The organism is Streptomyces sp. NPDC052043, from assembly GCF_044548235.1.
Lineage (GTDB): Bacteria > Actinomycetota > Actinomycetes > Streptomycetales > Streptomycetaceae > Streptomyces.
The window spans coordinates 1-57,671 of the sequence record NZ_JBIUBT010000010.1; the positions used below are offsets into that span (position 1 = coordinate 1).

General features: G+C 72.5%; 40 protein-coding genes (1 of these 40 running past the window's edge). 15 read left to right on the plus strand and 25 right to left on the minus strand.

Annotated elements, in window-relative coordinates:
* The 5 genes from ACIHCX_RS24110 to ACIHCX_RS24130 all read right to left on the minus strand — a co-directional run.
* Positions 1 to 716 (minus strand): ATP-grasp domain-containing protein (locus ACIHCX_RS24110; protein WP_400032757.1); only part of this gene is annotated, 716 nt, incomplete at its 3' end.
* A gap of 492 nt (positions 717 to 1,208) precedes the next feature.
* Positions 1,209 to 2,456, minus strand: coding sequence for a hypothetical protein (locus tag ACIHCX_RS24115; protein WP_400032759.1), 1,248 nt, complete (start codon positions 2,454 to 2,456; stop codon positions 1,209 to 1,211).
* Between the two features lie 105 nt (positions 2,457 to 2,561).
* Positions 2,562 to 3,746, minus strand: coding sequence for a VWA domain-containing protein (locus ACIHCX_RS24120; protein WP_400032761.1), 1,185 nt, complete (start codon positions 3,744 to 3,746; stop codon positions 2,562 to 2,564).
* Positions 3,743 to 6,160, minus strand: coding sequence for a DUF5682 family protein (locus ACIHCX_RS24125; RefSeq protein ID WP_400032763.1), 2,418 nt, complete (start codon positions 6,158 to 6,160; stop codon positions 3,743 to 3,745). Before ACIHCX_RS24125 ends, ACIHCX_RS24120 begins: the two co-directional genes overlap by 4 nt.
* 120 nt (positions 6,161 to 6,280) lie before the next feature.
* Positions 6,281 to 7,435 (minus strand): AAA family ATPase, encoded by a 1,155-nt coding sequence (locus ACIHCX_RS24130; RefSeq protein WP_400032765.1) that lies wholly within the window; start codon positions 7,433 to 7,435, stop codon positions 6,281 to 6,283.
* Positions 7,436 to 7,568: 133 nt separating this feature from the next.
* On the opposite strand from ACIHCX_RS24130, the gene ACIHCX_RS24135 reads away from it, so the two are divergent.
* Both ACIHCX_RS24135 and ACIHCX_RS24140 read left to right on the plus strand, forming a co-directional pair.
* Positions 7,569 to 8,924, plus strand: coding sequence for an SWIM zinc finger family protein (locus ACIHCX_RS24135; protein WP_400032767.1), 1,356 nt, complete (start codon positions 7,569 to 7,571; stop codon positions 8,922 to 8,924).
* A 254-nt stretch (positions 8,925 to 9,178) separates the two neighbouring features.
* Positions 9,179 to 10,807, plus strand: a complete 1,629-nt coding sequence (locus ACIHCX_RS24140) for a DUF5691 domain-containing protein (RefSeq protein WP_400032769.1) — start codon at positions 9,179 to 9,181, stop codon at positions 10,805 to 10,807.
* Between the two features lie 104 nt (positions 10,808 to 10,911).
* Here ACIHCX_RS24140 and ACIHCX_RS24145 read toward each other — a convergent pair whose 3' ends face one another.
* On the minus strand, positions 10,912 to 11,328 hold the full coding sequence (locus ACIHCX_RS24145) for a cobalamin B12-binding domain-containing protein (protein ID WP_400032771.1): 417 nt from the start codon (positions 11,326 to 11,328) through the stop codon (positions 10,912 to 10,914).
* 494 nt (positions 11,329 to 11,822) lie between these two features.
* Between ACIHCX_RS24145 and ACIHCX_RS24150 the strand changes: the two genes are divergently transcribed.
* Both ACIHCX_RS24150 and ACIHCX_RS24155 read left to right on the plus strand, forming a co-directional pair.
* Positions 11,823 to 12,689, plus strand: coding sequence for an esterase/lipase family protein (locus ACIHCX_RS24150; RefSeq protein WP_400032773.1), 867 nt, complete (start codon positions 11,823 to 11,825; stop codon positions 12,687 to 12,689).
* A gap of 77 nt (positions 12,690 to 12,766) precedes the next feature.
* Complete coding sequence (locus ACIHCX_RS24155; protein WP_400032775.1) at positions 12,767 to 14,350, plus strand: peptidoglycan DD-metalloendopeptidase family protein; 1,584 nt, start codon at positions 12,767 to 12,769, stop codon at positions 14,348 to 14,350.
* 595 nt (positions 14,351 to 14,945) lie between these two features.
* Here the strand turns inward: ACIHCX_RS24155 and pcrA are convergent.
* Positions 14,946 to 17,477, minus strand: a complete 2,532-nt coding sequence (gene pcrA, locus ACIHCX_RS24160) for a DNA helicase PcrA (protein ID WP_400032777.1) — start codon at positions 17,475 to 17,477, stop codon at positions 14,946 to 14,948.
* 558 nt (positions 17,478 to 18,035) lie between these two features.
* Here pcrA and ACIHCX_RS24165 point away from each other — a divergent pair.
* Positions 18,036 to 20,882 carry an ExeM/NucH family extracellular endonuclease gene (locus ACIHCX_RS24165; RefSeq protein WP_400032779.1) on the plus strand — a complete coding sequence of 949 codons (2,847 nt, stop codon included), beginning with the start codon at positions 18,036 to 18,038 and terminating at the stop codon, positions 20,880 to 20,882.
* Positions 20,883 to 20,977: 95 nt separating this feature from the next.
* Complete coding sequence (locus tag ACIHCX_RS24170; protein WP_400032781.1) at positions 20,978 to 21,940, plus strand: tellurite resistance/C4-dicarboxylate transporter family protein; 963 nt, start codon at positions 20,978 to 20,980, stop codon at positions 21,938 to 21,940.
* 45 nt (positions 21,941 to 21,985) lie between these two features.
* Here the strand turns inward: ACIHCX_RS24170 and ACIHCX_RS24175 are convergent, their stop codons facing one another.
* Positions 21,986 to 22,339: a hypothetical protein gene (locus ACIHCX_RS24175; protein ID WP_400032783.1), complete on the minus strand. Its 354-nt coding sequence runs from the start codon at positions 22,337 to 22,339 to the stop codon at positions 21,986 to 21,988.
* Between the two features lie 416 nt (positions 22,340 to 22,755).
* Here ACIHCX_RS24175 and ACIHCX_RS24180 point away from each other — a divergent pair, with 416 nt between their 5' ends.
* Positions 22,756 to 23,817, plus strand: coding sequence for an NlpC/P60 family protein (locus ACIHCX_RS24180; RefSeq protein WP_400033295.1), 1,062 nt, complete (start codon positions 22,756 to 22,758; stop codon positions 23,815 to 23,817).
* A 307-nt stretch (positions 23,818 to 24,124) separates the two neighbouring features.
* On the opposite strand, the gene ACIHCX_RS24185 is transcribed toward ACIHCX_RS24180, so the two are convergent.
* Both ACIHCX_RS24185 and ACIHCX_RS24190 read right to left on the minus strand, forming a co-directional pair.
* Positions 24,125 to 24,844, minus strand: coding sequence for a LuxR C-terminal-related transcriptional regulator (locus ACIHCX_RS24185; protein ID WP_400032785.1), 720 nt, complete (start codon positions 24,842 to 24,844; stop codon positions 24,125 to 24,127).
* Complete coding sequence (locus tag ACIHCX_RS24190; protein ID WP_400032787.1) at positions 24,844 to 26,133, minus strand: PspC domain-containing protein; 1,290 nt, start codon at positions 26,131 to 26,133, stop codon at positions 24,844 to 24,846. The genes ACIHCX_RS24185 and ACIHCX_RS24190 overlap by 1 nt, the downstream gene beginning before the upstream one ends.
* A 233-nt stretch (positions 26,134 to 26,366) precedes the next feature.
* Between ACIHCX_RS24190 and ACIHCX_RS24195 the strand changes: the two genes are divergently transcribed.
* Both ACIHCX_RS24195 and ACIHCX_RS24200 read left to right on the plus strand, forming a co-directional pair.
* The gene (locus ACIHCX_RS24195; protein ID WP_400032789.1) at positions 26,367 to 27,983 is read left to right on the plus strand and encodes a PspC domain-containing protein; all 1,617 of its coding nucleotides are present in this window, start codon (positions 26,367 to 26,369) and stop codon (positions 27,981 to 27,983) included.
* Entirely contained in the window at positions 27,970 to 28,209 is a 240-nt protein-coding gene (locus ACIHCX_RS24200; RefSeq protein WP_400032791.1) for a hypothetical protein, read from the plus strand. Before ACIHCX_RS24195 ends, ACIHCX_RS24200 begins: the two co-directional genes overlap by 14 nt.
* 32 nt (positions 28,210 to 28,241) lie before the next feature.
* Here the strand turns inward: ACIHCX_RS24200 and ACIHCX_RS24205 are convergent, their stop codons facing one another.
* Positions 28,242 to 28,772 (minus strand): DoxX family protein, encoded by a 531-nt coding sequence (locus tag ACIHCX_RS24205; RefSeq protein WP_400032793.1) that lies wholly within the window; start codon positions 28,770 to 28,772, stop codon positions 28,242 to 28,244.
* 226 nt (positions 28,773 to 28,998) lie between these two features.
* Positions 28,999 to 30,270 carry a hypothetical protein gene (locus ACIHCX_RS24210; RefSeq protein ID WP_400032795.1) on the minus strand — a complete coding sequence of 424 codons (1,272 nt, stop codon included), beginning with the start codon at positions 30,268 to 30,270 and terminating at the stop codon, positions 28,999 to 29,001.
* A gap of 197 nt (positions 30,271 to 30,467) precedes the next feature.
* On the opposite strand from ACIHCX_RS24210, the gene ACIHCX_RS24215 reads away from it, so the two are divergent.
* Positions 30,468 to 30,941, plus strand: a complete 474-nt coding sequence (locus ACIHCX_RS24215) for a pyridoxamine 5'-phosphate oxidase family protein (RefSeq protein WP_400032797.1) — start codon at positions 30,468 to 30,470, stop codon at positions 30,939 to 30,941.
* 12 nt (positions 30,942 to 30,953) lie between these two features.
* On the opposite strand, the gene guaA is transcribed toward ACIHCX_RS24215, so the two are convergent.
* Entirely contained in the window at positions 30,954 to 32,534 is a 1,581-nt protein-coding gene (gene guaA, locus ACIHCX_RS24220; RefSeq protein ID WP_400032799.1) for a glutamine-hydrolyzing GMP synthase, read from the minus strand.
* Between the two features lie 407 nt (positions 32,535 to 32,941).
* Between guaA and ACIHCX_RS24225 the strand changes: the two genes are divergently transcribed.
* Positions 32,942 to 33,253: a chorismate mutase gene (locus tag ACIHCX_RS24225; RefSeq protein ID WP_400032801.1), complete on the plus strand. Its 312-nt coding sequence runs from the start codon at positions 32,942 to 32,944 to the stop codon at positions 33,251 to 33,253.
* A 728-nt stretch (positions 33,254 to 33,981) separates the two neighbouring features.
* Here ACIHCX_RS24225 and ACIHCX_RS24230 read toward each other — a convergent pair.
* The 7 genes from ACIHCX_RS24230 to ACIHCX_RS24260 form a co-directional block, all read right to left on the minus strand.
* Complete coding sequence (locus ACIHCX_RS24230; RefSeq protein WP_400032803.1) at positions 33,982 to 35,763, minus strand: GMC oxidoreductase; 1,782 nt, start codon at positions 35,761 to 35,763, stop codon at positions 33,982 to 33,984.
* Positions 35,764 to 35,835: 72 nt separating this feature from the next.
* The gene (locus ACIHCX_RS24235) at positions 35,836 to 37,449 is read right to left on the minus strand and encodes a succinic semialdehyde dehydrogenase (RefSeq protein ID WP_400032805.1); all 1,614 of its coding nucleotides are present in this window, start codon (positions 37,447 to 37,449) and stop codon (positions 35,836 to 35,838) included.
* Positions 37,450 to 37,573: 124 nt separating this feature from the next.
* Complete coding sequence (locus tag ACIHCX_RS24240; RefSeq protein WP_400032807.1) at positions 37,574 to 39,352, minus strand: serine/threonine-protein kinase; 1,779 nt, start codon at positions 39,350 to 39,352, stop codon at positions 37,574 to 37,576.
* Between the two features lie 279 nt (positions 39,353 to 39,631).
* The gene (locus ACIHCX_RS24245; RefSeq protein WP_400033297.1) at positions 39,632 to 41,293 is read right to left on the minus strand and encodes a serine/threonine-protein kinase; all 1,662 of its coding nucleotides are present in this window, start codon (positions 41,291 to 41,293) and stop codon (positions 39,632 to 39,634) included.
* Positions 41,294 to 41,462: 169 nt separating this feature from the next.
* On the minus strand, positions 41,463 to 44,201 hold the full coding sequence (locus ACIHCX_RS24250) for a protein kinase (protein WP_400032809.1): 2,739 nt from the start codon (positions 44,199 to 44,201) through the stop codon (positions 41,463 to 41,465).
* Positions 44,202 to 44,382: 181 nt separating this feature from the next.
* On the minus strand, positions 44,383 to 46,299 hold the full coding sequence (locus tag ACIHCX_RS24255; protein WP_400032811.1) for a serine/threonine-protein kinase: 1,917 nt from the start codon (positions 46,297 to 46,299) through the stop codon (positions 44,383 to 44,385).
* Positions 46,300 to 46,555: 256 nt separating this feature from the next.
* Complete coding sequence (locus tag ACIHCX_RS24260) at positions 46,556 to 48,262, minus strand: glycerol-3-phosphate dehydrogenase/oxidase (RefSeq protein WP_400032813.1); 1,707 nt, start codon at positions 48,260 to 48,262, stop codon at positions 46,556 to 46,558.
* Between the two features lie 300 nt (positions 48,263 to 48,562).
* Between ACIHCX_RS24260 and ACIHCX_RS24265 the strand changes: the two genes are divergently transcribed.
* Complete coding sequence (locus tag ACIHCX_RS24265; RefSeq protein ID WP_400032815.1) at positions 48,563 to 49,771, plus strand: nucleotide sugar dehydrogenase; 1,209 nt, start codon at positions 48,563 to 48,565, stop codon at positions 49,769 to 49,771.
* Positions 49,772 to 49,888: 117 nt separating this feature from the next.
* On the opposite strand, the gene ACIHCX_RS24270 is transcribed toward ACIHCX_RS24265, so the two are convergent.
* The 4 genes from ACIHCX_RS24270 to ACIHCX_RS24285 all read right to left on the minus strand — a co-directional run bounded on the left by ACIHCX_RS24270 (position 49,889) and on the right by ACIHCX_RS24285 (position 54,485).
* Positions 49,889 to 51,013 (minus strand): GuaB3 family IMP dehydrogenase-related protein, encoded by a 1,125-nt coding sequence (locus tag ACIHCX_RS24270; protein WP_400032817.1) that lies wholly within the window; start codon positions 51,011 to 51,013, stop codon positions 49,889 to 49,891.
* Positions 51,014 to 51,118: 105 nt separating this feature from the next.
* Positions 51,119 to 52,621 (minus strand): IMP dehydrogenase, encoded by a 1,503-nt coding sequence (guaB, locus tag ACIHCX_RS24275; RefSeq protein ID WP_400032819.1) that lies wholly within the window; start codon positions 52,619 to 52,621, stop codon positions 51,119 to 51,121.
* 220 nt (positions 52,622 to 52,841) lie between these two features.
* Positions 52,842 to 53,420, minus strand: a complete 579-nt coding sequence (locus ACIHCX_RS24280) for a sigma-70 family RNA polymerase sigma factor (RefSeq protein ID WP_400032821.1) — start codon at positions 53,418 to 53,420, stop codon at positions 52,842 to 52,844.
* A gap of 453 nt (positions 53,421 to 53,873) precedes the next feature.
* Positions 53,874 to 54,485, minus strand: coding sequence for a response regulator transcription factor (locus ACIHCX_RS24285; RefSeq protein ID WP_003948568.1), 612 nt, complete (start codon positions 54,483 to 54,485; stop codon positions 53,874 to 53,876).
* A 380-nt stretch (positions 54,486 to 54,865) separates the two neighbouring features.
* Between ACIHCX_RS24285 and ACIHCX_RS24290 the strand changes: the two genes are divergently transcribed.
* On the plus strand, positions 54,866 to 55,195 hold the full coding sequence (locus ACIHCX_RS24290; protein WP_358733963.1) for a WhiB family transcriptional regulator: 330 nt from the start codon (positions 54,866 to 54,868) through the stop codon (positions 55,193 to 55,195).
* 95 nt (positions 55,196 to 55,290) lie between these two features.
* Here ACIHCX_RS24290 and ACIHCX_RS24295 read toward each other — a convergent pair whose 3' ends face one another.
* Complete coding sequence (locus ACIHCX_RS24295) at positions 55,291 to 56,187, minus strand: LysR family transcriptional regulator (RefSeq protein WP_400032823.1); 897 nt, start codon at positions 56,185 to 56,187, stop codon at positions 55,291 to 55,293.
* Between the two features lie 81 nt (positions 56,188 to 56,268).
* Here ACIHCX_RS24295 and ACIHCX_RS24300 point away from each other — a divergent pair, with 81 nt between their 5' ends.
* Together ACIHCX_RS24300 and ACIHCX_RS24305 are read left to right on the plus strand one after the other, a co-directional pair.
* The gene (locus ACIHCX_RS24300; protein WP_400032825.1) at positions 56,269 to 56,973 is read left to right on the plus strand and encodes an MOSC domain-containing protein; all 705 of its coding nucleotides are present in this window, start codon (positions 56,269 to 56,271) and stop codon (positions 56,971 to 56,973) included.
* Positions 56,974 to 57,075: 102 nt separating this feature from the next.
* On the plus strand, positions 57,076 to 57,671 hold the 5' portion of the coding sequence (locus tag ACIHCX_RS24305) for an SDR family NAD(P)-dependent oxidoreductase (RefSeq protein ID WP_400032827.1). It continues 178 nt past the right edge of the window; the window shows 596 of its 774 coding nt (coding positions 1-596); its start codon is at positions 57,076 to 57,078; the stop codon falls past the right edge of the window.

Here is a 57,671-nt window from a genome sequence, read left to right on the forward strand (position 1 = left end):
TTGGCAGCGGCCTCCAGCGGGTTGGCCGCGGCCCTGTCGTGGAGCTCCTCGAACTCGGGGTGACGGAACTCCGCGTTGTCGTCCAGCGACACCTTGCCGTCGAGGGCGATGACGTCACCGGAGGCGACCTTCGCGAGCGGGTTGACCTCGACCAGGAGGGCGTCCTCCTTGACGAAGACCTCCCACAGGCTGACCAGGACGTCGGCGACCTTGTCGGCGACCTCGGCCGGGAACTTGGCCGCGGCGACGATCTCCTGGGCCTTCGCCTTGTCCACACCGTCGATGGCGTCGATCGCGATCTGGGCGACGGCGTCGGGGCGGGTGGCCGCGACCTCCTCGATCTCCATGCCGCCCTCGACCGAGGCGATGGAGAGGAAGGTGCGGTTGGCCCGGTCGAGGAGGAAGGAGACGTAGTACTCCTCGAGGATCTCCGGAGCGGTCTCGGCGAGCATCACCTTGTGGACCGTGTGGCCCTTGATGTCCATGCCGAGGATGTCCGTCGCGCGGGCAACGGCCTCGTCCGGGGTGGCGGCCAGCTTGACTCCACCGGCCTTGCCGCGGCCACCGACCTTCACCTGGGCCTTGACGACCGACTTGCCGCCCAGCCGCTCGGTGATCTCGCGCGCCGCCTCAGGCGTGTCGATGACTTCACCGGCCAGCACCGGTACACCGTGCTTGGCGAAGAGGTCCCTCGCCTGGTACTCGAACAGGTCCACGCGCTTCCGTCCCTATCAGTGATCTCGCGGTTCGTTGGATGCGTGGGCGTGCCGCGAAGGGCAACGTGACGTCCGCTCTGGGTCACAGGGAAGGCGCACACGGTGTCCGAGCGCGCGGCATGTCCGTCTCGCAGGTTATCCCCGCTTACGGGGGTGCCCTAAATCGAGGGTCACACCTGAGCGGTGATACCTGTCACATGATGCCGCACTCTCTGGCACGGCGTGCCGTGGAAGCGGGCGGTGCTGGGGTGTGACGCGAGGTGTGGTGCGGGGGCCTCACCGGGCTGGGGTTGACCGAGTGAGGCCCCCTCGTGCAGCCCTGAAGGGGCTGAGGGCGGATGATCCCCACCCCAATGGGGACCGGTCTGCCCTTTCCGCGAGGTCCCGGGCGGCACGGCCGGACGGACCGACGGCTTTCAGGCCGTCCGGGGTCCACCGGGCCCGCGGAGTCGGGTGGGCTCTCCGTGGCGACGGAGTGGTGGACCTGTCCGGTCAGCCGGGGAAGACGGGGACGGCCTGGTAGCGGTCCCGGGTGACGGCCGCGGCGGCCGGGGCGGCGACGCCGGGCACGAGGCGCAGCGGGGCGCGCTCGGGCAGCGTGACGGCCTGTGCGTCTCCGTGCCGTGAGGTGCCGGAGTCGGCGGCCGCGTGGTCGCCGAGCACGTCGTCCGAACCACCGGCGGGACCCCGCTGGGCGGGGAGCCGGGTGAGGGGGGCGACGAGGTCGGCGCGGGGCGCGTGGTGGGCCCGGACGTGCACGGTGATGCCGACGGTCCCACCGATCGCGCCGGTGTACCGCGGGCCGTAGGCGGCGGAGGACACGGTGCCGGTGCGGCCTTGCGCCGTACGGGGCTCGGACACGGTGGTGTGCCCACCGGACGTGGGCGGGTCCGCGCTGCCCGGCCGCTGCTGCGGCTGGTCCTGCGGCGCCGAGGCGGCGGACCCCGGCTCCGGCTGCGAGGGCGACGGCAGAGGCAACAGCGCCGGGAGACCGGGCCCGGCGGGCACCGTCGCCACCTCGGGCAGCCCCTCGCCCACCCCGCCCACCGCGGCACCGACCACATCCCCGACCGGCCGCACGACGGACTCGGCCACCACGCTCACGACGGGCTGGACAACCGGCTTCACGACGGTCTGCACCACGGCCCCGACGACCGGCTTCACGGCGCGTTCGGCAACCGGCTCGACCACCGGCCTCACGACACGCTCAGCAACCGGCTCGACCACCGGCCTCACGACACGCTCGACGACGGACCGGACGACCGGCCGCACCACCGGCTCGGCGTCGGACTCCGCGACCGGCGGGGCGCCCAGCCTCACGACGGGGGCGGCGGCCGGCTCGACGACGGATGTGCCGAGCGGCCGCACAACACGTTCGACGACCGGCTCGGTAACCAGCCGGGCGCCCGGCAACGCGGCAGGGTCGGCCATCGGTCGGACACCGAACTCCGCGGCCCGGTCGGTCGGCGAATTCGTCGCGAAGTCGCCGACCGAGGGCGAGGGTGAGGACGTGGACGTGGGCGAGGGTGAGGATGTGGACGCGGGCTCCGGAACCGCGGTGGTCACCGTCCCGGCCGCGGGTGCCGTCGGTCCGGCCTCCGCCGCCCGCGCCTGTTGCCCGGACAGGAACCCGAGGGCGAACAACGCCCCCACCAGCAGCCCCAGTTGCAGCGCACGCCGCCCGGCCGCCGTACGCGTCACGCGCAGGGCGGCACCGGACAGGGCTGCTGACCAGGTCAAGAGGGGACGGTTCCTCCCGTACGGCGACAAGGGTGTCGGGGCGTTGATCCTCGCACGGGGTTCCCAAGGGTGCGCAAGCCCTCTCCCCCCGGTGGGAGGCCAATGTCACGCGGCGTCCGGTATGGGCAGCGGCCGCTTCTCGATCGCTGCCGCCATCACCTCCGGGAAGAGGTCGGGCGTGCAGGCGAACGCCGGTGCCCCGAGTGCCGCGAGAGCCGCCGCGTGTTCGCGGTCGTAGGCGGGTGCGCCCTCGTCGGAGAGCGCGAGCAGCGTCACGCACTGCACTCCGGACGCCTTCATCGCGGCGACCCGCTTCAGCATCTCGTCGCGTATGCCTCCCTCGTACAGGTCGCTGATCAGCACGACCACCGTCTCGGCGGGCCGGGTGATCCGCGACTGGCAGTACGCCAGCGCACGGTTGATGTCCGTGCCGCCGCCGAGCTGGGTGCCGAAGAGCACGTCCACCGGGTCGTCGAGCTGGTCGGTGAGGTCGACGACCGCCGTGTCGAAGACGACCAGCCGCGTGCTGATGGACCGCATCGACGCCAGCACCGCCCCGAACACGGAGGCGTACACGACGGACGCCGCCATCGATCCCGACTGGTCGACGCAGAGAACGACCTCCTTCTTCACGGACTGCGACGCCCGGCCGTAGCCGATCAGCCGCTCGGGCACGACCGTCCGGTACTCCGGCAGGTAGTTCTTGAGGTTGGCCGCGATCGTGCGGTTCCAGTCGATGTCGTGGTGGCGCGGCCGACTGATGCGCGCGCTGCGGTCGAGGGCGCCGGTGAGCGTGGCCCGGGTGCGGGTGGCCAGCCGCTTCTCCAGGTCCTCGACAACCTTGCGCACCACGGCCCGGGCCGTCTCCTTCGTCGTCTCCGGCATCGCCTTGTTGAGCGAGAGCAGGGTGCCGACGAGGTGGACGTCCGGCTCCACCGCCTCCAGCATCTCCGGCTCCAGCAGCAGCGTGGCCAGCCCGAGCCGGTCGATGGCGTCCCGCTGCATGACCTGCACCACGGAGGAGGGGAAGTACGTCCGTATGTCCCCGAGCCATCGCGCCACCGAGGGCGCCGAACCTCCCAGCCCCGCCGAGCGGTCGCGTCCCGTCCGTCCCGTCGGTGGCTTCTCTCCCTTTCCGTAGAGCGCGGCGAGCGCCGCGTCCATCGCCGCGTCCCGTCCCGACAGCGCGCGTTCGGTGCCGTCGGCCGGGCCGCCGCCGAGCACGAGCCGCCAGCGCCGCAGCCGCTCCTGGACCGGGTCCGTCACGTCGTGCCCCTCTCCCACGGTCATCCCGTCGCCCCCGCAAGCTCGTTGCTTCGGCTCTCCCCGCCGGGCCCGGTGCCGTCCAGTCCCAACAGCAGTCGCAGCACGGGCAGTACGGCGTCCGCGCGTTCCTGGTCGAGGTCCTCGGCGAAGCCGGGCACACCGCCCGTCAGGCCCCCGGCCCTGACGCCGTGCTGCCCCGGACCGCGCCGGACCAGCTCGCCGAGCGTTCTGCGCACCCCCGACTCGTACGCCGAGAAGGTGCGCCGCAGCAGCGGCAGCACGTCCGTGAACGCCTGCGCCGGCACGCCGGTCAGCCAGGCGTCGACCAGTCCGAGCAGCCGCTCGTCGTGCACGAGCAGCATCCCGCCCCCACCTCCGACGAAGCCCTCGATCCACGCGGCCGCGTCGGCCGGCGGTGTGCCCGGCGACAGCGCGAGGCCCATGAGCCGTGCCGCCTGCTCCTGCTCGACCTCCCCGTCGTCCAGCAGCAGCCGCGCCGCGCGTCCCCGCAGCACCCCGGGAACCGTGTCCCGTCCGGAGAGGGTCCGCAGCACGGTGTGCCAGCGGGCGCGCAGACCGTCGTGCCCGGCCTTGGGGGTGTCGCCGAGCAGGGCGACCGCGCCGTGCACCGCGTCCACATGCCGCCGCATCTCCTGCGCCGCGTCCGCGTCCAGCGCGACGCACGCCGACGGCAGGCCGACGAAGATCCGCTCGGCCAGGCCGGCCGCCACGCCGGCCAGCGCCTCGGTGTCCGTGCCGCGCACGTCCCCGTAGCGCAGGGAGCGGACCAGGGCCGGCAGCGCCCGGGCGAGGTGCCCGACGTCCGCGTCGAGCGCCGCCCGGTCGGCGAGCACGCGCATGACCACGGGTAGCGCGTCGGACAGTTCGGCGAGCAGGCAGTGCTCCGCGAGCGCGGTGACCTCGGCGAGGGTCTGCGCGGCCACGGCGTCCGCCTCCGCCCTCGCGGTCGCGGCGCCCCGCACGGTCGTCCCCCACACCCCGGCCTCGGCGACGCGCACCGACAGCTCGGGCTCCCAGCGCAGCCGCCAGGTCTCCCGGAACGTACCGGTGCTGCCCCGCGAGGCCGCTGTCTCGCCCCAGCCCACGCCCAGCAGCCGCAGCCGGTGGAGCAACCTGCTGCGCCCGGCATCGGTCTCCCTGCGCAGGTCGAGCTCCAGCTCCCGCTCCAGTGCCTCCGGCTTGAGCCGCAACCGCCGTTGCAGCCGGGCCAGGTCGCGCTGCAACGGCACCGCGGGCGCCGCCTGAGGCACCGTGCCCAGCACGTCCCCGACCACCAGCCGGTCGTGCACCAGTGCCAGCGGTACGTCGGAGCCCTCGCACATCACCGCACGCACCGCGTCCGTCGTCTCGCTCAGGCCCGGCAGTGGGCGGCCGCGCATCGCGGCGAGCGTTCCGGCCAGCCGCACCGCCTCGATGACGTGCGCGGAGGAGACGATCCGGTCCTCCTCGCGCAGCGCTCCCGCCACCTTGGTCAGCCACCGCTCGACGGGCCGGTCCGGCACGTCGAACAGGTGGGCGTACCAGCCCGGCGCGTCGATGCCCGCGCCATAGCCGGAGGCCCGGGACAGCCGGCGGTGGGTCCACGGCACCCAGGTCATGTCCGCCCTGACCTTGGGCAGTCCCTTCAGCAGGGCCCGGTCGGCGGCCACGGTCGCCCTCCTCCGCAGCGCGGGCACGTGCCAGGCCCCGCACACCACGGCGACGCCGTCCCCGAACTCGCGCCGCGCGGCGCGCACTTGGAGACGCATGTACGCCTCGCGCACATGATCCCGGTGGTCCTCCCCCCTGCCGTACGCCTCCCGCAGCGCGCCCATGGCCTCCTCCAGCACCAGGAACGGGGCGAACGCGTCGCCCTCACCTGCTCCCCGGTGCTCGACCACGTCCTCCCACCAGCGCTCGGGGTCGTCGTACCCGGCGGCCTCGGCGAGTGCGGCGAGCGGGTCGACGCGCACCTCGGCCTGGGGCGGGCACGCCTCCGCCGGGGGCTCCGCGGTCCCCTCCACCGCGGAGCCCTCGCCGCCGGCGCCGCCGTCCGCGGACGGTCCGGCGTCGTCCCTCCCCCACGCGAGCGTGTGCGTCGCCGGGAGGTCGATGAAGCGGGCTGGGACGTCGTGTTCCAGGGCCCAGCGGACGGCGACCCACTCGGGTGAGAAACCGGCCAGTGGCCAGAACGCCGAGCGGCCGGGCTCGTCCACGGCGTGGGCGAGGAGCGCGACAGGCGGCCGCGTGTCCCGGTCGGCGGCGAGCGGGATCAGCGCGTCCGCCTCCGGGGGCCCCTCGATCAGCACCACCCGCGGCCGCGCCGCCTCCAGCGCGGCCCGCACCGCGCGTGCGGAGCCGGGCCCGTGGTGCCGGACCCCGAGCAGCAGCGGACCCTCGCCTGGCCACCGGCTTCCGGCTTGCTCAACTCCCCTCACGCCGTCCCCCTCCTCGTCCTCCTCGTCCGCGCCCCGCGGTCCAGCTGGGCTCGTCGTCGGCGCGGGCCCGCACCGGGCCCGCCGGCAGACGGCCCCCGTCGGTCGGCCGTCCCGTGCCGCTCACGCGCTCACCTCCCGGCAGGCCCGGTAGAAGTCCTTCCAGTCGTCGCGCTCGCGGACGACGGTCTCCAGGTACTCCTGCCAGACGACGCGGTCGGCCGCCGGGTCGCGGACGACGGCGCCGAGGACGCCGGCGGCCACGTCACCGGCCCGCAGCACGCCGTCGCCGAAGTGGGCGGCCAGCGCCAGGCCGCCGGTGACCACCGAGATCGCCTCGGCGGTGGACAGGGTGCCGCTGGGCGATTTCAGCTTCGTACGGCCGTCGGCCGTGACGCCGTCGCGCAGTTCGCGGAAGACGGTCACGACCCGGCGGATCTCGTCGGCCCCGTCGGGGACGCCCGGCAGGTCGAGGGAGCGGCCGATCTGGTCGACGCGGCGCGCGACGATGTCGACCTCGGCCTCGGGGCTCTCCGGCAGCGGCAGCACCACGGTGTTGAACCGGCGGCGCAGGGCGCTGGACAGGTCGTTGACCCCGCGGTCGCGGTCGTTGGCGGTGGCGATCAGGTTGAAGCCGCGTACCGCCTGCACCTCCTCGCCCAGTTCCGGTATCGGCAGGGTCTTCTCGGACAGGATCGTGATCAGCGTGTCCTGCACGTCGGCCGGGATGCGGGTCAGCTCCTCGACCCGGGCGGTCATGCCCTGCGCCATGGCCCGCATGACCGGGCTGGGCACAAGGGCGTCGCGGCTCGGGCCGTGCGCCAGCAACCGCGCGTAGTTCCAGCCGTAGCGGATCGCCTCCTCCGGGGTGCCGGCCGTGCCCTGCACCAGCAGGGTCGAGTCGCCGCTGACCGCGGCTGCCAGGTGCTCGGACACCCAGGTCTTCGCCGTGCCCGGCACACCGAGCAGGAGCAGGGCACGGTCCGTGGCGAGGGTGGTGACCGCGACCTCGACGATGCGGCGGGGGCCCACGTACTTCGGTGTGATCACCGTGTCGTCCGGCAGCGTGCCGCCGAGGAGGTAGGTCGCGACGGCCCACGGCGACAGCTTCCAGCGGGCCGGGCGCGGACGGTCGTCGTGTGCCGCCAGTGCTGCCAGCTCGGCCGCGAAGGCGTGCTCGGCGTGCGGGCGCAGCGTCTGGTGCGCCTGCGGCGTGTTCGCGGGCGCGGAGTGGTTCTGGCTCGGTTCGACGGGTGTCGCTTCGACGGACGCAGACATGGCTGGGCCCCCTCCAGCTCGGCCGGTTCGGATCTGCCACCAACCGTGCACCACGGCACTGACAATGCGTTCTGACCTGCACGAACATGCTCGCCCGATCGCATTGTCAGTGGCAGGACCTACCTTCGACGACATGACTCAGCAGGGGGTGCGTTGGAGCGCGGACCAGGTGCTGGCACTGGCACCTGACGCCGCATCGCGCAAAGCGGGAAGCAAACTCGGCGCGGCCGGGCCGTGGTCCGAGGCGGGGTGTTCCGACGAGGGGGCGGTGTGGGGGCAGTGCAAGGGCAGCGGCGACAGGCCGTATCGGACGGTCGTCGACATCGCGGGCGGCGCCGGGCCGGCGTACAAGTGCAGTTGCCCGAGCCGCAAGTTCCCGTGCAAGCACGCGCTCGGCCTGCTGCTGCTGTGGGCGGGCGGCGACGGCGCTGTGCCGTCCGGGCGGGCGCCCGACTGGGCCGGGCAGTGGGTGGCGGCCCGCGGGGAGCGGACGGCCCAAAAGCGGTCGGAGGGGGCCGCGCGTCCGGCGTCCGGTGCCGCTGATCCGCAGGCCGCCCTGCGCAGGGCGGAGCGCCGCGCCGAGCGGATCACCGCGGGGGTGACGGAGCTGGAACAGCGTCTGGCCGACCTGCTGCGCGGCGGTCTGGCCTCGGCCGAACAGGCGGGGTACGGGCTGTGGGAGGAAATGGCGGCCCGCATGGTCGACGCGCAGGCCCCCGGCCTGGCGGGACGGGTGCGGGAGCTGGGGGTCGTGCCGTCCTCGGGGCCGGGGTGGCCGGTGCGGTTGCTGGAGGAGTGCGCGCTGGTGCACCTGCTGTGCCAGGGCTGGCTGGGCCGGGAGCGACTGCCGGAAGGGGTGTCGGCGGCGGTCCGTGCCCGTGTGGGCCTGCCCGTCCTTGCGGACGGGCCTCCGGTGCGGGACCACTGGCTCGTCCTCGCCCAGTACGACACGGCGGACGCGAAGCTGACCACGCGCAGGATCTGGCTGCACGGCGCCGGCTCCGGCCGTACGGCGCTGCTGCTCTCCTACGGCGCGGCGGGTCGTGCCCCGGAGCTCGCACTGCCGGTCGGTCTGGCCCTGGAGGCGGACGTGTCCTCCTGTCCGGGCGCGGGACAGCTGCGCGCGGCCCTGGGCGAGCGGTTCGCGCCCCCGACGCCCACCCGGATCCGCCCGCCCGGTGTGACCACGGCGCAGGCGGCCGCCCGCTACGGCGCGGCACTGCGGGACGACCCGTGGCTGGAGTCGGTTCCGGTGACGCTGCGGGAGGTCGTACCGGTCCCGGACGGTGAGTCCTGGCAGCTGGCCGACGCCGCCTCGGACTCCGCGCTGCCCGTCACTCGCGCGGCCCGTGCGCGTCCCGGCCTGTGGCGGCTGGTCGCCCTGTCGGGCGGCACGCCGGTCACGGTCTTCGGCGAGTGCGGCCACCGGGGCTTCACCCCGTTGACCGCCTGGTCGGAAAGCGAGGGAGAAATGGTGACGCTGTGCTGATAGGACATCGACTGTCCGTGACATAAGTGCTGGCAGCAGGCTCGGAGTGTCCGGCAAAGGAGTGACGTCGCCGCGATATGCGGGGCCTGGCCGACATAACGGGAACCTCTCGCCCAAAAGGCGCAAAATGTCAGAGAGTATCCCATCTGAATACGTTTTCTCTTCCGCACCACGCATTTGTTCCGCCCCAGGGGAAACCCGGTCCGTGTGACCCTTCAACCACTCCCGGGCAGCCGGCCACGGAAAGGAAGCTCATGATCAGGACCTCCACCACGCCGGAGGCGCCCGCCACGGGCGCCTGGGAGGAGTTGGTCACCACCGCCCTGCTCGGCACGGACCGGCGCACACCCCCGGGCGGCACGCCGGAACGGACCGCGCCGGTGACGCTGCTCGACGCGGCGGCCGTGCAGACCGTCCGACGGCGTGCGGGGCTGCGCCCCGCATCGGCGGCCCGGCGCCCGGAGCCGGCGCCTCGGGACCCGCGTCCGCCCCTGCCGGCGGCCGCGGCCCGCAGGCTCGCCATGCTGCTGAGCGACCGGCCCGGTGCGGCGGGCGGCCGCAGGAGCACGGCACCGGACCTGATGGAACTCCTGCCCCAGTGGCTCGCGACGGCGAACGCCCACGGGTACGCCCCGCCCCCGCAGACCCTGCCGGCTCTGCTGGACGCCGCGCGGGGCCGTACGGACCTGCGTCCGGCCGCACTGGCCTTCGGCGGCCCGCGCGCGCGGTGGCTGGCGGGGCTGAACCCGGACTGGCGGTTCGCCCTGCGGGCGACCCCGGGCGCCGGCGCCGCGCCGACCGACCCCGAGGACGCCGACCGCGTCCGGAAGCTGTGGGAGGAGGGGCTGTTCGCGGAGCGGGTCGCGCTGCTGGCGTCACTGCGCGCGCGCAGGCCCGCGGCCGCACGCGAACTGCTGGCCGGCTCCTGGGCCACCGAGCGGGCCGAGGACCGCCTGATGTTCCTCGACTCCCTGCGGACGGGTCTCGGCCCGGACGACGAGGCCTTCCTGGAGCAGGCCCTGTCCGACCGCAGCCGCAACGTGCGGTCCACGGCCGCGGAGCTGCTCTCGGCGCTGCCCGGATCGGCGCTCGCCGCGCGGATGGCGGCCCGGTCCGGCTCCTGCGTGGCGGTCGACCACACGCGCGCGACACCCACGCTCGTCGTCGAGGCACCGCACGAGTGCGACGCGGCGATGGAGCGCGACGGGATCGTCCCCAAGGCCCCGGCAGGGCGGGGGGAACGATCGTGGTGGCTGGGCCAGTTGGTGGAGGCGGCGCCGCTCGGGGCCTGGCCCGGACGGCTGGGCGGACGCACACCTCGGGAGATCGTGGCCCTGCCCGTCGCGGACGGCTGGCAGGGAGAACTGCACGCCGCCTGGTGCCGGGCGGCGGTGCGGCAGCGGGACGCATGGTGGGCGCGGGCGCTGCTCGGGCCCCCCGGGGCCCCCGACTCCGGCGGCCCCGGCGCGGTGTCCCTGGCCGAGCGCGCCAAGCTGCTCGACACGCTGGACGCCGTCGAACGGGCCGACTGGGTGGCCGGATTCATCGCGGCACACGGACTGCCCGAGGCGTTTCAACTGCTCGGGGTGTGCGCGGTGCCGTGGGCGGCACCGCTCGGGCGAGCGGTGGTCGACGCGCTCAACATCGCGCGGGACGCAGGGAGTTACCCATGGAGTTTCAGTGGAGTAATGGGGCTTGCCGAACGGTGCCTGGATCCCGCGGAGGCGAGTCGACTGGACGGACTACTGGCTGTTCCGGACGAGGCGGAGGACGCCTCGCCAGGAGCCGGAGGGTACTGGGCGGAGGCTTTCCAGCGGCTGGTGACGACCTTGCGGCTGCGCTCCGCCATGGCGGAGGAACTGGACGCGGCGCGGGCCGACTGAGCCCCGCTCCGGGTGTAGGCGGATCTCCCTGGGGGCCTTGCCCCCAGGACGGGCCGCTCGCACCCGGCCGGCACCAAAAGCCCCTGCGGGAACCGGCGGCGCCCCTACGCCTCGGCGGGCTGGCGGACGTTCGCCCTGACCCAGTCGACGATCGACTGGGTGGTCGCGCCGGGGGTGAAGATCTCCGCGACGCCCTTCTCCTTGAGCGGCGGGATGTCCGCCTCCGGGATGATGCCGCCGCCGAAGACGACGATGTCCTCCGCGTCACGCGCCCGGAGCAGTTCGATCACCGCGGCGAACAGCGTGTTGTGGGCGCCGGAGAGGATGGACAGACCGATCGCGTCGGCGTCCTCCTGGATCGCGGTGTCCACGATCTGCTCCGGGGTCTGGTGGAGCCCGGTGTAGATGACCTCCATACCGGCGTCGCGCAGGGCCCGCGCGATCACCTTGGCGCCCCGGTCGTGGCCGTCGAGCCCCGGTTTGGCCACCACCACGCGGATCGGACCGGCTGCCACACCCATCACTGCCTCCATGAAGCGACTACACCATCCATCTGTACCGACAAGTACCGCACATGTGGCACGGACACCCCGCACCACACCGTCCGGGGAAGTGAACGAACGTTATCGCCAGCATCCCGCAACCGGCAGTTTCACGGTGCAGAGGGAGGGGGAAATCACATGGTGGGACACTCCCCCGGGTTCTTTGGGCAGGGGGGACCCGCAGGCCGCGCGCCGTTCCCCGTCGTCGCGGCCCCCGCGCCGCACCCCTCCTCCGCGGCGCGCGGACCACGGCGGGAGCAAGCACGACGGGAGCCGCAACGAGGTCGTCGCTCCATCGCGCCGCAGGCCACGCGCCTCGGTGGAGCGCGGTATCGGCGAGGGCACGAAGGGCACCCGGGGCCGGTGGGGCACGGCAGCGCGAAGGCTGCCCGGCCGACCGCCCTCGCCGCGACTGCCCACGAGGACACACGGGGGACAGGGCCGTCCTCCCGTGTGCCGACAGGAGGTCGGCCATGAAGGTCACCAGGGTCGCGGACCCCATTCTCCCGCTCTGCCGGTGCCTGCTGCCGTGCAGACTCGCGGGGCTCTCACTGGCTCTGCTGAAGGCGACCGCCCTGGAGCTCGCGATCCTCGCGGGGCATCTCCTGCTCTATCCCTCGGGCATCGTCCAGGAGCGCCGCGCCGCCTCGGGCGCGCTCCCGGCACCCGACGGCACCGCCCAGCTGCCGGCGGAGGCCAAGCCACCGGTGGTGCTGCTGCACGGGTTCATCGACAACCGCTCGGTGTTCGTCCTGCTGCGCCGCAACCTCGCCCAGCACGGCAGGCAGCGGGTGGAGTCCCTGAACTACTCGCCGCTGACCTGCGACATCCGTACCGCGGCCGAGCTGCTCGGCCGGCACATCGAGGAGATCTGCCAGCGCACCGGCAGCAGGCAGATCGACGTCGTCGGGCACAGCCTCGGCGGGCTGATCGCCCGCTACTACGTGCAGCGGCTCGGCGGGGACCTGCGCGTCCGCACCCTCGTCACCCTCGGCACCCCGCACTCCGGCACCCGGGTCGCGCCGCTGGCCAACGCCCACCCGATCGTGCGGCAGATGCGCCCCGGTTCCGAGCTGATCGAGGAGCTGTCGCGCCCCGCGCCGGGCTGCCGTACGCACTTCGTCAGCTTCTGGAGCGACCTCGACCACCTGATGGACCCGCTGGAGTCCGCCTGCATCGAGCACCCCGATCTGAAGGTGGAGAACATCCAGGTGAGCGGGATCGGACATCTCGCCCTGCCGCTGCACCCCGCCGTGGCCACCGGGATACGGCAGATCCTCGACACGGCGCGACCCGGAGACCCGACCGCCGAACGCGCCGGCGGAGTGACCGTCGCCTGACGACCGACCCCTCACCGTCGAACGAAACTCGAACACAAAGTTAAGGCCGTCTCCACAGACCGGCGAAACACGGCTGAATGCCCGTTTCCCGCTTCGGGGAAACCTGCGGAAGATTGTCGCGCCCTCGTACCGCCGGGTACAGTCGCCGCACTGCTCTGGCAGCCCCTGTTGTCGAGGCGAAAGAGAAGTTGGTGAACGACCGCCACCCGTCGGGGAGCGTGGCCGCCCCGGCCCCGGCCTCCGATCCCGCCTCGACGCCCTACGCGTCGTACGACGGACAGGAAGCCGCGTACGGCGACTTCACCACCTACGGCGACTACGACGCCACCGGTTTCCACACCGGCACGTACGCCACGGCGCAATACACCGCCGACCCGCTCTACAACGGCCTCACCCCCGGCGAGACGCACAGCACGGGTTCGTACGACACCACCGGGTGGTCCACGCACGGGCACCAGAACCCCAGCTACGACCCGTACGCGCCCCAGCACCACACGGTCTACGACACCGGTGTGTACGACACCGGCGCGTACGACACCACCACCTGGGCGACGGGCTACCAGCAGCAACTGGCCTCCGTCCCACCGCAGTCCGCCCCGGTCGACACCAGCGGCCAGTGGGACGCGCGCGCCTGGCTCCAGCCGGACCAGACGGCCACCGCCGACGCCACGCAGCAGTGGGAGTGGGGCACACAGGCCTTCGACACCGGCGCGTACGACGCCACGCAGTGGAACGGCGACGGCACCACCGCGGTCACGGAGCACTTCGAGGCGCCGGAACCACACGAGCCGCAGGGCGGGTTGGCCGAGGTGGCGGAAGAGGGACCGGCCGCCACCGCCGAGCCGGACGCGGCCCCGCCGCTGCTCGACGACGAGGAAGAAGTCACCCACGCCCCCGTCTCACGAGCGGCCTCCCGCGCCGCGGGCCGCTCCCGGCGCCGCCCCCCGGCCAAGCGCTCCGCGCTGCTCACGGTCGCGGTGCCCTCGGTGTGCGTGATGGGGGTCGCCGGGATCGCCGCCGCCTCCGTGGGCGGTCTGACCGAGGACGGCAAGGACAACGCGGCGGCCAGGCCCGACGCCCAGCCCGTCAAGGCGTCCACCGCCAACAACAAGCTGGACACCCAGCTGCAGGGCCTGTCCGCGGGGGCGAACGACTTCGCCGACCGGGCCAGCCGGTACCAGGAGCGCATCGACCTCCAGGCGCAGCAGGAGGCCGAGAAGAAGAAGGCCGTGGAGGAGGCGGCCCGCCTGGAGCGGCTGCGTCCGAAGTTCGCCGTCCCGGTCCTCCAGCACGGCCTCAGCGCCTACTTCGGCCAGGCCGGCGTGAACTGGATGTCCGTGCACACCGGCATCGACTTCCCCGTGTCGTACGGGACGACGGTGCTGGCCGCGACCGACGGCACGGTCCGCACGCAGTGGAACAGCGCCTACGGCAACATGCTGATCCTGACCGCGATGGACGGCACGGAGACGTGGTACTGCCACCTCTCCAGCTACCGGGTCCCCTCCGGTACGACGGTGAAGGCCGGAGAGCCGATCGCCTACTCCGGGAACTCCGGCAACTCCACCGGCCCGCACCTGCACTTCGAGGTCAGGCCCGCGGGCGGGGCGCCCATCGACCCGCTGGCGTGGCTGCGCAGCCACGGCCTCGACCCGACGTAGCAGCCCCCGCCGCCCCCAGGGCGTTTCGTCTGGATCATCTCGCCCGCCGTGGACGGTTCTGGACAGGCACAGTCGGCCATGGGTCGCGGAGCTGTCGAGCGGTGGAGTCAGAGTTCTTTGGTCATGAAGATGCGGCTGGTGCCGGCAGGTAGGCAGGGAACTTCTCCCAGGTGCCCCCAGCCGTGTTGCTGGTAGAACCCCGGGGCCTGAAAGCTGATGGTGTACAGAGCTGCGGTCTTGCATCGCACTCTCCACCACCACGCGGCGCCCGCTGGTGCGGTCATGCCTGGACTGGACCGGACGCCGCCCCCATCTGGGCGGTGCCGTGGGAGCCGCCATCTGCTCCCGCGCGCTGGACGCAGGCTGGGTGACCAGGATCGGCACGGGCCGAGCCCTCGCACTGACGGAATCTGGCCGCCTGGTGTTCCACGAACGCTTCCACGTCCCCACAGACCAACTTCGTACTGGCGAGACCAAGCCCACCACCTAGGGCTGGGCAGCTCCGCTCGGACCAGCGGGCGGACCACAGGAAGATGCCTGCGATGTGGAGTACGGCCAGGTAGATGGAGGCTGGATCGAAACGGCCCGGCCGTCGCTACAGCTTCTCCACCGGCGCGTACCGCAGCAGCAGCCGCTTGGCCTTGCCGTCGCCGAAGTCGATCGTCGCCTGGGCCTTGTCGCCGGTGCCCGCGACGGCGACCACCGTGCCCAGACCGAACTGGTCGTGCGTGACCCGGTCCCCGACGGCGAGCGCCGCCACCGGCTTCTCCGTGGTGCGGCGGGTGGCGAAGCCCGAGGCGCCGGACGCCGACGAGCGGGAGCGGGATGAGGACAGCGAGGCCGCCACCGAGGAGGCCGGACCGGAGGGCGCGAAGCCCGAGCCGCCCGTCCGCTTCCAGTCCACGTGCGCCGGCGGGATCTCCTCCAGGAACCGGGAGGGCGGGTTGTACGACGGCTGGCCCCAGGCGCTGCGCATCGCCGAGCGGGTCAGGTACAGCCGCTCCCGCGCGCGGGTGATGCCGACATAGGCCAGGCGCCGCTCCTCCTCCAACTCCTTGGTCTGGCCGAGGGCACGCATGTGCGGGAAGACGCCGTCCTCCATGCCGGTCAGGAAGACCACCGGGAACTCCAGGCCCTTGGCGGTGTGCAGGGTCATCAGGGTGATGACGCCGTCGCCGTCCTCCTCGTCCGGGATCTGGTCGGAGTCGGCGACCAGGGCGACCTGCTCCAGGAAGTCGGACAGCGCGACCGGCTCCCCCTCCCCACGCTCCTGCTCGAACTCCAGGGCGACGGCGGCGAGTTCCTGGAGGTTCTCGATACGGGTCTCGTCCTGCGGATCGGTCGACGCCTGCAACTCGGCCAGGTACCCGGTGCGTTCCAGGACGGCCTCCAGGATCGTGGCCGGCCCGGCGCCCGACTCGACGATCGTGCGGAGGTCCTCCATCAGCGTGTTGAACCGCTTGACCGCGTTCGTGGAGCGCGCGGCCATGCCGTACGCCTCGTCGACGCGGCGCAGCGCCTGCGGGAAGCTGACCCTCTCCCGCTGGGCGAGGGCGTCGATCATCGCCTCGGCGCGCTCACCGATGCCCCGCTTGGGCACGTTGAGGATGCGGCGCAGCGGGACGGAGTCCTCGGGGTTGGCCAGGACCCGCAGGTAGGCCAGGACGTCCCGGACCTCCTTGCGCTCGTAGAAGCGGACGCCGCCGACGACCTTGTAGGGCAGGCCGACGCGGATGAAGATCTCTTCGAAGACGCGGGACTGGGCGTTGGTGCGGTAGAAGACGGCGACGTCGCCGGCCTTGGCCTCCCCCGCGTCCGTGAGCCGGTCTATCTCCTCGGCGACGAACTGCGCCTCGTCGTGCTCGGTGTCGGCGACGTAGCCCGTGATGCGGGCGCCCGCGCCGGCGTTGGTCCACAGGTTCTTGGGACGGCGGGACTCGTTGCGCTCGATGACCGCGTTGGCGGCGGACAGGATCGTCTGCGTGGAGCGGTAGTTCTGCTCCAGCAGGATGGTCGTCGCGTCCGGGTAGTCCTCCTCGAACTGGAGGATGTTGCGGATGGTCGCGCCGCGGAAGGCGTAGATCGACTGGTCGGCGTCACCGACCACGCACAGCTCGGCCGGCCGGAGGTCGTCCCCGGCGGGCGGTGCGTCGGCCACGTCCGCGGAGTGCCCGCCGGTGCCGACGAGTTCCCGCACGAGGGCGTACTGCGCGTGGTTGGTGTCCTGGTACTCGTCGACCAGGACGTGCCGGAAGCGGCGGCGGTAGTGCTCCGCGACGTCCGGGAAGGCGCGCAGCAGGTTGACCGTGGTCATGATCAGGTCGTCGAAGTCGAGGGCGTTGGCCTCGCGCAGCCGCGACTGGTACAGGGCGTAGGCCTGGGCGAGGGTCTTCTCGAAGCCTCCCCCAGACTCCGTCTGGGAGGTGCCCCCAGTCGCCTGGGCGGCGAAGTCCTCCTCGTCGATCAGCTCGTTCTTGAGGTTGCTGATCTTGGCGCTGAAGGACTTGGGCGGGTAGCGCTTGGGATCGAGGTCCAGATCACGGCAGACCAGGGCCATCAGGCGCTTGGAGTCGGCGGCGTCGTAGATCGAGAAGGAGGACGTGAAGCCGAGCTTCTTGCTCTCCCGGCGCAGGATGCGCACGCACGCGCTGTGGAAGGTCATCACCCACATGGCGTGCGCGCGGGGTCCGACGAGCTGCTCGACGCGCTCCCTCATCTCGCCGGCGGCCTTGTTGGTGAAGGTGATCGCCAGGACCTGGCCGGGGTGGACGCCCCGCTCAGCCAGCAGGTACGCGATCCGGTGCGTGAGCACGCGCGTCTTGCCGGAGCCGGCGCCGGCCACGATGAGCAGCGGGGAGCCGGAGTGCACGACGGCGGCGCGCTGGTTGTCGTTCAGCCCCTCCAGGAGCGCGGCCGGGTCCACGACCGGACGGTGGGCGCCGTCGCGGTAGTAGGCGTCCCGCTCGTAGGAGTCCCGGTCCGGGGGCACGTCGAACTTCCCGTCGAACAGATCGTCCGGAACCGGCTCCGGAGCGTGATCGTCCTCGGGCGGCGGCGGGGGCTCTTCCTCATGGCCCCGGGGGCCCTGGAGATCCGCCAGGAAGCTGTCGTCAAAGAGGCTGCTCATCGCTTTACGAGTCTAGGGCGCCGGACCGACAACCGGTCGCCGCCCCGAAAACTCCGCCCCGCGGATCGGCGCGCATGTCCACTGATCTTCCGGCAGAGGGAGAGGGCGTACCCCTCGCCGACCGCCGCGAGCCCGAGCCCGGCCACGGGGTGTCCGGCGGCGCGGAGCAATCGGCCGCCGTCGCAGCGGCCCGCCGCTGTCGGCCGCCGTCGGAGCGGCGCCGCCTCGGCCGCGAGGGCACGGAAGGAACCGTGACCGGCCTCGCGGAAAGGTGGCCGTCACCGCCCGCCGAGCTACGGCGCCGGGGGAATGCCGGGTGTGCTCATCGGTGACAGCGGCGGCAGCACGCGCCCGAACTCACCACGGGTCAAGGCGTGGACGACCGCGTCGACCTGACGTATCTTCATGCAGCCGTCCGGGTTTTGGAGAGATCGAGACAAGCAGTTCACCCACCGTTGGCATAACGGCCGGGAGTCCCGGTTTAACTCGCTTCGCCTTGTTCGGCCGTGCGGTTCCAGTTTCCCCGTGCCGCCGTTCTCCAATTTCAGGAGCGACTCCATGCCTCTTCCTCTCCCGAGGAACTCCCGGTCCCGCCGGACTCTGATCCGTGCCACCGGCATCGTGCTTGCCGTGACCGGTCTGAGCAGCTTCATCGCCGGGTCCGCCAACGCCAACCCGGCCGGTACCGGACTGGTGATCAACGAGGTGTACGGCGGGGGCGGCAACTCCGGCTCCACCTACACCAATGACTACATAGAGATCTTCAACCCGACCGACGCCGCCATCAGCGTGAGCGGCTGGTCGGTGTCGTACTACAGCGCCAAGGGTGGCCTCGGCGGGTCGACGGCCCTCTCGGGCAGCGTGCCGGCCCACGGCTACTACCTGGTCCAGGAGTCGAAGGGCACCGGCGGCACCACCCCGCTGCCCACCCCCGACGCGAGCGGTCAGCTGGCGATGTCGGCGACCGACGGCTCGGTGACGCTGAACGACGCGGCCAGTGCCGTCATCGACACGGTCGGCTTCGGCACCGGCTCGATCGTCGAGGGCGCGGCTGCTCCTGCGCCGAGCAACACCATGGCCGTCACCCGCAAGACCCCCGGCGTGGACACGGACAACAACAGCGCCGACTTCATCACCGCGACGCCCGACCCGAAGAACTCCGGCGGTGCCGGTAACGGTGACGGTGAGCCCGGTGACGGCAACTCGGGCGGTGACGCCGGCGAGGTGACGATCGCCGAGATCCAGGGCACCGACACCGACACCTCGCCGCTGGCGGGCAAGACGGTCACCACCGAGGGTGTCGTCACGGCGGTCTACGCGACCGGCGGCTTCAACGGCTTCTACATCCAGACCGGTGGCACCGGCGGCACCGTGGCCGACGACAAGACCCCGGGTGCCTCGGACGCCGTGTTCGTCTACGGCTCCCAGTCCGCCGGCACCGTGAGCATCGGCGACAGCGTCCAGGTGCAGGGCACGGTCCAGGAGTTCTCCGGCACGACCGAGATCACCTTCCCGACCGTCACCAAGCTGTCCACCCCGCTGCCGGCCGTCAACCCCCTCAAGATCGCGTGGAGCGACCTGGAGACCGACGCCCAGAAGGAGGCGCACGAGGGCGAGCTGCTGGCTCCCCAGGGCGACTTCACGGTGGCGGACAACTACAACGCCAACTTCTACGGCCAGGTCGGCCTGGCCGCCGGCACCCAGACGCTGCGCCAGCCGACGGATGCCGGCACCGCCGGCAGCGACGCCGCGCAGAAGGCCGCCGACTACAACGCCTCCCACGCCATCATGCTCGATGACGGTGCGAGCGTCAGCTACACCGCCACCGGTGCCGCTGCCAACGACCCGCTGCCCTGGCTCACCCCCGACAACCCGGTGAGCGTGGGCGCCAAGGCGACCTTCCACAAGCCCGTGGTCCTGGAGTACCGCAACTCGCTGTGGAACTTCCAGCCCACGAGCCAGGTCAACGGTGCCGGCAAGGACATCGTCTCGTTCTCCGACATGCGCACCCAGAAGGCGCAGCCGGCGGCCGTCGGTGGCAAGGTCCACCTGGCGACCTTCAATGTGCAGAACTACTTCCCGATGACGGGCGACCGCTACATCGCCAAGGGCCTCGGGAAGTGCTCCTTCTACAACGACCGCCAGGGCAACCACATCGCGGTCAACGACTGCGGTGCCGGCGGCCCGCGCGGCGCCGCCGACGACGCCAACCTCCAGCGCCAGCAGCAGAAGATCGTCAGCGGCATCATCGGCCTCGGGGCCGACGTCGTCTCCCTCGAGGAGGTCGAGAACTCGGCCAAGTTCGGCGAGGACCGCGACACTGCGCTCGCAGGCCTGGTCGACGCCCTGAACGCCAAGGCGGGCGCCGGCACCTGGGCCTTCGTCCCGTCCCCGGCGACCGAGGACCGTCCGGCGGTGTCCCAGGAGGACGTCATCCGGACCGCGTTCGTCTACAAGCCGGCCGATGTCTCTCCGGTGGGTGCCTCGCACATCCTGAAGGACCTCTCGGGTCCCGGTCAGAACTTCTCCATCGCGCGTGAGCCGCTGGCCCAGGGCTTCAAGGCGGCCGGTTCTGCCGACTCGGACGCCTTCCTGGTCGTGGCCAACCACCTGAAGTCCAAGGGATCCGGGACCGCTCTCTACCCCGGTGACAAGGAGGACACCCGCCCGGTCTACGACCAGGGCGCGTTCAACGAGAGCCGTACGCACCAGGCGCAGGACATGCTTGCCTTCGCCCAGGAGCAGGCGCAGGCGCTGAAGACCGACAAGCTGTTCCTCGTCGGCGACTTCAACGCCTACACCCACGAGGACCCGATGGAGTACCTGTACAGCCAGGGCTACAACGACCTCGGCTCGACGTACGACCCGGAGCACTTCTCCTACTCCTTCCACGGCCTCCAGGGCACCCTCGACCACATCGTCGCCAGCCCGGCCGCGACGGCGATGGTGACGGGCGCGACGATCTGGCAGATCAACGCCCAGGAGTCGGTCGCTTTCAACTACAGCCGCTACAACTACAACGTCACGCCGTTCTTCAACGGTGACGAGGCGTTCGCGGCCTCCGACCACGACCCGGTCCTCGTCGGCCTCAACACGGGCTCGGAGTCCGGCAAGGTCGCTGCCAAGGTCGACCTCAAGGTCACGCCGAACAAGGTCGTGGTGGGCAAGACCGAGGTCATGGCGCATGTGACGGTCACGGCCGCCGGCGCCAAGCCGACCGGCACCGTCACGGTGACCGTCGACGGCCGGACCTACAGCGCCGAGCTCAGCGGCGGCGGCGTGGCGAACATCAAGCTGCCGGCGTTCCGCGATGCGGGCACGCACACCGTGACCGTGGACTACTCCGGGGACGCCAAGGTGCTCGCCGGAACGGCTGACGCCTCGGTGACGGTCACGACGAAGTAGGCCAAGAAGGCGCTCACGCGCTGACGCGTGGCACCGGCGGCGGGAGCCTGCCCTTCGGGGCGGGCTCCCGCTTCCGTTCCGGCTAGCATCGGGCCATGCCCGGCACCTCACCCTTCCGCGCCTGGTTGGCGCGGCGCCCGCCGGCGGCCGGGGCCGCCGTGATGGCCACCGGCATCGTGTCGGTCGCCCTGCACCTGACGGGCTACGAGGTGGTGTCCCGCGTGCTCCTCGTGGTGGCCTGTCTCGCCTGGCTGACGCTGGCGGCGGACTTCGTGCTGCGGCTGCTGGGCGACCGGTCGCGGTGGGCCGAGGAGGCGGGGACGCCGGGCGCCCTCACCGCCGTCGCGGCGACGACCGTGCTCGGGACGCGTTTCTCGGCGCTGGGGTGGCAGACCCTCGCGGAGGCGCTGCTCGCGCTGGCCTTCGTGCTGTGGCCGGGACTGCTGGTGCTGGTGGTCCGCAACTGCCGTCGCCCCATGCCCGGGGCGGTGTTCCTGAGCTGCGTGGCGACCGAGGGCCTGGCCGTGCTCGCCGCCACCCTGGCCAAGGAGCGGGCCGTGGCCTGGCCGGCGTACGCCGCGCTGCTGCTGTTCTGGATCGGGCTCGCGCTGTACGTCTTCGCGCTGTGCTGCTTCGACCTGCGCCAGCTGCTCGAGGGGCACGGGGACCACTGGATCGCGGCCGGGGCCCTGGCGATCTCGGCACTCGCCGGCGCGCGGCTGCTCACCGCCGGCGCGGGCATGTACCTGTGGGACGACGACGACAGCAGTGTGCTGCGTACGGCGACCCTGGCGCTCCTCGTGCTCGACCTGTGCTGGTACGCCGTCCTGGTCGTCGCCGAGCTGGTACGGCCCCGGCCGCGCTACGACGTGCGCCGGTGGTCGACCGTGTTCCCGATGGGCATGACGGCGGCGGCGAGCATGTCCGTCGCGGCCGCCGCCGGCGTCCCGTCGCGCGGGCTCGGGGAGGTGCTGCTGTGGGTCGCGGTGGCGGCGTGGCTGGCCGTCGCCGCGGGCGCGGTCCTGGACGCGCGCACGGAGCTCAGGACGCTGCGCTGACCGTCACGCCCACGGCACGGTCCGTCACATCCACGGAACGGTCCGTCACGTCCACAGCACGGCGATGAAGATGTTCACCGTGGTCAGCAGACCCACCAGGCCGAACAGGCTCTTGTCCACCTTCTCGTCGTCCCGCTTGACGTAGACCAGGCCCAGGATCACGATCAGCAGCGCCAGCTTCACACCGATCTTGATGTTGTCGAGGTGGTGGCCCTGGGCCTCGTTGAGGCCGACCAGGGCCACGCCGGTGACCAGCATGGTCACCGCACCGTGCAGCATCGCGGGCACGAAGCGGGCCGTGCCCCGACCCATCGCCTTCATCTGGGTGAGGAAGCCGCCGAGCAGCGCGGCGATACCGACGATGTGCAGACCGACGAAGAGATGGATGAGTACGTCCATGAGTCGGAGCCTAACCAGCGGCCGATTCGCTCCCGGCACCGCCCCGGGTGGACTCGGACGGACCCGTGTCGATCGCCCGCATATATGCGACCCATAGCACCCCGCCCGGCCCGGATGCCCCGAAAATCCACCTATCGGTCATCCCAGCGCGCCAAGGCAGCGTCCCCGGGACCGGATCACGATCACATACGATCACCCGGCGATCCCCTGACGCCACTTCCGTACATGCCCTCACCGGGAGCTCATCGAGCGGCTTAGCTCCTGCTCCAGGTGACCGGCTTCACCGCCGCCCGGGCCAGGGGCGGCGGCCGGACACCACCGCCGAGAAGCCCGGCGGCGGGCCGCTCCCCCTGTGCGGTCCGCCGCCGGGCCGGCGCCCCGCCTCCGCGGCCGGCAGAAGGGACGTGACGCTCGACGTGGCAACGCACCGCAAGCACCGACAGCGCTCGCTCGGCGGAAGCACCGTCCGTACGGCCGCCACGATCGCCCTCGCGGGCGCCGCTACGGCGACCGGCTTCGACGGCACCGGGCACGCCGCGCCGCGGCCGACACCGGAGCAGATCAAGGCCACGGTGGACCGGCTCTACCAGGAGGCGGAGACCGCCACCGAGAAGTACGACGGCGCCAAGGAGAAGGCGGACGCGGCTGAGAAGCGGCTGAAGGCACTGGGCGACGAGGCCGCCCGCAGGCAGCAGAAGCTGAACTCCGCCCGCGACGCGCTGGGCTCGATCGCCGCGGCGCAGTACCGGGACGGCGGGATCGACCCCGTCGTACGGCTGATGCTGTCCGACGATCCCCGGCGGTACCTGGACGGGGCCGAGTTCGCCGAGCGGGCGGGCGTCCGCCAGACGGCCGCCGTGTCCGACGTGCGCCGGCAGCTCCGGGAGATCGGCCGGCTGCGTGGGGACGCGCGCGTCGAGCTGACCTCGTTCAGGTCACGGCAGGCGGAACTGCGCCGGCAGAAGAAGGCGGTCACCGCCAAACTGGACGAGGCCCGGCGGCTGCTGGCCGGACTGTCCCCGCACCAGCGCGCGGCGATCGGCGTGGGCGGGGTCACCGGGAGCACGACCGGCCACGCCACCGGCGCCCGGGACCCGCTCGGTGACCCGGCCGCGGTCACCGCCCCCGGTAGCCGCGCGGCGGAGGCCGTCGCCTACGCCTACCGGAAGCTCGGCAGCCCCTATGTGTGGGGAGCGACCGGGCCGAACGCCTTCGACTGCTCGGGCCTGATCCAGGCCGCCTACCGCTCCGCGGGGGTCTCACTGCCCCGCACCACCTACGCCCAGATCGGCGCGGGCCGCCGTGTCCCACGCTCCGCACTGCGACCCGGCGACCTGGTGTTCTTCTACTCCGGTGTCAGCCACGTCGGCCTCTACGTCGGCCACGGCCAGATGATCCACGCCCCGAACCCCTCGGCCCCGGTCCGCCTGGCCCCGATCGACCAGATGCCCTTCGCGGGGGCGACCCGGGTGGCGTGAGCAGCGCGAGGTGAAAAAGCTCAGGGAGTGAGCCGAACGGGCAGCGCCTGGAGCCCGTTTGTCATGAAGGACTCCAACTGCAGCAACTCGCCTGGCTCAACGGCCAAGGTCAGGTCCGGGAAATCGTGGTGGTTGAACTCCTTGACCGGCCCCGTCCCGTACGGGCCATTCGCCTCTGAGGCCGAGTCACATCGGTGGCGGACAAGAGCACTGGAACGATAGGTGCATCGGCGAGAACACCACAATGGCGCCTGCACGGGGACGGGTACAGACAACAGGCACCGACAAAGTCACGCCTACGGAACGGTCACACCAGCCGGCGTGCCGTCGCCCAGCGGGTCAGCTCGTGGCGGTTGGAGAGCTGGAGCTTCCTCAGCACCGCGGAGACGTGGGACTCCACCGTCTTGACGGAGATGAAGAGCTGCTTGGCGATCTCCTTGTAGGCGTAGCCGCGGGCGATGAGGCGCAGTACCTCGCGCTCGCGCTGCGTGAGGCGGTCGAGGTCCTCGTCGACCGGCGGGGCGTCGGTGGAGGCGAAGGCGTCGAGGACGAAGCCGGCCAGGCGCGGGGAGAAGACGGCGTCGCCCTCCTGGACCCGGAAGATCGAGTCGACGAGGTCGGTGCCCGTGATCGTCTTCGTCACATAGCCGCGCGCTCCGCCGCGGATCACGCCGATCACGTCCTCCGCCGCGTCCGACACGGACAGCGCGAGGAAGCGGACGGGCCGCTCTGCGTCGGCGGTCAGCGCGGCGCAGCGGCGCAGCACCTCCACTCCGCCGCCACCGGGCAGGTGGACGTCGAGCAGCACCACCTCGGGCCGGGTCGCGGTGATGACCGTGACCGCCTGGTCGACGTCCGCGGCCTCGCCGACGACCTCCACGCCCGTCTGCTCGGTCTGGCCGATCTCGGCCTGGACTCCGGTGCGGAACATGCGGTGGTCGTCGACGAGGACCACGCGCACGTGCCGCCCGCCCTCCCCCGTCGTCCCCGCTCCCGCCGTACCGTTCGCCTCGGTCGGGTCGCTCATCACGTGTTCTCCGCCCTCTCCATCTCCAGCTCGACCTCCGTGCCGCCGTCCGGCACGGCCCGCAGCCGGGCCGTCCCCCCGTTGCGCTCCATACGGCCGATGATCGATTCTCTGACGCCCATCCGGTCGGTGGGTATCGCGTCGAGGTCGAAACCGGGTCCGCGGTCCCGCACCGACACGAAGACCGTCCTGCCCTCGACCTCGGCGTAGACCTGGACGGCGCCGCCCTCGCCACCGTACTTGGCGGCGTTCACCATGGCTTCCCTCGCGGCCTGCATCTGGGCGCCGATCCGGTCGTCGAGCGGGCAGTCGCCGACCACGACCACCTCTATCGGGACGCCGTGCTTGTCCTCGACCTCGGCGGCGTTGCGTTTGACCGCCTCGGCGAGGGTGGCCGGTTCGTCGGCCTCGTCCTTGCCGTTGCCCTCCGGCTTGTAGAGCCAGGCGCGCAGGTCGCGCTCCTGGGCCCGGGCGAGGCGGCGCACCTCGCCCGCGTTCTCCGCGTTGCGCTGGATCAGGGTCAGGGTGTGCAGCACCGAGTCGTGGACGTGGGCGGCGACCTCGGCCCGCTCCTGGGCGCGGATGCGCATCAGGCGCTCCTCGGAGAGGTCCTGGGTCATGCGCACGAGGTAGGGGCCGGCGAGCAGGGTTATCCCGACCAGGACGGCGAGGGCCGCCTGGAGGACCGAGCCGAGGTGAGCGGCGGACCCCTGCATCACGAAGATGGCGGAGACGCCGGCCGTGACCAGCAGGACGCCGGCGCCGGCGCGCAGCAGGGTGAGCGTGCGGCGGCGGCGGCCGACCTCGACCCAGCGGGCCCGCCGGGCGTTGTCCGCCTGGCGCCAGACCAGGGCGACGCCCGCGGCGACGAGGACGGCCGGCAGGAGGTAGGCCTTCGCGCCGTTGCCCGGATTGACGCTGCCGACGAAGACCATCGCCACGACGACCATGAGGAGCAGGGCGACGATCTGGCCCTTGTCCGGCTTGCGGGCGATGATTCTTCGACGGCCGTCCGGCGAGATCCCGGTGGTGACGAGGGACGGCGGCTTCTGATCGCCGACGCCGCCGAAGCCGAGGGGCACGAAGAACCAGAAGGCCGCGTACACCAGGGCGCCGAGCCCGTCGGCCATGAACAGGCCGACGAAGACCAGCCGCACCCAGACCACGGGCAGCCCGAGGTGCCCGGCGAGGCCCCGCGCCACTCCGCCGAGCCAGCGTCCGTCGCTGCTGCGGTAGAGCTTGCGCGGCGGCCGCGGGTCGTCGACGGGCACTGCTGCGGCTTCCGGCATGCCATTGATGGTCACACGGCCGGCGGTGCGGGGACATCAGGGTCCGTCCCCTAGACTCCCCTGATCTTCGAGGCGGCTCTTCCGGTCTTCGGGGCCGACCTTCGAAAAAGGCCCGGGTCGCGGCCCGGCGGGCCGGTCGAACGCAACCCCCGGCCGCGGCTCAGGGGCGAATCAGGGTTCGGCCAGGGTCGTCCCGGCTCCCGCCACGACCGCGCGCCCGTCACCATGGACGCATGACGAATCACCAGCACGCCGCGTCGGGTCCGGTGCCCGGCTCCGGCCCGGACCCGTCCCCGGGCACCGGGCCGCGGGACGCCGTGCCCGGTGCGGGAGCGGGTGCGGGTGAGCAGCCGCGCGCACCCGGGCAGCCGGGCGCGCCGCACACGGACAAGCGGCCGGACGCGGCCGACGGGACAGGAGGGGAGAGCGTGGCGGGCACGACGGGGACAGCCGAACACCGGGACCCGGCCGGGGGGCCGGAGACCGGGACGGCGGGCGCCGGCACCGCTGCCGGGACGGGCCCGGAGGCCGGCCCGGCTGCCGGAGCGGGCCCGCAGGCCGGCACCGGATCGGGCGGCACCGACGGCGTGCCGAGGTTTCGGCGGGACCGGGCGCACAGGATGATCGGCGGCGTCTGCTCCGGTCTGGGGCGGCAGTGCGACATGGACCCGGTGATCTTCCGGATCACGCTGGCCGTGCTGGCCGCGACCGGCGGCATAGGTCTCATCTTCTACGGCTTCGCCTGGCTCTTCGTGCCGTACGACGACGAGGACGAGAACGAGGTGCGCAAGCTCCTCACCGGCCGGGTGGACGGACCGGCGCTCGCGGCCGTGCTGTTCGCGCTGGTCGGCTGCGGGGTCTTCCTGTCCATGCTGGGCAACGGCAGCGTGCTGACCTTCGGCGTCGTCCTGTCCCTGCTGCTCGCCGGCGCCGGGTACTGGTCGCAGCACCGCGGCGCCCCCAGCCCCGATCCGCTGGCCGCCCAGGCCGCCGCCGACGCCCCGCCGGAGGCCCAGGCGCCGCCGGCGACCGCGGTGTACCCCTCCTGGTGGCGCGACCCGATCGTCAAGGACGGCAGCCACGTCGGCGGCACGGGCTATCTGTGGGGTCCCGGGGACTCGCGCGAACGGGACGTCGCCGCGGCCGTCAACATCGGCCTCGGCACGCAGGCCCGCCCGTACACACGTCCGGTGCGCACCGAGCCGCCCCGCACCCGCGGCCCGCGCGGGATCGGCGGCTGGGTCTTCCTGCTGGCCCTGCTCGCCGGCGCCCTCGGCACCCGCCTGACCTGGCACGGCCACGCCCTGGGCACCAGCCTCCAGACCGGTCTGGCCTGCGCGCTCGCGGTCTTCGGCCTGGGCATAGCGGTCAGCGCGTTCCTGGGCCGGACGGGCTTCGGTTCGATCCTGCTGGCACTGATCACCGCGGCTCTGCTCGCCACTTCGACGGCGCTGCCGAAGGACATCACCACGCAGTGGGGGCATCGGACCTGGCAGCCCGCCGCGACGGCGAGCGTCCGGCCCGAGTACCACCTCGGCACCGGGGAGGGCACCTTGGACCTGACCCGGATACACCTCGGCAAGGGAGCGACGGTGACGACGAAGGCGCAGGTGGGCGTGGGCCGGTTGCATGTGATCGTGCCCGCGGACGTGACCGTGCGGGCGAAGATCGAGGTGGGGATCGGCGACATCCAGCTGCCGGGCGACGGCTCACAGGACGTGGACGTGGCTCCGGGCCGGCGCCAGCAGATCACGCTGCCCGCGACCGCGGGCGGCAAGGACGCCGGGACCCTGGACCTCAAGCTCCAGGTCGGCCTGGGGCAGGCGGAGGTGAGCCGTGCTACGCCATGAGTTCCAGCCGGGGAAGCTGGTGTCCGGGGTGTTCCTCATCGGCGCGGGCGTGGCCTACGCGGGGGACGCGGCCGGCACCTGGCACATCCCGTGGTTCCTGGTGGTCCCGATGGTCGTCGGCGGCCTGTGCCTGGGGGGCGCGGCGGCGGTGGTGAACAGGGCCGTGCGCAGACACCGGGAGACCCGCGCGCCCCTCGGCGGGGCGGGAACGGGAGGCACGGGCTGAGCTGTCGGTGCTCCCCCGCGCCCCGTGCTGAGCTACCGGTACTCCGCCGCCCGTCGCCGCCGCCATACCCGCAGCACGGAGTCGACGGAGAGCACGGGGGTCCCGGCGAGGACGAGAGGCAGCCACGCCATCAGATAGGCGAGGTCGTTGCCGTAGTAGTAAGGGGTGGTGGCCCAGCTGACCGTGAGCCACAAGCTGAGGGAGATCAGCGCGCCGCCGAGCGCGGCCAGGCGGCCCAGCAGGCCGATGAGGATGCCGAGGCCGACGGCCAGTTCGCCGAAGGCGATGCCGTAGCCGAAGCCGACCGGGCTCTTCAGGGCCAGGTCGACGAGGGCCGGAAGGGCGGAGGAGTCGCGGACCGCGTGCATCGTCTCGCCGATCGACCCGGGACCGGTGGTCTGCATGAAGCCGCTGGAGGTGAGTTTGTCGATACCGGCGTAGAGGAAGGTGACGCCCAGGAAGATGCGGAGGGGCAGGAGGGCGTAGCGGGCTGCCGCATCCCGCCAGGTCCGACTCAGCTCGGTATGCGGGGTCTGGGTGTCCGTACGAACCTGGGTCTTCACTGCGAGCCGCCTCTCACCGCCGTCGTCTGTGCCCCTCGACCGACCATACGTATGCGCGACAGGGCCCGCTCAACCCGGCGGGGGAGTTTTTCCGGCTTCCACGTGACTTCGGCTCATGCGTCCGAGGGTGTCCGGGTGCTGACGGCCCTCCACAAATCCATCCGCGCCCGATGCTCCGGATGTGTCGGCCGCCACCACTCGGTCACTCGGTCACTCGGTCACTCGGTCACTCGGTCACGTCGATCGTGTACCGGTTCGTCTCCACGCCCGCCGCCGTCACCACCTGCACCTCGACCCGGCCCGGCTCCACATCCGCCGGAACGGGCACGGTCAGGGCCGTGTCGGTGGGGTTGCTGAAGCCGCCCGTGACCGGGACCAGGGGCACGTGCACATTGACCGCGCCGATGCGGACCCTCATACGGGCCAGCCGGTCGGCTCCCTGCGCACCCGGCGGGACGAACCCCGCGCCCCGGATCTCGATGTCGTCGCCGGTCCGGATCGGCGCGTCCAGGTCCCCGGCCTCCCGGGCCCGGACCACCGACAGGACGACCGGCCGGCCGCCGTCCGCGTACTTGCCCGCCAGGTAGGTCGCCGCCGACACCAGCACCACCACCGCCAGTCCCCACGGCAGGTCGGGCAACTGGTCGGGGCGGCGGGCCAGCCGCACCGCCGCGAACACCAGCGCGACGGCGCTGATCCCCACGTACTGGATGTCGGTGAAGGAGCCCCGCCCCGCGTCGTCGGTCAGCAGGTCGGCCGCTCGCGGCCGGTCCGCGCGCACCTTCTGGAGCCGCTGCCCCAGCACCCGCAGTCCGACCACGCGCCGCACGAGGACCGCGATCCCGCACACCACGGCGAGCACGGTGACCACACCGGCGCCCCGGGCCAGGTCCAGCCCGGAGATCAGGGCGTCGCGCTCGGTGTGCTCCGAGGCCGCCGCCAGCCGGCCCGCCAGCACCAGCACGGCGTACGCCACGAACAGCACCCACCCGGCGGCCACCGCGCGCGAGGTGGACAGCCGGTTGTCCTCGCCGATGACCGGGGCGAGCGCCCCGCCGCGCCCGCGGTGGAGCCAGGACGCGGTCGTCAGCGCCCCGGCCACCAGGACGGCCGCCAGCAGCCCCGCCGTCCGGGCGGTGCTCCAGCCCGCGCCGACCGCCGTCAGCGCCTGCGCCAGAAGGAGCAGGACGACCGTCGCCCACACCGTGTACGCCGTCCAGCGCCACAGCCTCGCCAGCCAGGCCTCGCCCTCGGCCCGCCCCCGCTCGGCGACGAGTTCCGCGGACTGCGTCAACTCCTCCGAGACCCACTGCCGCGAGGCCGACGCCGAGTGCGCCACGGCCGCCGGCAGGCCCTGGCCCGCGGCGAACTCGTCCCGCTTGAGCAGGAACGCGGCAACGGCCTGCCGGTGTCCCGCACGCGCCCCGTGCGGGCAGTCCCCGCAGGTGCAGCCGCCTCCGTGGGCGCCCACGCCGCCTCTCGCCTCCTGCACCGCCACGCCTGACGCCCGCCTTCCCCGGATCCCGCGGCCCGGCCGCGGCGACAACACCCCTACGCAGAAAGCGAATTGTGCCCTATGCCACCCCGGCCGCGTTCGTCAGGTCCGGCCGGCACGGGTGAACTCGGGAACGCCGTGTTGACCCGGTGCCGGGAATCCCGACAGAGGATGTCGGGTATCGGCGCCACACTCGGGGCATGGCGACGAACTGGGCGGCGTTTGCCGCGGTGGAACCCGGCCTGGCCATGACCGTCGAACAGCGGTTCAGGGCGTTCCCGCACCACGTCCTGGTGACCCTGCGCAGAGACGGCTCCCCCCGCACCACGGGACTGGAGGTGCGCTTCGTGAACGGCGAGCTGTGGCTCGGCATGATGCCGGGTTCGCTCAAGGCGCTCGATCTGCGCCGGGATCCGAGGTTCGCGCTTCAGGCGAACCCGGGGCCGGACACCGGGATGGCGGGCGGTGACGTACGGATCGCCGGGCGGGCGATCGAGGTGGAGGACGACGAGTTGAAGGGCGCGTATGTGAAAGAGGTGGAACCGCCGCAGCCGTTCCACCTCTTCCGCACCGAGTTGACGGAGGTCGTACGGACCTACGTCGAGGACGACACCTGTCTGGTCGTCCAGGTCTGGAAGCCCGAAGAGCCGGTGCGGACTCTCAGGCGGACGTAGACCGGAGCGGGCTCACTCCCACTCGATGGTCCCCGGCGGCTTCGACGTCACGTCGAGGACCACGCGGTTGATGTCCCGGACCTCGTTGGTGATGCGGGTCGAGATCTTCGACAGCACGTCGTAGGGCAGCCGCGACCAGTCGGCGGTCATGGCGTCCTCGCTGGAGACCGGACGCAGCACGATCGGGTGGCCGTAGGTGCGGCCGTCGCCCTGGACGCCGACGCTGCGCACGTCCGCGAGCAGGACCACCGGGCACTGCCAGATGTCACGGTCGAGGCCGGCCGCCGTCAGCTCCTCGCGGGCGATGGCGTCGGCCTCGCGCAGCAGGTCCAGGCGCTCCTTGGTGACCTCGCCGACGATCCGGATGCCGAGGCCGGGGCCCGGGAAGGGCTGGCGCTGGACGATCTCGTCCGGCAGGCCGAGCTCCTGGCCGACCATGCGGACCTCGTCCTTGAACAGCTGGCGCAGCGGCTCGACCAGCTTGAACTCGAGGTCCTCGGGCAGGCCGCCGACGTTGTGGTGCGACTTGATGTTCGCGGTGCCGGTGCCGCCGCCGGACTCGACGACGTCCGGGTAGAGGGTGCCCTGGACGAGGAACTCCACGGCCGGGCCCTCGTCCGCGATGATCTCCGCCTGGGCCTGCTCGAAGACGCGGATGAACTCGCGGCCGATGATCTTCCGCTTCTCCTCGGGGTCGTTGACCCCCTTGAGGGCGGTGAGGAAGCGCTCCTCGGCGTCGACGACCTTCAGCTGCACGCCGGTCGCGGCCACGAAGTCCTTCTCGACCTGCTCGGTCTCGCCCTTGCGCATCAGGCCGTGGTCGACGTAGACGCAGGTCAGCTGGGAGCCGATGGCCTTCTGCACGAGTGCGGCGGCGACCGCGGAGTCCACGCCCCCGGACAGCCCGCAGATCGCCCGCTTGTCGCCGACCAGCTCGCGGACGGCGGCGACCTGCTCGTCGATGACGTTGCCGGTGGTCCAGTTCGGCTTGAGGCCCGCGCCGCGGTAGAGGAAGTGCTCCAGGATCTGCTGGCCGTACGTGGAGTGCATGACCTCCGGGTGGTACTGGACGCCGTACAGCTTCTTCTCGTCGTTCTCGAACGCGGCGACCGGGACGACGTCCGTGGCGGCCGTGACGGAGAAGCCCTCGGGGGCGGCGGAGCAGGCGTCGCCGTGCGACATCCACACGTCCTGCTCGGCCGGGGTGCCCTCGAAGAGAGTGGAGGAGGGCCTGGAGACGGACAGGCCGGTACGGCCGTACTCGCGGGCTCCGGTGTTGTCCACGGTGCCGCCGAGCACCTGCGCCATCAGCTGGAAGCCGTAGCACATGCCGAAGACGGGGACGCCGGACTCGAAGATCTCGCGGTCGAGGCGCGGGGCGCCCTCCTCGTACACCGAGGAGGGGCCACCGGAGAGGATGATCGCCGCCGGGTTCTTGGCGAGCATCTCCTGAACCGGCATGGAGCTCGGCACGATCTCGCTGTAGACCCGCGCCTCGCGGACGCGACGGGCGATGAGCTGGGCGTACTGCGCGCCGAAGTCGACGACCAGGACGGTGTCGGGGGCGGCGGCAGCGGGGGTCGCTGATGACACGGGGTGCCTTCCGGCGTCGGTGGGGGTCCTTGTGCTTGTCGATTCTACCGAGGTGGTCACAGGTGCCCTCCCCCACTGCCCGGTGACCGCCGCCCACTGCCCGGTGGCCCGCCCGCCCACCGCGCGGTGAGCGCCGTCCGGGGCACCCGTCGAGGGCCGTCTCCCGCCCGTCTCATCATGCGAACCGTGTTGGACGTCTCAGGCAGGCGAGGCATACTGGCCCCATGCTCACGCTGACGACCTTCCTCTTTACCTATGGCAACCGGCCCACCGGCTGCCATGGTCGTGCTGCTTGAGCCACTGACAAGCGACTTCCCAGGCGCCCCGGGCCGACAAGGTCCGGGGCGCCTGGCGTTGCGGTCCTTGTCATCCGGGGCACCGCACCCGACCAGCGAGGAGCCCCCGCCATGACCGCCACCGCAGCACAGCCCCAGATCCCGGCAGCCACCGCCGCGAACAGCGCCCGCGCCGACGAGGCCGCGAACGTGATCACCGGCGCCAGGGAACGCATCGACGCCCTCGACGACCGGATCATCGGCCTGATCCAGGAACGGATGGCCGTCTCCGCGGTGATCCAGGAGACCCGGATCGCCTCCGGAGGCCGCCGGGTGAACCTCTCCCGCGAGATGGAGGTCCTGGGCCACTACAGGGATGCCCTGGGCAAGCCGGGCACGACCCTGGCGATGACCTTGCTGGAGCTGTGCCGGGGCAGGATCTGACCCCCTCACCGCCGTCCCCCGCCGCCCCTCCCAGGTCCCGCCGCTCTCACCCGTACGGCGCGTGACCGCCGCGCGGGACGCCTCGTTGTCCCGGTGTCCGCGCCAGCCAGGGGCGGGCCCGAAAGAACCACGCGTGGATCTCCGGAGCGATGAGGCGTGCGGATCGTGCCGTGCGTCGTGGGACCTCGCTCCAGGGAAGTGACCGGACGGCAGGGGACAGCAGCCCGGTCACCCAGATAAACGGCCGGCTCCGGGGACGCCCGGGGCCGGCCGGCGGAACAGAAAGACGCACAAGGCCGGACCAAAGGGTTGCGGACGTCAGGTTCGTCCAGCACGATGCGTGCCAGGCCCCTCCGCCTCCGGACCGCCAGAGGTCGAGACCAGACCGGCGCCCCCTGCGCGCCGGGCGCACGACGACGCATCTCGACGCACGGAGGGCACACGGCCGCCTCAGGCGGCGCAATCCCCCGGCGCCGCTTCCCAGGCACCGGCGCCCCTGACGTCGGTGCTGACCGGAGAAGGGCCCCGCGACCTCGGGTCGCGGGGCCCTTCTCCAGCGACGGGAAGTGTGATGCAGGACACACCGAAAACCCGTCGGCCGGGGCGCAACCTTTCACAGCCTCCCCGTGTCACATCAGCAGACGGAGGAGGACCTGCGCCAGGAGGGGGGTGCAGGTCCTTTCTTCTCTTTCGCCGCTTCTTCCGGCCTTGTTCGGCGGCGCGGGCGTTCAGGGCTTCTTCGGCGGCATCGGCGGCATCCCCAGGAACGGCAGCCGCAGAGCGCCGAAGGCGTCCGCCGGGACCGCCGGACGCCGTGGCGCCACCGGCCGCAGACGCTCGTAGGCGGCTCCCTGCGGCGGGCGCGGGTCGGTCTCGCCCTCATTGGGCCAGTACGACATCGCCCGCTCGGCCTGTGCGGTGATGGTCAGGGACGGGTTCACCCCCAGGTTCGCCGTGACCGCGGCACCGTCGACGACCGAGATGCCGGGGTGGCCGTAGAGGCGGTGGTACGGGTCGATGACGCCGGTCTCGCGGGAGGCGCCGATCGGACAGCCGCCGAGGAAGTGCGCGGTGAGCGGAGTGCCCATCAGCTCGCCCACGTTGGACCCGGCGAAGCCGTTGATCTCGGCGGCGAGCGCGGTGGCGCCCTCCGTGGCGGCCCTGATCTGCTGGGGGTTGGGCGCCCCGTGCTCCTGACGGGCCGTGAGCAGTCCCTTGCCCACGCCGTCCGGTTTCAGGTACGTGGTCAGGGAGTTGTCCAGGGACTGCATCACCAGGCCGATGATGGTCCGCTCCGACCAGCGGCGGTTGGACAGGGAGCGCAGGACGAGCAGGGGGTGGCGGACGGCGTTGGCCAGCCAGGCCGCCACCCTGGACGAGCCCTCGGCGTACGGGACCTGGAGGATCGACAGGCCGCCCATCGAGTTGGAGCCTCGGCCGTAGCGGACCGGCTCGATGTGGGTGTTCTCGTCGGGGTGGACGGAGGACGTGATGGCGACTCCCCGGGTGAAGTCCGCCTTCGGTTGCCCGGTCGCCTTGCGGTAGCGCCGGTCGTCGGTCTGGGCACCCACCAGCGCCTCGGAGTTGGTGCGGGTCAGCTCGCCCAGCCGGGAGGAGAGGTGGGGCAGCCGGCCGCTCGCCCTCATGCGGTGCAGCAGCGTCTGGGTGCCGTAGGTGCCGGCCGCCAGGACCACCCTGCGTGCGGTGAACAGGCGGCCCGTGCCCTTCTTCCGGTCGTCGGTGGGGAGCGTGGCGACCGCGTAGCCGCCGCGTGAGTCGTCCGTGACGGACACCACCGTGGTCATGGGGTGGACGACCGCGCCCGCCTTCTCGGCGAGGTACAGGTAGTTCTCGTTCAGGGTGTTCTTGGCGCCGTGCCGGCAGCCCGTCATGCACTCGCCGCACTCGGTGCAGGCCTTGCGGTCCGGTCCGGCCCCGCCGAAGTAGGGGTCCGCGGCCCGCTCCCCCGCCTTCGCCCTCGTCGTGCCGTCGGCGTCCTCGCCGTCGCCGAAGAACACCCCGACCGGCGCCATGTGGAAGGTGTCGCCGACGCCCATCCGCTGTGCGGCGGCCTTCAGATGGACGTCGGAGGGGGTCATCGTCGGGTTGAGCCGCACGCCGAGCATGCGCCGCGCCTGGTCGTAGTACGGCGTCAACTCGTCCTGCCAGTCGGTGATGTCCCGCCACTGGGGGTCGTCGAAGAAGGGTTTGGGCGGTATGTAGAGGGTGTTGGCGTAGTTGAGGGAGCCGCCGCCGACGCCCGCCCCGGCCAGCACCATCACGTTGCCGAGCAGGTGGATGCGCTGGATCCCGTACATGCCGAGCTTCGGGGCCCACAGGTAGTTCCTCAGGTCCCAGGAGTTCTTCGGCAGGGTCTCGCGGGTGAAGCGACGGCCGGCCTCCAGGACGCCGACGCGGTAACCCTTCTCGGTCAGGCGCAGCGCGCTGACGGAGCCGCCGAAGCCGGAGCCCACGACGATGACGTCGTAGTCGTAGCCGTCTTGAGACACGTGCTCTCCTCGTCGAGAACGGGTGCCGGCCGAACGGGTGCCGGCCGAACGGTGCTGGCCGAACGGGTGGGTCTAGCGGAAGCGGAACGCCTTCATCAGCCTCAGGCTGCGGCTCATGAACGCCGCGTACCCCTCGTCGTCCATGCCGAGCGACGGGGCCATGGGCAGCAGCCGCTGGTGGGCCAGGGTCTGAGCCTCGGTGTACTTGAGGATGCCCTCGGAGCCGTGCCGGCGTCCGAGCCCCGAGTCCTTCATGCCGCCCATCGGCGACTGGACGCTGCCGTAGGCGGGGGCGTAGCCCTCGTTGATGTTGACCGTGCCGGTACGCAGCCGGGCGGCGACCTCGCGGCCGCGGCGGGCGTCCTTCGTCCAGACGGACGCGTTCAGGCCGTACGGCGTGGAGTTGGCGCGCTCGATCGCCTCGTCGTCGCTCGTGAAGCGGTAGACGGAGACGACCGGGCCGAAGGTCTCCTCCGCGCACACGGCCATCGGGGCCTCGACCCCGTCGAGGATGGTGGGCTCGAAGAAGTACGGGCCGATGTCCGGGCGGGCGACGCCTCCGGCCACCACCCTGGCGCCCTTGGTGACGGCCTCCTGCACATGCCGGGTGACGGTCGCCAGCTGCCGTTCGCCGACCAGCGAGCCCATGTCCGCTCCGTACGCGAGGGACGTGCCGAGCCGCATCGCCCGCGTACGGGCGGCGAACCGCTCGAGGAACGCGTCCGCGACCGCCTCATGGACGTACAACCGCTCGATGGAGATGCACAGTTGGCCGGCGGAGGAGAAGCAGGCGCGGACCGCTCCGGCCGCCGCCTTCTCGATGTCGGCGTCGCTGAGCACCAGCATGGCGTTCTTGCCGCCGAGTTCGAGGGAGACGCCGACCAGTCGGGCGGCGGCGCTCCGGGCGACCTCGCGTCCGGTGCGGGTGGAGCCGGTGAAGGAGACGTAGTCGGCGTGCCGGACGACCTCGGGGCCGACGACCGGGCCGTCGCCGATGACGACCTGGAACACCTCGGCGGGCAGCCCGGCCTCGATGAGCAGGTCGCGGGCCCACAGCGCGGTCAGGCAGGTCTCGGTGTCGGGCTTCATCACCACCGCGTTGCCCGCGACGAAGGCGGGCAGCGCGTCGCCGACGGACAGCTCCAGGGGGTAGTTCCACGGGGCGATCTGGCCCACCACCCCACGCGGGTGGCGCAGTTCGGTGACGCGCGTGAGGGCCGGGATGGCGCCCGTGTGCCGCTTGGGCTTCAGGTAGGCGGCGGCGCGGCGGCCGTAGTGCCGCGCGGCGACGGCGACGGCCTGCACCTCCTCGTGCGCGTGCAGCCGGGCCTTGCCGGTCTCCAGCTGGACGAGGTCCAGGACCTCGGCCTGGCGGGCGAGCACCAGGTCGTGGAAGCGGAGCAGGACGGCCGCGCGCCGCCGTACCGGGACCCGCGCCCACACCGCCTGCGCGGCGCGGGCCCGTTCGTAGGCGCGGGCCACGTCCTCGGGGGTGGACTCGGGCAGGTCGGCGAGCTTGTCGCCGGTGAACGGCGTGTGGTTGGCGGTCCGGCCGGAGCCGGCGACGCCCTTGGTGAGCCGGGCCACCAGCTCGGGGGTCACCACGTCGGCGGCGGTGCGGGCCCCCGCGGGGGCGGGCGCCTGGGGATTGGTACCGGTCTTCGCCGGGGCCTGCGCGTCCGTCATGACGCGCAGGGTATGCCGGTCGGGCGGCTTTGTGTACCCGTCAGTAATAGGCATTCACCGGATTCACCGACCGCTCACAGCACGCCAGTGATCACTGGCAACGAATGCGCTGATCAGGGCGTTGTCACAGACGGTCGATCTCCAGGTTGGCGATCGCCGCGCGCGCCACCTCGCGGCCGCGTTCGGTGAAGTCGCCCTTGCCGGGATAGCCGACGGTGAGCTTGTACAGGTCGCCCGCGGAGGTCTTGTAGTAGAACATCCGCAACTCGCGCGGCATCGGGTGCGTGTTGTCGTCGGTGGTGTAGACGATCGTGTTCTCGGCGGCCTGCTTGCCCTGGTACGTCGACTGCTTCGGGTGGGTCGCCGGGTTCTCCGGCATGTCGAGTGCGTAGTCCCCGGACTGCTTGTAGGTGCCGTTCTCGTCGTACATCTGGGCGGCGGCGGAGTCCTTGATGGAGCGTTCCGGTTCCTCGGTCTTCTTCAGCAGGATCACCCCGACCGTGATGCTGCCGCTCCAGTCGCTGTAGGTCACCCAGTGCTTCTTGTCGTTCTTCCGGTCCGGCACCTGCCTCTGGTAGTCCTTCGGCACGGCGATCGTGGCGGCCACGTCCTTCTCGTGATGGGTCGCCCAGTCCTCGGGCAGCGGGCCCGCGAACGGGCGGGCGACGAGGACGTACGCCGTCACCGCGACCGCGACGACCGCCGCGCCCAGCCCGAGCCACGCCCCGCGCCCGAGCCGGGGGCCGCGCGGCCCGCCGGGAGCGGCCTGCGCGTACCGCACCACCTGCGTGGGCTCCGGGGCGGGCGGCGCGGCGGCCGCCTCCAGCAGGGCCCGGACCCGCGCGGCCGGCGGACGGTGCGCCGGGTCCTTGTGCAGCAGGCCGGTGATGACCTCGGCGAGCGGGCCCTGCGCGGCGGCCGGCGGGGCGGGCGTGGCGTTGAGGACCGACTGGAGGGTGGCCGGGGTGTTGCTGCGGCGGAACGGGGAGACGCCCTCCGTGGCCGCGTACAGGACCACGCCGAGCGACCACAGGTCGGAGGCCGGGCCGGGGCGCTGCCCCAACACCCGTTCCGGGGCTATGTACTCGGGTGAGCCGACGAAGCCGCCGGTGTCGGTCAGGTTGGTCTCGCCCTCGATCTGCGCGATGCCGAAGTCGGTGAGGACGATCCGGTCGTGCCGGCCGATCAGGATGTTGTCCGGCTTGACGTCCCGGTGCAGGATGCCCGCGGCGTGCGCGGACTCGAGCGCGCCGAGCACCTCCAGGCCGATCCGGGCGGCCTCGCGGGCGTCCAGGGTGCCCTCCTGGAGCGCGGCGCCGAGCGAGCGGCCCTGCACCAGCTCCATCACGATCCAGGGCTGCCCGTCGACGACGGCCACGTCGTGGACGTTGACGACCGCGGGGTGGTCGAGCCGGGCGGCGGCGCGGGCTTCGCGGCGCATGCGCTCGAAGGCGTTGGCCCGTTCCCGCTCGGGGAGGTGGTCGGGGACGCGGGGCTCCTTGACGGCGACCTCGCGGTCCACCGTCTCGTCCTTGGCCCGCCACACGGTCCCCATGCCGCCGTGCCCGAGCTTCGCGAGGAGCCGGTAGCGCCCGTCGATCAGCCGGCCGGTGCCGGGGTCCTGCGCCTGCGTCTGCGCCTGCGCCTGCGTGGGAACCGAGCGCGGCGGCTGCCCGGGTGCGGTGCTCGGCGGCTGGTCGGGTGCGGTGCCCTGAGGTTGCCCGGGTGCGGTGTTCGGCGGCTGGTCGGGGGCGGCGCCCTGCGGCTGCCCGCCCCCGCCGCCCGGTGCGGGCGCGGCGTACGGGTTGTGCGGATTGGGCACCCACGCCTGCCGGTCCGGCGGTTGCAGGGCGAAAGTCGTCGGATCGTCGGCCCCGTGCTGGGCGCCCCCGTGGTTGCTCATGGGTCCATCCATATCGCGACCACCTCCGCCGGCTCCACCAGGGGGCGCATCCGGTCACCGACCCGTGACCTACCGTTCCTGGAGACTGAGCGGGAGTGAGTCCTGATGCCAGGACTCGTGCTCAGCCGTGTGCCCCGAACGGTGGTGAGCACTCCCCCAGCTCCGCCGGGGGGACCCCCAGGTCGCCCGCTTTCGCTCCGTATCCGGGCGGCACGGGTCGTGTCCGTGGTCCGGGAATGCGGGGGCGGGGTCCCTCACGGGCGGTGCGGCCCGGCCGGGTCAGCCGGCCCTCGGCCGCCAGTTCTGGAGCACGGTCTGGAACTGCTGCCGCGTGCGCGCCCAGTCCTCCTCCGGCGAGGACATGTAGATCACGTACTCGACGCCCTCGCGGGAGAAGTACGTCTCCTCGATGGCGTGGCGCGGGCCGGGGAACGGCGTGTCCTTCGCCAGGGCCGTCCATGTGTACTCCCACAGGGAGCCCGGGCAGTCGCGGTAGGTGTTCGGCTCCAGACCCACCTGCCGGTAGTCGACCAGCCGCTGGAGCTGCTGGTCCAGGTCGAGCTGGTGCTCGTGAGCGGTGGAGAAGTCCGGCGTGTCGTCCACGGCGACGCGGATGAAGTGCTTGCCGCCGTCGGGGGTGTAGTCGACCTGGTGGGTCGCCTCGTCGAACTCCTCCCGCTGCCAGCTCCCGTCGGGCACGGCGATGCTGAAGCCGTACGGGTCGTCGACGCGCACCCAGCCGGCCGGGAGGCCGTCGGCGTTGTCGGCGGAGGGAGAGGGCGAGACGGAGGGGGAGGGCGAGGTGGAGGGCGAGGTGGACGGCGTGGTCTGCGGCGGAGCCGACTGGGAGGCGCCGGAGTCCTGCCGCCGGTCCTGGTCCCACTTCTGCAGCAGCACGGCGGTGCCGCCGCCGACGAGCGCGGCGAGGGCCACGACCAGGACCAGGGTGCGCAGGCGGCGTCTGGGGACCGGGACCGGGTGGTGCTGCGCCGCGGGTGCGGCGGCCGCCGGGGGCACCGGGTACGGGGTCGTGCCCGACGGCCGGGACCCCGCGACGGGATGCGCGGCCGTCTCCGGGCGGAGGACGAGCGGCTGCGTGGGCACGTGCGCCTGCGCGCTGCTCGGTCTGCGCCCCTCGGCCGCCTCGGCGAGCATCTGCTCGGCCTGCGCCGCCTGCGGCCGGTCGGCCGGGTCCTTGCACAGCAGGGCGGTGATGACCGGGGCGAGCGGTCCTGCGTGCCGCGGGTCGCGCGGCTCCTCGTCGACGACCGCCTGCATGGTGCTCAGCGGCGAGGTGCGGCGGAACGGCGACAGGCCCTCCACCGCGGTGTAGAGCGTCGCGCCCAGCGCCCACAGGTCGGAGGCCGGGCCCGGATCGTGGCCGCGGACGCGCTCGGGGGCGAGGTAGTCGACAGAGCCGACGACCTCACCGGTGCGGGTGATGGTCGTGTCGCCCTCTATCTGGGCTATGCCGAAGTCGGTCAGCAGGACGCGGCCGTCCTCGCCGAGCAGCACGTTGCCGGGTTTGACGTCGCGGTGCAGCACCCCGGCGGCGTGCGCGGCGCCCAGGGCCCGCAGCACCCACAGGCCGATCCGGGCGGCCTCCGCCGGGTCCATGCGGTCCCGATCCTTGAGCGCGTCCGCCAGCGAGCGGCCCTCGACCAGCTCCATCACGATCCACGGGCGGCCGTCGTGCTCCAGTACGTCGTGCACGGTCACGACGGCGGAGTGGTTGATCCGCGCCGCCGCGCGCGCCTCCGCCCTGGTGCGCGCCAGCAGGACCTCCTGGTCGCTCCCGGCGGCGTAGAGCGCGGCGGTCAACTCCTTGATGGCGACGGCCCGGTGCAGCACCTCGTCGTGCGCGCGCCACACCCGGCCCATGCCGCCGCTGCCGATGGCTTCGGCGAGCCGGTAGCGGCCCGCGAGGAGCAGGCCCTGCATCTGATTCACGTTTCCCCGCAGTGGTCTTGACAGGCTCAGCGTAGGGACCGGCCCCCCGGCTGGGAACCGGCGGGGTCCCCAGAAGGCCTCCCTGTGACGGTAGTCGCTCGCCGGGTGCCGGGATTCCGACGGTTCCGGCGGTTCCGGCGGTTCCGGCGGTTCCGGCGGTTCAGCCGGTGTACCGGTACGTCGTCGAGGCCTGCTCGTACAGCGTGGTCACCCGGTCCCGCTGTTCCTCCGGCCCCCGTACCTGCACCACGTGGTACTTGCCGTCGACGAGGATGGCCAGGTTGCGCACGAACAGCTGCCGCCCGCTCGCGTCCGTCCAGGTGAACTGCCCCTCGGCCATGACCTGTCCGCCGACCTGAGTGGTCAGCAGGCCCGTGGAGGTGGCCCAGCTGGAGTCGCGGTAGCCCTGCAACTCGCGCTCCTTCTCCCGCTGGTACACCATCGGGTCGCTGCCGAACCCGGCCGCGGTGTCCCGTCCGGGCACCACGATCAGCTCGAACGCGCCCTGGGAGTAGATCACTTGGCCCTGGTTGTTCCCGGGCGTACGGGCCCAGTCCTTGGCGACGGCGACCTGGAAGCCGGCGGGGTCCTTGCGCAGCGTGAAGCCGCCGGCGACGTCCGGTGCGGTCGTCTGCGTCTCGGCCTCGGCCGAACCCGCGCTCCTCGAGGGGCTGTTGTCCGCCGCGGGCGAGGTCCGGCCGGGCTGCGGGGCGGCGCTCAGGCCGTCGCCGTGCGAGTGCGCCGGTGCGGGGCTCGCCTCGCCCGCGGTTCCGGTGCGGTCGCCGCCCGCCGCGCCGTCGCCGGCCTTCGGCATGAACAGCATGGCGTAGGCGATGGCGCCGGCCAGTAGCAGCAGGATGAGCAGAAGCAGCGTGCGGCCCAGGCGCCGCGGCGAACCAGACTGCCGCTTGTGCCGCCCGTGCGCGGCGGGCAGCCCGGCGCGCCGCCTGCGCACCAGTTCGCCGCGGCGCCGTACGACGGGCAGCCTGCTGGGGTCGGCGGGCGGGGCGGCGATGACGTGCGCGCCGGCCTCCGGCTCGGGCGCGGAGCGCACCAGCGAGCGCAGCCAGCCGCGCAGCTCCTCGAAGTCGAGGCGCTCGGTGGGATCCTGCCGCAGCAGCGACTCCACGACCGGGCGCAGCGGCCCGCACTCCTCCGCGTACGCGGGCGGCTCGGCGCACACCATCTGCACCAGCTCGGCGGTCGACTCCTCCGGGTACGGCGCGTGTCCCTGTACGGCCCGGAAGAGCAGCGCCCCGAGCGCCCACAGGTCGGTCGCCGGGCCGATGGGTGCGGCCAGCTGCCAGTTCTCGTGCACGGGCCCGGCCTGTTCCGGCGCCCAGCGCTCGGTCACCGGTCCCACCACGGCCATCCGTACCTGCCGCGCCCGCTCGGCGGCCAGCGCGGTGGCGGGCCCCCGGCGCGCGGGGGCCCCGGCGACGGATTCGCCCCAACGGGCCGGCACGCGCCCGGCATCCTCGCCTCCGCCCGAGAACCCGGGGCCCACGCCCGGCAGGCCGCCGGGGTCCGGGCCCTCGATGTCGGGGGCGGGTGTCGAGCCGGAGGTGGTTCCCGGTTCCGGGGTGGGGGTGGTTGCGCGTTCTGTGGTGCGGGCCGTGTGCGAGCCCGGCTCACCGCCGGTGGGCGCGGGTGGGAGCGGTGTGGCCGCTCGGGGATGGGAGCCGATGCCGTGGCCGGTGGGGGCCTGGACGCCGTAGGGGTCGGCGATCTGGCCCGGGGGGACGGCGGTTCCGGCGGCTCGGGGGTCGCCCTCGACGGACGTGCGGGCGCCGGGCAGTTCGGCGCGTGCGCTCTGCTGTGCCTCCTGCACCCGGGCGGCCGCCCGCGCGCCGGCGCGGTACGCGGCGATCGCCCCGGCCCGCGCCGCCCTGATGTCCCCGCCGGTCTGGGGTGTCCGCCGCGCGGGCACACCCGGGACCGCGGGCCGGCCGGGGATCGCGGGCGTGCCCGGCGCGCCGGGTCCCGCGTCCGGGCCCGGCCGCGGCAACGGCCCGGCCCCCCGCGCCTCGATCGCGACCCGCCGCGCGGCCTCGGGATCGGCCGGCGCGGCGCCCGCGCCGCCCCCGGGAGCACCCGCGCCGCCCGCGAAGCCACCGAAACCGCCCGTAACCCCCATGCCCCCGGTGGGTCCGCCGAGGCCCGCCGCACCAGCCGCGCCGCCGGGGCCCGCGGAACCGCCCGGCGTGCCGGACGCGCCGTGCGGATCGCCCTCGTCCCCGGCGCCCTCGAACGGGACCGGGTCGTACCCGCACAGGGCCTCCTCGGCCGCGCCGACCGCGAGGCCGGTCAGCATCACGCGGCCGTCGTCGCAGACCAGGACCGTTCGGGCGGTGATGTTGCGGTGCACCCAGCCGTGGGCGTGCAGCACGCGCAGTGCCATGAGGATGTCGGAGGCGACCTCGGCGGCCCGGTACGGCGTCAGCGGCTTCTCGGCGAGCAGCGCGGCCAGCGGCCGCGCGGCGACCAGTTCACTGACGACCCACAGCGAGCCGCCCTCCGCGAACACGTCGAAGACCTGGTCGAGCCGGGGATGGTCGGGGATCCGCGCCGTGGCCTGCGCGGCCTCCACCGCCCGCCGCACCGCCGGATCGGCGGGCCGCCGCGACGCCGTACGCGCACCGCGCGCCTCGCCCGCCGAACGCCCGGTACGGGCCGGTCCCCGCCGCAAGGCTCCGTCGCGCGCGGTGAAACCGTCGGGCAGCCCGTCCGCGTCGAGCACCTCCGCCTCGACCACCTCGGGCAACGGCACCTGCCGCAGGAGGACTTCCTGTCCGCTGTAGGTGTCGAAGGCCCGGGTCTCGGTCAGTTCGTACTCGTCGGACGGAGGCAGCGGCAGGCGGTAGCGGTCGGCGAGAACCCGGCCCGCATAGTCGTCCACGTTGCCTCCCCCGGCCGCACGGTCGGTCAATTCCGTTCGCCACGCGTCCCGTTCCCGATGCTTACGGTCCGCAACCACTCACGATACGTGCCGGAGGCAACCCGCAATGACGGGATGCCGGATCTCGCACGCCGAACCCGGGCCGGGGCCCCGGGGGTGGGCGGCGGGACCGGTCCGCTCACTACTTCTTCGGCTGGAAGGTCTCCGTCAGCGTCTTCCAGGTGCTCTTGCGCAGGTCGCTGTCCCATGCCGCGGCCTTCGCGCTGTACATCAGCGCGTGCCCGAGGCTGTCGTTCACCACGAACCCGCGGTCTATGGTGCGGTACTTGGTCCCGCCGTCGACGTAGGTGAACTCCCAGTCGGCGGTCTTCCAGTCGCGGTAGTCCACCTTCTCTATGCGCACCCGCTTGTACTGGGAGCGCACCATGTACTTCTCCTGGTTGGTCCAGTCGGCGACCGGGTCGCCCTTGGGCGTGGTCGTCCAGGCGACGAGCAGCCGCTGCCCGTCGGGGCCGGTGAAGCGGACCCCCGCGGAGTCGGTGCTCGCGTACTTCCAGCCCGCGGGCAGCCCGATGGAGAAGCCCTGGGCACCCTTGTACGTCGAGGCCACGGGGGCACCGCCGTCGTCCCCGGACCTGTCACCGCCGGAGCCGGAATCGGAGTGGGAACCGGAAGCGGAACCGGAAGGGGAGTCCTCACCCGACGTCCCGGCGTCGGCGGCCGTGGCCGGCGTGCCGCTGGCGCCGTCGGCCTCCGTCGCGGAGCCGGACCGGTCCCCGCCCGTGCGTGCACCGTCGGTCGCGTCCCGCCGGGTGGAGGCGTCCGCGGACGCACCGGCGGTGGCGGCCGTGCGGCCGGCCGCGTTCTTGTCGTCGCCGCCCTTGTCGTCACCACCGAGCGTGAAGGCCAGCACGGCGCCGACCACGGCGAGCACCACGACCACCGCGACGATCACCAGCGTCCGCCGCGGCACCACGTCGGTGAGCGACGCCCTGGGCGCCGGGCGCGGCGGCAGGTCCAGGTCCGGCGGGGTCATCACGGGCCACCCGGAACTGGGCCGCCCGGCCCGGTCGCCCGCCTCCTCGCCCCGCCTGCCTCCGGAACCCGAACCGGAGCCGGAACCCGCCGAACCGCCTTTGCGGGTACGCCGGTCCGGCTGCGCGGGCAGCGGGACGACCTTGGTCGCGTCCGCGGGCGGCTCCGGCTCGTCGCCCTTCGGCTCGGGCGCGTTGACAACGGCGTTGAGCATGGCCCGGGCGCCCGCGTCGTCGAGCCGCTCGACCGGGTCCTTGTTGAGCAGGCCGTGGATGACGTCCCTGAGCGGGCCGGCGTTCCTGGGCTCCTCCAGCGGTTCGGTCATCACCGCGGTCAGGGTGGCGATCGCCGAGCCCTTGTCGTACGGCGGCGTGCCCTCCACCGACGCGTACAGCAGGCCGCCGAGCGACCACAGGTCGGCCGCCGGGCCGGGCTTGTGCCCGCGGGCCCGCTCCGGCGAGATGTAGGAGGGGGCGCCGACGAGCATGCCGGTGGAGGTGATGGACGGGTCGCCCTCGACCTGCGCGATGCCGAAGTCGGTGAGGACGACCCGGCCGTCGTCGGCGATGAGCACGTTGGACGGCTTCACGTCGCGGTGCAGGATGCCCTGGGCGTGCGCGGAGCGCAGCACGTCGAGGACCGCGAGCCCGACCTCGGCCGCCCGCCGCGGCTTCAGCAGCCCGTCCTCGCGGATGACTTCGGCGAGCGACTTGCCCTCGACGAGTTCCATCACGATCCACGGGCGGTCGTCCTCGTCGACCACGTCGAAGACGGTGACCGCGCTGGTGTCGCGGATGCGCGCGATCGCCTTGGCCTCGCGCAGCGTGCGCGTGATCAGCCGCCGCTTCTCGTCCTCGTCGATGTTCGTCGGGAACCGCAGCTCCTTGACGGCGACGGTCCGGCCCAAGGTCTCGTCCTCGGCCCGCCACACCGTGCCCATGCCGCCGCGGCCGAGCACGTCCCCCAGTCGGTAGCGCCCGGCGAGAAGGCGCTCGCTCCTGTCCTGCAGAGAGTCCTGACGAGTGTCCTGACGGGGTGTTCCCGTCCGCTCCGCGTCCGACATGCGTCCCCTCATGCAACCCGCCCTGACAGAGCCTCCATTCTCTCTCACCCGGCGAGCACGCGACGCCCAGGGGGCCCCTGGGGAAACTGTCCGGGCAGGGTCGAACAGCCTTTGAGACGCGTGGGAATGACGGGCCGTGACAACAGGGAAGCCAAGGGTGTCGACCCTTCGGACCATTCCTGCCATAACCGCGCCGGGGGCCTCGCGGCACGTGTCGTGCGTCTCGTGCGGGGCGGTGGGCCGGCCCCGGGCGGGTTCACAACGGCACGATGTCCGGTGCTCCCAGCCGGGCCGCGTCGGCCGTCAGGTCGTCGGGCTGGCGCTGCGACTCCCGCTCGGCCTCCACCCGCTTCTCGTAGTGCTCGATCTCGCGTTCGATCTGGTCCTTGTCCCAGCCCAGCACCGGCGCCATCAGCTCGGCGGCCTCCCGGGCGCTGCGCGTGCCCCGGTCGAAGGTCTCGATGGATATGCGGGTGCGCCGGGTCAGCACGTCGTCCAGGTGCCGGGCGCCCTCGTGGGAGGCGGCGTAGACGATCTCGGCGCGCAGATAGTCGTCGGCGGCCTTGAGGGGGGCGCCCAGCGTCGGGTCCTCGGCGACGAGGGCGAGAACCTCCCGCGCCGCCGACCCGAACCTCCTCAACAGGTGCTCCACGCGCACCGCGTGGAGGCCGTGCTCGGCGGCGATGCGCGCCCGCGCGTTCCACAGGGCCGGGTAGCCCTCGGCGCCGAGCAGCGGGATCTCCTCGGTGACGCAGTCGGCGACGCGCATGTCGAGACCGCGCACCGCCTCGTCGACGGCGTCCTTGGCCATCACCCGGTAGGTCGTGTACTTGCCGCCCGCGACCACGACGAGGCCGGGCACCGGATGGGCCACGGTGTGCTCGCGCGACAGCTTGCTGGTGGCGTCGGACTCGCCAGCCAGCAGCGGCCGCAGGCCGGCGTACACGCCCTGCACGTCGTCGCGGCCGAGCGGCACCGCCAGTACCGAGTTGACGTGGTCGAGGAGGTAGTCGATGTCGGCACTGGAGGCGGCCGGGTGGGCCTTGTCGAGGTCCCAGTCGGTGTCGGTGGTGCCGACGATCCAGTGCCGGCCCCAGGGGATCACGAAGAGCACGGACTTCTCGGTGCGCAGGATCAGCCCGCTGCCGGAGTTGATGCGGTCCTTGGGCACGACGAGGTGGATGCCCTTGGAGGCCCGGACGTGGAACTGGCCGCGCTCCCCCACCATCGCCTGGGTGTCGTCGGTCCACACCCCCGTGGCGTTGACGATCTGCTGTGCGCGGATCTCGTACTCGCCGCCGCCCTCCACGTCCCGCACCCGGGCGCCGACGACCCGCTCGCCCTCGCGCAGGAACCCGGTGACGCGGGCGCGGTTGGCGGCCTTCGCGCCGTACGCCGCCGCCGTGCGCACCAGGGTGGCCACGAAGCGGGCGTCGTCCATCTGGGCGTCGTAGTACTGAAGGGCGCCGACCAGGGCGTCCTTGCGCAGGCAGGGAGCCACCCGCAGTGCTTGACGGTGGGTCAGGTGGCGGTGCATGGGCAGGCCCCGGCCGTGACCGCGGGCCATCGACATGGCGTCGTACAGGGCGACGCCGGACCCGGCGTACAGGCGCTCCCAGCCGTGGTGCTGGAGCGGGTAGAGGAACGGCACCGGGCGGACCAGGTGCGGGGCGAGGCGTTCGAGGAGCAGGCCGCGCTCCTTCAGCGCCTCCCGGACCAGCGCGAAGTCGAGCATCTCCAGATAGCGCAGTCCGCCGTGTATCAGCTTGCTGGACCGGCTCGACGTACCCGACGCCCAGTCACGTGACTCCACTATCCCGGTGGCCAGACCGCGGGTGACGGCGTCCAGGGCGGTGCCGGCTCCGACCACGCCTCCGCCCACGACCAGGATGTCCAGCTCCCGCTCGGCCATTGCCGCCAGTGCCTCGGCGCGCTGCGCCGGCCCCAGAGTCGCTGTCCTCACCGCTGCCTCCCGCTGTCGCTCGCGCCGGCCGCACCCGTCGGGCGAAGCCCGTTCCCGTCCCCCATGCCTCTAGCGTGTCCCCCCGCCTCCTCCCCATGCCCAAATTCTGACCGGGTTGCCCGCCTTCAGCCACCAGTCGCCCCCGCCCTGTGGACAACTCGGCGGGTGGACCGAGAAACACGCTGGTCAATCCCACATAACGGTCATATTTACTCCTAGTCTGACATTGCGCTCGCTCGTCCTGTCCACAGGACTTGCGCGCCTGCCACGCCTCGGTTATCGGGAAGGACCGCCCACGCCATGCCCGCAGATCTCGCCGTCATCGGACTCGGCCCGCTCGGCCTGCCCCTGGCCCAGGCCGCCGTCTGTGCCGGCATCCCCACCCTCGGGTACCGCACCGGGAACGAGTCCGGCTCCCTCAGCCCCGCCGAACTGCGCCGGATGCTCTCGGGGGGCTTCCGGCCGGCCACCGATCCGGCCGAACTCGGCCGGGTGCGCACCGCGGTGATCTGCGCGCCGACCCCGCGGGGCGCGGACGGCGGGCTCGACCTGAGCCAGGTGGAGGCCGCCGCTCGCACGCTCGCCGGGCAGATGCGCCCGCACATCACCGTGATCCTGGAGTCGCCCGCGCACCCCGGAACCACGGAGGAGTTCCTGCTCCCGCTCCTGGAGAAGGGCTCGGGGTTGCGGGCGGGCCGCGACTTCCACCTCGCCTACTCGCCCAGCCGCGTGGACCCCGGCAACCGCGACGTCACCCCGGCCAACACCCCCAAGGTGATCGGCGGCCTCACCCCGGCGTGCACCGAGTCGGCCGCGGCCTTCTACGGGCGGCTGACCGACAAGGTGGTACGCGCACGGGGGCTGAGGGAGGCGGAGACGGTCCAGCTCCTGGAGACCAACTACCGGCACGTCAACATCGCCCTGGTCAACGAGATGGCCGTGCTCTGCCACGACCTGGGCGTCGACCTGTGGGACGTCGTGCGCTGCGCGGAGACCAAGCCGTACGGCTTCCAGGCCTTCCGCCCCGGCCCCGGCGTCGGCGGGCACGGCCTCCCGCAGGACCTGGCCGGCCACGCGGGCTGCGGGCTGCGGATGGTGGAACTCGCCGAACAGGTCAACGGCCGCATGCCGCGCTACGTCGTCCAGCGCGCCGCCGCCCTGCTGAACGAGCACGGCAAGTCGGCCCGCGGCGCCCGGGTCCTGCTGCTCGGCGTCACGTACAAGGCCGACCTCGCCGACCTCCAGGGCACGCCCGCCGAGGAGATCGCCGTCCGGCTGACGGGCCTCGGCGCCTCGGTGAGCTACCACGACCCGTACGTGCCCGCGTGGAGAGTCCACGACCGGCCGGTGCCCCGCGCGGACGGCCTCTACGAGGCGGTCGCGGACGCCGACCTGACGATCCTGCTCCAGCAGCACCGCACGTACGACCTCCAGGGCCTCTCGGTGAAGGCCCAGCTGCTCCTGGACACCCAGGGAGCCGCGCCCACGGGGGCGGCGCATCGGCTGTGAAGGGGGCGCACGGATGCTTCGCCCCCAACGGCTGGTGGCGACCCAACGGGGCCCGGTCGCCCGCGTGAGCGAGTGACCGGGCCCCTTTTGTGGACCGTGACCGTGACCGCGGTGTGGCTACCGCTTGTGCTGCGAGTCGCCCACCGTCACCTCGACCCGCTGGAACTCCTTGAGCTCGCTGTAGCCGGTCGTGGCCATGGCGCGGCGCAGGGCGCCGAAGAAGTTCATGGAGCCGTCGGGGGTGTGCGAGGGGCCGGTGAGGACCTCCTCGATGGTGCCGACCGTGCCGAGGTCGACCTTCTGGCCGCGCGGCAGCTCCGCGTTCACGGCCTCCATGCCCCAGTGGTGGCCCTTGCCGGGCGCGTCGGTGGCGCGGGCCAGCGGGGAGCCCATCATCACGGAGTCGGCACCGCAGGCGATCGCCTTGGGCAGGTCGCCGGACCAGCCGACGCCGCCGTCCGCGATCACGTGCACGTACCGGCCGCCGGACTCGTCCATGTAGTCGCGGCGCGCGGCGGCCACGTCGGCGACCGCGGTGGCCATCGGGACCTGGATGCCGAGCACGTTGCGCGTGGTGTGCGCGGCGCCGCCGCCGAAGCCGACCAGGACGCCGGCCGCGCCGGTGCGCATCAGGTGCAGGGCCGCGGTGTAGGTGGCGCAGCCGCCGACGATCACCGGGACGTCGAGCTCGTAGATGAACTGCTTGAGGTTCAGCGGCTCGTGCGAGGACGACACGTGCTCCGCCGAGACCGTCGTACCGCGGATGACGAAGATGTCCACGCCCGCGTCCACGACGGCCTTGGAGAACTGGGCGGTGCGCTGCGGGGAGAGCGCGGCCGCGGTGACCACGCCCGAGTCGCGCACCTGCTTGATCCGCGCGCCGATCAGTTCTTCCTTGATGGGAGCGGCGTAGATCTCCTGGATGCGGCGGGTCGCGGCCTCGGCGGGCAGCTCCGCGATCTCGTCGAGCAGCGGCTGCGGGTCCTCGTACCGCGTCCACAGGCCCTCGAGGTTGAGCACGCCCAGGCCGCCCAGCTCGCCGATCCGGATGGCCGTGGCCGGGGAGACGACCGAGTCCATGGGGGCGGCCAGGAAGGGAAGCTCGAAGCGGTAGGCGTCGATCTGCCAGGCGATCGAGACCTCCTTCGGGTCCCGCGTACGGCGGCTGGGGACGACGGCGATGTCGTCGAAGGCGTACGCCCGGCGGCCGCGCTTGCCGCGCCCGATCTCGATCTCAGTCACGTCTGTGGCCTTTCCCTGATGCGTTGCAGCGTCTTCCAGTATCGCCGACACCCATGGCAAGGGCGGCTCCGGATGCTCCCGGAGCCGCCCCGCACGGCCTGCCGCCTACTTGCTGCTGTAGTTCGGCGCCTCGACCGTCATCTGGATGTCGTGCGGGTGGGACTCCTTCAGGCCCGCCGAAGTGATCCGGACGAAGCGGCCCTTGGACTCCATCTCCTCGATGGTGGCCGCGCCCACGTAGCCCATGGTCTGGCGCAGACCGCCGACGAGCTGGTGCAGGACGTTGGCCAGCGGGCCGCGGTAGGGCACCTGGCCCTCGATGCCCTCGGGCACGAGCTTGTCGTCGGAGGCGACCTCGGCCTGGAAGTACCGGTCCTTCGAGTACGACTTCGCCTGGCCGCGGGACTGCATGGCGCCGAGCGAGCCCATGCCCCGGTAGGACTTGAACTGCTTGCCGTTGATGAAGAGCAGCTCGCCGGGCGACTCCTCGCAGCCCGCGAGCAGGCTGCCCAGCATGACCGTGTCGGCGCCGGCGGCGAGCGCCTTGCCGATGTCGCCGGAGTACTGCAGGCCGCCGTCGCCGATCAGCGGGATGCCCGCCGGGCGAGCGGCGAGGGACGCCTCGTAGATGGCGGTGACCTGCGGGACGCCGATGCCGGCGACCACGCGCGTGGTGCAGATCGAGCCGGGGCCCACACCCACCTTGATGCCGTCGACACCGGCGTCGATCAGGGCCTGCGCGCCGTCGCGCGTGGCGACGTTGCCGCCGATCACGTCGACGGACACGCTCGACTTGATCTTCGACATCCAGCTCAGCGCGTTGCTGTTGTGGCCGTGCGAGGTGTCGACCACCAGGAAGTCCGCCCCGGCCTCGGCGAGCGCCTGGGCACGCTCCAGGGCCTCGGGGCTGGCGCCCACCGCGGCACCGACGAGCAGCCTGCCCTCGGAGTCCTTGGCCGCGTTCGGGTACTGCTCCGCCTTGACGAAGTCCTTGACGGTGATCAGGCCCTTGAGGATGCCCTGGTCGTCGACGAGCGGCAGCTTCTCGATCTTGTGCTTGCGCAGCAGCTGCATGGCGTCGACGCCGGAGATGCCGACCTTGCCGGTGACCAGCGGCATCGGCGTCATCACATCGCGCACCTGGCGGCTGCGGTCGGTCTCGAAGGCCATGTCACGGTTGGTGACGATGCCCAGGAGCCTGCCGGCCGGGTCGGTGACGGGCACGCCGCTGATGCGGAACTTGGCGCACAGGGCGTCCGCCTCGGCGAGCGTCGCCTCCGGGTGCACCGTGATGGGGTCGGTGACCATGCCGGACTCGGACCGCTTGACCAGGTCGACCTGGTTGACCTGGTCCTCGACCGAGAGGTTGCGGTGCAGCACACCGACACCGCCCAGGCGGGCCATCGAGATCGCCATGCGGGACTCGGTCACCTTGTCCATCGCCGCCGAGAGCAGCGGGATGTTGACCCGGACGTTGCGGGAGATACGGGACGATGTGTCGACCGCGTTGGGGAGCACCTCGGATGCACCCGGCAGGAGGAGCACGTCGTCGTAGGTCAGCCCGAGTGTCGCGAATTTCTCGGGCACTCCGTCGACGTTGGCAGTCATGACACCTTCCCCAGATGGCCTTGATCGGTGCGGATGTCCATGCTAACGGGAAGCACGCGTTGCTCATTCCACGATTCCGGGCGGCTCCGCACTTCGTACCTTCGTACGGAATCGTCCCGCCATGCGCCCCCGCACGAGCCTCGGGCACGCGTCCCGGCGTGCACGGCCGAGCCCCGGCACGTGTTGGTCCGGAGCGGTGGGCGAAGGACGGGACCGCCGCCTACTGTTCGGCCAGGGCACGCAACCGGCTGAGCGCCCGGTGCTGGGCCACCCGGACCGCGCCTGGTGACATTCCCAACATCTGTCCCGTTTCCTCCGCGGTCAACCCCACCGCGATGCGCAGCAGCAGCAGCTCGCGCTGGTTCTCCGGGAGGCTGGCCAGCAGCTTCTTGGCCCACTCGGCGTCGCTGCTGAGCAGGGCGCGCTCCTCGGGGCCGAGGGAGTCGTCCGGGCGTTCCGGCATCTCGTCCGAGGGCACGGCCGTCGAGCCCGGGTGCCGCATGGCGGCGCGCTGGAGGTCGGCGACCTTGTGGGCGGCGATGGCGAAGACGAAGGCCTCGAAGGGGCGGCCGGTGTCCTTGTAGCGGGGCAGGGCCAGCAGGACCGCGACGCAGACCTCCTGGGCCAGGTCCTCGACGAAGTGCCGGGCGTCGCCCGGGAGCCGGGACAACCGGGTGCGGCAGTAGCGCAGCGCCAGCGGGTGCACCCGGGCGAGCAGGTCGTGCGTGGCCTGCTCGTCACCGTCGACGGCGCGGTGGACGAGCGCACCGATCGCAAGTGCCGCCTGGTCGTCGCGCATCGGTCCATGGTGCCTTGACGTCGTCCGTTCCGTGGCACCGCCTTCGTGGTTGTGCACCGAAGCGTTATGAGCAGGTGCGCCGAAGCTCATCCCCTGCGCCCTCCCCTTCCGCTCGACCAACTCGTCCGCGAGGAACTCCACACCCTCAAGGATGCGTCATCCGCGGCGAAACGAGCAGCAGGCGCCGGGCGGGGCGCTTTGCCACCGGCGTCCGCGATGCGGTATGGCACGTCACGCGCGGTCCGAGCCCACGTTCCCACAGGGCCGCGACGGCCGCTCGTCGCCTCCCGGCCGCCCGGGGCCGGAGAGCAGAACCCGTGCGGAGAGGTGCGAGCGGCACGGATCCGCACGACCGGCCGGCGGACGCCCCCCACGCTCGTCGCCGCGCGTGGGGGTGGCGTCGCGTTCCAGTACGCCGGTCCGGGGCGGCCCGGACCGGGATCCGCGCGCGTCCTAGCGGACCAGGCCCCAGCGGAAACCGAGGGCCACCGCGTGCGCGCGGTCCGAGGCGCCGAGCTTCTTGAACAGCCGGCGGGCGTGGGTCTTGACGGTGTCCTCGGAGAGGAACAGCTCACGGCCGATCTCCGCGTTGGAGCGGCCGTGGCTCATGCCCTCCAGGACCTGGATCTCCCGCGCGGTGAGCGTGGGTGCGGCGCCCATCTCGGCCGACCGCAGCCGGCGCGGGGCGAGCCGCCAGGTGGGGTCGGCGAGGGCCTGTGTCACCGTGGCCCGCAGCTCCGCACGGGAGGCGTCCTTGTGCAGGTACCCGCGGGCGCCCGCGGCCACGGCGAGCGCCACGCCGTCGAGGTCCTCGGCGACGGTGAGCATGATGATGCGCGCGCCGGGGTCAGCGGACAGCAGGCGCCGGACGGTCTCGACGCCGCCCAGTCCGGGCATGCGCACGTCCATGAGAATGAGGTCGGAGCGGTCGGCGCCCCAGCGGCGGAGGACTTCCTCGCCGTTGGCCGCCGTCGTCACGCGCTCGACGCCGGGCACGGTCGCGACCGCGCGACGCAGCGCCTCTCGGGCAAGCGGGGAGTCGTCGCAGACGAGGACGGATGTCATGGCCGTCCTCCGCAGCTGATGCGCGTCACCTTGAGCCTCCAGGCTGGTACGGAATCGTCACCTGTGCGGTCGACCGTCTCGGACGCCCGCCCGAGCGCTTGTGTTCTCAACCGCCTCCGCACTCTCAACGACGGTCACTCGAAAGAGTTACGGGGCTGTACGCCGTCTTCGGCACTCTACGTGAGGGAGCGGACACAGAGCAGACATGAACGTCAGACCCTCAACTTTTCATCACAAGCTATGCCCCATTTAGCCCCTTTTCTTCCCGTTTCTCGGTGTCTGGAGCTAGATTCGCAATGAGTCATATTTTCATCTCCTTAGATCGGAGATGTACGGTCGTTGCCACGTATCCGCCACGAACGGCTACAAGGGGTCACGTAATGGCAGATTTCTCCCGCCTTCCCGGACCGAACGCGGACCTGTGGGACTGGCAGTTGCTGGCTGCCTGCCGTGGGGTCGACAGCTCGCTCTTCTTCCATCCCGAGGGCGAGCGCGGGGCGGCTCGGAGCGCTCGAGAGAACTCGGCCAAGGAGGTCTGCATGAGGTGCCCCGTCCGTGCGGAGTGCGCGGCGCACGCCTTGGCGGTGCGCGAGCCGTACGGAGTGTGGGGAGGCCTGACCGAGGACGAGCGCGAAGAGCTCATGGGGCGGGCACGGAACCGGCTGGTGTCGGCGTCGTCGACCAGCGGGGACACCGCCTCGGACAACTGAAGGAACGTTTTTTCTTATCCGTTCGCGTCAAGCCGCAGCAGGGCACGCGCCACGCGTGCCCTCGCGCCAGCCGATCCCCTTGTGCCGGCTTGTTCTCAGCGGGCCCCGGCCCGCACCAGCTCCTCCAGCGTCGCCGCCACCGCCGGCACCTGTGCCAGGTCGGGCAGCGTGAGGGCGACGATCTCCCGCCGCACCGCCGGTTCCAGCTCCACGGTGCGCGCGCCTCTGGGCCGTACCGACTCGACCGCGAGCTGGGGCAGGACCGCGACCCCCAGTCCCGCACCCACCAGGCCGACCACCGCCGGGTAGTCGTCGGTCGCGAAGTCGATACGGGGCGTGAAGCCGGCACCCTCGCACACCTGGACGAGCTGGCCGCGGCAGCGCGGGCAGCCCGCGATCCACGGATCGCCCGCGAGCTCGCCGATGGCGACGGACCCCGCGCGGGCCAGCCGGTGCCGCTCGGGCACCAGCCCCACCAGCCGGTCGGTCAGCAGCGGCCGTACGACGAGGTCCTCCCACTCCCCGGCGTCCGCGGCCCCCTCGTAGCGGAAGGCGAGCGCCACGTCGCAGTCGCCCTGGCGCAGCAGTTCGACGGACCTCGGCGGCTCGGCCTCCTCCAGGGACACCCGGGTGCCGGGGTGCGCGGCGCGCAGCGCGGCGAGCGCGGTGGGCACGAGCGTGGAACTTCCGCTGGGGAAGGAGACGAGCCGTACCCGCCCGGCCCGCAGCCCGGCGATGGCGGCGACCTCCTCCTCGGCGGCGGTGAGCCCGGCGAGGATGCCGGTGGCGTGCCGGACGAGCGCGTCGCCGGCCTGGGTCAGGCGCATCTCGCGGCCGGCCCGGACCAGCAGCGGGGTGCCGACGGCCGCCTCGAGGGCCTTCATCTGCTGGCTGACGGCCGGCTGGGTGCAGCCCAGTTCACGCCCCGCCGCGGAGAAGGAACCGGTGGTGGCCACGGCACGCAGCACACGGAGATGACGAGCCTCGATCACACCACCGAGCATAAGTGAAACTTGGACGAGCGGTGAATTGTCACGTCGACACTTTGACCGCCGTTCGCCTACGGTGCCCGCATGGAGCTTCTGTCAGTGAACCTGGGCCGCGCCGAGGCCGTGCCGTATACCGACCAGCCGGAAGGCGTGACCGGCATCGGCAAGCGGCCGGTGGACGGGCCGGTCAAGGTGTCGGCGCCGGGGCCGAAGGGGATCGGCGGGAGCGGGCTGGCCGGGGACGCGGTGTGCGACACGCGGCACCACGGCGGCGACGACCAGGCGGTGTACGCGGTGGCGCGCGAGGACCTCGACGCCTGGGAGGGCGAGCTGGGCCGGACCCTGGCCAACGGCGCCTTCGGCGAGAACCTCACCACGCTCGGGCTGGACATCACCGGCGCGCGAATCGGCGAGCGCTGGCGCATCGGCTCGCCGCTCGGCCCCTCGGTGCTCCTGGAGGTCACCAGCGGGCGGATTCCCTGCCGGACCTTCCAGGGCCATCTGGGTGAGAAGGGATGGGTGAAGCGGTTCACGCGCAGGGCGGCGCCGGGCGCTTATCTGCGGGTGCTCGAAGCCGGTGAGATCCGGGCGGGCGACCCCGTCGAGATCGTGCACCGTCCGGACCACGACGTGACCGTGGGCCTGGAGTTCCGGGCCATGACGACCGAGCGCCCACTGCTGCCCCGGCTGCTCGCGGCGGGTACGGCGCTGCACCCGGAGGCGTTGGCGACGGCCGAGAAGTACGCGCGGGAGCATGCGTCCGGGCACGCGCCGGACCAGGTGGGCTGACCTGACCGCGTGTCACCGTCTTGGCGGTCACCTGTCCGTCACCGATCGGGAGGGCCTGTGCAGAGATCGGGAGGGGGCCCCGTGGACCACTAATCTTTCGCCATGACAACGGCTCTGATTACGGGATCGACCGCGGGCATCGGCGCCGCCTTCGCGCGGCGGCTGGCGGCCGACGGGCACAACCTCGTGCTGGTGGCGCGCACCACCGAGCGTCTGACGGAGCAGGCCACGGAACTGCACGACCGGCACGGCATCGAGGCGGAGGTGCTGACGGCCGACCTGGCGACGGACGCGGGCATCGAGGCGGTCGCCGCCCGGCTGAGCGACCGCAAGGACCCCGTGGACCTGCTGGTCAACAACGCGGGCTTCGGCAACAAGGGCCGTTACCTGGACGTGTCGATGGCCGACGAGCTCCGGATGCTCAAGGTGCACATCGAGGCGGTGCTGCGGCTGACGTCGGCGGCGACCGCGGCGATGCGCGAGCGCGGCCGGGGCGGCGTGGTGAACGTGGCCTCGGTGGCCGCCTTCGTGCCGCGCGGCACGTACGGCGCGTCGAAGGCGTGGGTCGTGCAGTTCACCCAGGGCGCGGCGCGCGACCTGGCCGGCAGCGGCGTACGGCTGATGGCGCTGTGCCCCGGCTTCGTGCGCACCGAGTTCCACGAGCGGGCCGGAATGGGCACGGACAACATCCCGAACTG

Bases quoted from the DNA above. Each gene is read 5' to 3' on its own strand.
- ACIHCX_RS24120 (WP_400032761.1), bottom strand. From the start codon at position 3,746: ATGACCGTGGGAGAGGGGCACGACGTGACGGACCCGGTCCAGGAGCGG.
- ACIHCX_RS24130 (WP_400032765.1), bottom strand. From the start codon at position 7,435: ATGTCTGCGTCCGTCGAAGCGACACCCGTCGAACCGAGCCAGAACCAC.
- ACIHCX_RS24135 (WP_400032767.1), top strand. From the start codon at position 7,569: ATGACTCAGCAGGGGGTGCGTTGGAGCGCGGACCAGGTGCTGGCACTG.
- ACIHCX_RS24140 (WP_400032769.1), top strand. From the start codon at position 9,179: ATGATCAGGACCTCCACCACGCCGGAGGCGCCCGCCACGGGCGCCTGG.
- ACIHCX_RS24145 (WP_400032771.1), bottom strand. From the start codon at position 11,328: ATGGGTGTGGCAGCCGGTCCGATCCGCGTGGTGGTGGCCAAACCGGGG.
- ACIHCX_RS24150 (WP_400032773.1), top strand. From the start codon at position 11,823: ATGAAGGTCACCAGGGTCGCGGACCCCATTCTCCCGCTCTGCCGGTGC.
- ACIHCX_RS24155 (WP_400032775.1), top strand. From the start codon at position 12,767: ATGCCCGTTTCCCGCTTCGGGGAAACCTGCGGAAGATTGTCGCGCCCT.
- pcrA (WP_400032777.1), bottom strand. From the start codon at position 17,477: ATGAGCAGCCTCTTTGACGACAGCTTCCTGGCGGATCTCCAGGGCCCC.
- ACIHCX_RS24165 (WP_400032779.1), top strand. From the start codon at position 18,036: ATGCCTCTTCCTCTCCCGAGGAACTCCCGGTCCCGCCGGACTCTGATC.
- ACIHCX_RS24170 (WP_400032781.1), top strand. From the start codon at position 20,978: ATGCCCGGCACCTCACCCTTCCGCGCCTGGTTGGCGCGGCGCCCGCCG.
- ACIHCX_RS24175 (WP_400032783.1), bottom strand. From the start codon at position 22,339: ATGGACGTACTCATCCATCTCTTCGTCGGTCTGCACATCGTCGGTATC.
- ACIHCX_RS24185 (WP_400032785.1), bottom strand. From the start codon at position 24,844: ATGAGCGACCCGACCGAGGCGAACGGTACGGCGGGAGCGGGGACGACG.
- ACIHCX_RS24190 (WP_400032787.1), bottom strand. From the start codon at position 26,133: ATGCCGGAAGCCGCAGCAGTGCCCGTCGACGACCCGCGGCCGCCGCGC.
- ACIHCX_RS24195 (WP_400032789.1), top strand. From the start codon at position 26,367: ATGACGAATCACCAGCACGCCGCGTCGGGTCCGGTGCCCGGCTCCGGC.
- ACIHCX_RS24215 (WP_400032797.1), top strand. From the start codon at position 30,468: ATGGCGACGAACTGGGCGGCGTTTGCCGCGGTGGAACCCGGCCTGGCC.
- ACIHCX_RS24225 (WP_400032801.1), top strand. From the start codon at position 32,942: ATGACCGCCACCGCAGCACAGCCCCAGATCCCGGCAGCCACCGCCGCG.
- ACIHCX_RS24235 (WP_400032805.1), bottom strand. From the start codon at position 37,449: ATGACGGACGCGCAGGCCCCGGCGAAGACCGGTACCAATCCCCAGGCG.
- ACIHCX_RS24240 (WP_400032807.1), bottom strand. From the start codon at position 39,352: ATGAGCAACCACGGGGGCGCCCAGCACGGGGCCGACGATCCGACGACT.
- ACIHCX_RS24245 (WP_400033297.1), bottom strand. From the start codon at position 41,293: ATGCAGGGCCTGCTCCTCGCGGGCCGCTACCGGCTCGCCGAAGCCATC.
- ACIHCX_RS24255 (WP_400032811.1), bottom strand. From the start codon at position 46,299: ATGTCGGACGCGGAGCGGACGGGAACACCCCGTCAGGACACTCGTCAG.
- ACIHCX_RS24265 (WP_400032815.1), top strand. From the start codon at position 48,563: ATGCCCGCAGATCTCGCCGTCATCGGACTCGGCCCGCTCGGCCTGCCC.
- guaB (WP_400032819.1), bottom strand. From the start codon at position 52,621: ATGACTGCCAACGTCGACGGAGTGCCCGAGAAATTCGCGACACTCGGG.
- ACIHCX_RS24280 (WP_400032821.1), bottom strand. From the start codon at position 53,420: ATGCGCGACGACCAGGCGGCACTTGCGATCGGTGCGCTCGTCCACCGC.
- ACIHCX_RS24285 (WP_003948568.1), bottom strand. From the start codon at position 54,485: ATGACATCCGTCCTCGTCTGCGACGACTCCCCGCTTGCCCGAGAGGCG.
- ACIHCX_RS24290 (WP_358733963.1), top strand. From the start codon at position 54,866: ATGGCAGATTTCTCCCGCCTTCCCGGACCGAACGCGGACCTGTGGGAC.
- ACIHCX_RS24300 (WP_400032825.1), top strand. From the start codon at position 56,269: ATGGAGCTTCTGTCAGTGAACCTGGGCCGCGCCGAGGCCGTGCCGTAT.